Origin of the sequence: Halomonas sp. PA16-9 (assembly GCF_009728585.1) — a bacterium.
In the GTDB taxonomy this organism is placed as follows: Bacteria; Pseudomonadota; Gammaproteobacteria; order Pseudomonadales; family Halomonadaceae; genus Vreelandella; species Vreelandella titanicae.
The window spans coordinates 2,699,121-2,756,791 of sequence record NZ_CP040451.1; the positions used below are offsets into that span (position 1 = coordinate 2,699,121).

The following is a 57,671-nucleotide window of genomic DNA, read 5'->3' on the forward strand; positions in this document are numbered from 1 at the left end:
GCTTCCACCAGTCAGGGCGTATGCCTAGTGCATAGAGACGGCTCAAGCTTCGGGGCAGTGTTGTGTCGTCGATAGGTCGATCCGATGGTGGAATGATCTCAAGCAACAATTGCAGGCCATTAGCGCAGGCCGCTTCGTACAAGCGATGGACACGAGCTTCCTGTTCGAGACGTAGCTCGATAGGATCGTCCGGGTGGTAAAAGAAGAGGCACTTGATGATGTGTTCGGAGGGCCAATGACGAAATTGACTTCCCAGATCCTCACCATGCTGGTAACGGAGGGGGCGGGAGCTTGGCAACTCGACCGGGCGACCGATCCACCAACCACGTCCGGTAGCATCGTTTAAGGCATCCTGACCCAAGACGTCATCCACCAGAACGGCAGGCGTCGCAAGGCCTGCCTGACGAGCCCCTTGTTCCGCTGCTTTTACCAGCAAGCGCTTCATTGTTGGCAAACGCGACACGTCCGCACCGACTGCCATCGCCATGTCGGTTAATTGTCGGCGGTGGTCGAACGCTAACCCGCACACTTCCGGCCACTCTCTGGGAATGCGGGTGGTGACCCGGTGAAGATGATTGAGCCGAACATCCTTATCCGGACGCGGTACCTCCTCACGGCGAGCCAGGTAATCCATGAGCTCTTCTTCCGTCGGCATTGCCGGAGCGCAACCATGCCGTGACACCACCAACGCCCCGCAAGCATTGGCATAAGTGGCGCTAGTTTCCCAGCTTTCACCCCGCAACCACCCCCGGAGTAAGCCGCTGATGAAAGCATCGCCAGCCCCGAGCACGTTAAGGACATCGACTTGAACACCTTTGACGAGGATTCCCTCTTCGATTTGATCGGGAATCGACCCTTCAAAGATGACGCAGCCAAGCGGACCAAGTTTGCAGACCAAGGTAGCGTCACTCACGTCACGCACGGCACGAAGTGAGGACAATGTGTCATTACTCCCCCCCGCGATGTGAAACTCTTCTTCGGTGCCGACGATTAAGTCGAAATGAGAAAGCCATCCTTGCAAGCCTTCAGTGACCTGAGCATCTGCAACGAATCTAGTCTCGCCGTCCCCCGGATCAGTCAGCCCCCATAGGACGGGCCGGTAGTCGATATCCAGTACGCGCTTGGTGCCATGGTGTACGGCTGCATTCAAGGCTTTCTTGCAGGCTTTTCGCGTCAAGTCGGTCGAAAGGTGAGTGCCTGTGATGGCAAGCGCTTGTGCAGTACCAATGTAATCGGTGTCTATCAACTCAGCATCAATCGCCATGTCCGCGCAGTCACGGCGGTAAAAGAGAAGAGGAAAAGTATCGCGGTCCTTTAAGGCCAATAGAGCTAAACCGGTGTGCCGATGGGGATCCGTCTGTAAAGAAATCGTATCGACACCGGCACGCTGCAGTTCTTCACGCACGAAATTTCCCAGTTGCTCATTACCTACCCGAGAAAGCATGGCGGACTTCAAGCCGAGTCGGGCCGTACCGAACGCTACATTGCCCGAGCTGCCACCCAAGTACTTGGCAAAGCTCGTTACGTCCTCCAAAGAGCTACCGAGCTGCTCCGAGTAAAGATCGACAGCGACGCGCCCCAGGCAGATCAGGTCCAGTGGGTGCTTTCGTTTAAGGTCATGCTGCATGGTCAAGGTGCCCTCCTTTCTTCTAGGGGAGCGGCACCACCAGCCCCCTAGTAACACAAGGTATTGATGGAATATATGTTCCATCACCAGACCATGTCAAACTAATTATTCCACAATTCAGTGTAAATGGAATTAATATTCCATTTATGCTAGCGTACCTCTTACCTAACGACCTCTTGGTTTTCCCAATGACTCAGCAGCAACCGCCTCAAGATTTCGACGAGCTCAGGAAGCGCGTCACTGCTAGATACGAATCTCTAAGCCCAAGACTTCAGCAAGCTGCTCGATATTTGCTTGATCATCCTAAAGATGTCGCGTTCTCCACCGTGGCCAAGATATCCGAGAGTGCAGGCGTTACACCATCGACGTTAATTCGCTTAGCCAACACCTTCGATTTCTCCGGTTTTTCTGAAATGCAAGGCCTCTTTAGAGCTAGGCTTGTCGATGAGCTGCCGAACTATACAGAGCGTATCCGCGCAGTACGCAGCGCTACAGGAGAGACGCCAGGCAGTACCCAGTTGCTCTGGGAATTTGCTGACGCTAATCGTGCAGCTCTTGAGCAACTACCAGGGCGTATTGACTCAGGCACCCTGGAGCAGGCGTTAAATATTTTCGAGGAGGCACGAGCCATTCATGTGATGGGGGCACGAAGAAGCTTCGTAGTGGCCAGCTACATGACCTATGCACTTCACCATATAGACAAACGTGCATTTCTGATAAACGGCCTTGGGGGCATGTATGGAGAACAGGTCAAATCTATTGGTGACAATGATGCGCTAATGGTCATCAGCTTCAGCCCCTATGCCGAAGAGACCCGGAAGCTGGCTGCCGCGGCGCGTGAGCGCAACATTCCCTTAGTCGTCATTACCGACTCGAACGTGAGCCCTCTGGCTCAGTTAGCGGATGTGTACTTCGTCGTGCAGGAAGCGGAAGTGAAAGGTTTTCGCGGGTTAGCAGCATCACTATGTCTGGCCCAGACACTTGCTATCGCCCTAGGGGTCCGCCATGAGCTTACTTCTGCGATGCCTATCAACCGGTAATAAATTTAAATCAACCTAACGATAGCAATACTTGTGCCGGGACTCACCTGGGTTTAAGCACCGCTGTCATTGTGCGCAGTGCCGGCGATTCAAACAGTTCTGCGTCTAGCGGATAAGGGCCGCTACGTAAGTTCTGAGGATTGTAGGGGTTGAAGTTCTAGAAGGTTGACAAGGCCATTATGAAGACCTGCGGCGGAATCATGGCGATCGAAAAAGCAAGTAACCAGGGGTTGTCAGAGCACTAAGGACGATCCCCATTATAAGCAGCTCGCAACAAAGACTCTAACGGACCAAACTCAACTTCCTGAGGATTCCAGTATGGGTTCTGAAGAGCTAACTTCAAAGCGGCCTCAAGATCTGCCTTCTTCATACCTAATTCCTGAAGTGATACTTTGGCACCGTTGGCTTTCGCCAAATCATGTATTCCACGCGCAGGATCATCCACCCCTAAAGCCCTAGCAATTCGTTGCATGCTATCTGGCGCAGCTTGTCGGTTATAAGCGATGACATGCGGCAATATGACAGTGTGGGTTTCTGCATGCGGCAAGTTGAAACTCCCTCCCAAGGTATGACAAAGCTTGTGATGCAGCGCCATTCCCACACTTCCCAGAACGATACCACAAAGCCAAGCTCCATAGAGGCACTGTGTTCTTGCTTCTATATCGCTGGGATCGCTATAAATTGCAGGAAGACCAATGGCCAGTGCCTTGATTCCCTCTTCTGCCATAAGGTTTACGACAGGATTGGTATCTTTGGCATATAGCCCTTCAACCGCATGCGCTATCGCATTAATACCACTGGTGATAGAAACATCACGAGGTAAGTTGAGCGTTAAATCGGGGTCATATATCACTACCTGGGGTTGTACATGAGAAGCCTTACCTGTTTTCTTTACTCCATGCTCAGTGATGCCATAAATAGGGGTCATCTCTGAACCGGAATAAGTGGTAGGTATGGCGATAATAGGCAGCTCTGTTTCTAAAGCCACCGCTTTTGCCAAACCGATACTCGATCCTCCACCAATCGCCACAAGGCCATCAACAGACAGATGACGTACCTGTTCCAAAGCTTGTTTTACAGCGTCAATAGGGACATGCATCCTGGCGTGTTGGCATGTACCCACGCATCGCATTCCTAACTTCGAAGCTACCTGCTGAGCCAGCAATGATTGACCGGGTGTTGAAATAACAAGGACTCTCTCTAACCCTAGAAGCTCAGCCTCTATACTCAGCGATGCAAACGACTCTGCGCCAAATACCACCCTTACCTTCGTCGCAGAATAGATGAATGGTGCGATCATATTTGTGCCTCAGCGCCTTTAAAATGTTTGCTAACCTGTATGTACACTCCTCATTACCCAACGACTAATTACGTATTGGCGCCCCAGGAGAATGAAGACAAATATCTTTCTATTGAGGGAGGTACAGGGAATGCATAAGTGCAGGATGAGAAGCAAGCACCCTCTCCACCCTTGAGGCAGCAACTCTAAGTTCCTCAAGCCGCTCCTCAATTAGACTTTCAGAGGTTACACGTCCGCTGTAAGCAGAACAGTTAATTGCCGCCACAGTTTGGTGAGCCGAATTTTTAACAGGTACTGCGAGCGAGGTGATACCGTAATCTAGCTCATCAACAGAGGTTGCATACCCTAATTCGCGAACAAGAGCTACCTGTTTGGAGATGTCTTCCGGAGAATTAAGGGTTTTATCGGTCAGCTTTTGTAAATTGACCTTATTGTAATAGTCATCTAATTCATCAGACCCCATGCTAGACAGCATCACTTTCCCAAGTGAAGTGGCATACGCAGGGAAAGTAGTGCCCGCTGTTGCCATCATTCGTTTTGCACGCTGCTCTGAATAACTGGCAATATACAGAACCTCTTGCCTATCAAGGGTTGCCACAGATGCCGATTCTCCAAACAGTCCGACAAGACGCCTAAGCTCAGGCAATAACAGCTCCTCACTATTCGCTGAACGCAAGTAAACCGACCCCAACGTAAGCACTCGGGCGCTTAGAACAAATTTACGATCGATACGACGGACATATCCCAAGCGCTCTAATGTATTAAGACTTCTCCTTGCCGCAGCAGGGTTCAGGTCTGCACGACGTGAGACTTCACTTAGTGTCAGTAATGCATGCACCTTATCGAAACATTCGAGTACTTTAAGCCCTCGGGCCAATCCCTCGACATACTCTCCTTTCTTCTCTTCCACTTAAGTGTCTCCTGACATGATATTGCGCTATACCATACCCTGCTGACGACCGACCAAGCCAACCCCTACTTTGCATTGCTTTGATACGCCATACGCAAGCGACGTGCCATGGGCTTGAGAAGCGGCATAAATATTAGCAGCAGGGTTAATGAGAGCAGTGCAACGCTAACGGGTCGATCCAGGAAAACAGTAATCTCTCCTCTGGATATCACTAGTGACCTACGAAGATTCTCTTCCATAAGCGGTCCGAGTATAAAACCAAGCAATACGGGGGCAGGATGGAAGCGAAAGCGCAGAAGCACATAGCCCAGTACGCCGAAGAAAAGCGTAACAAGCACATCGAATTCGCTGTTATTAACGCTATATGAACCCATGCAGATAAAGAAAATGACGGTCGGGTAGAGTATCCGGCTGGGTACGCTCATGATTTTCACAAATACACCTATGAGCGGAATATTTAGAATTAATAGAATTAAATTACCTACCCAGAAGCTGACAATAAGACCCCAAAACATCGCCGGCTCATTAGTGATGAATTGTGGGCCAGGCGTTACTCCGTGCATCATCATTGCACCCAGTAATACCGCCATGACTACATCACCAGGAATACCCAAGCTCAGGGTAGGAATAAAGGCAGCTTGAACCGATGCATTATTCGCTGCCTCAGGAGCCGCCACCCCCTCTACGGCCCCTTTCCCAAATTTGTCTGGCTCCTTACTGACCTTCTTTTCCATGGCATACGCCATGAAGGACGCTATGCTCGGCCCGGCACCGGGTAAAGCACCAATTATAGACCCTAACGTTGATCCTCTAAGGATTGGGCCCCAAAGCTGGCGAAACTCTGCGCGTGATGGGAGCATCGATTTCATCGAGATACGATCAGGAGTCGTTACGACTTTTGTGGGCTCTGCCACTGTCATTTTGTGGATAATCTCAGCTACCCCAAAAAGCCCCATCGCAATCGCTATTAGACTTATGCCATCGTAAAAATTAATGAATCCGAAGGTAAAACGTGGCACACCTGAATTCGGATCCATGCCCACTAAGCCCAGAATCAAACCCAAAACCACCATTACCAGGGATTTAATCGTTGAACCGTTGGAAAGGGTTGAGGCAGCTACCAACCCCAGTAACATGACAGAAAAATATTCTGTCGAATTAAAATCAAGAGCAATGCTAGCAATAGCAGGCGCAAAGCCCATCACCAGCAATATTGCGAACGAGCCACCGCAGAAGGAGGCAGCGGCGTTAATGAACAATGCTAAGCCGGGACGACCACTTTTAGTCATCGGGTAGCCATCTAAGGCAGTCACGGCCGTCGATGCGGTGCCCGGTAGATTTAAGAGTATAGAGGTGATCGACCCACCATACTGCGCTCCGTAAAAGATGCCTGCTAGCATGATAAGGGCAATCGTAGGATCAAGCCCAAACGTCAGCGGCAGTGCCACTGAGATAGCTACTAAAGGGCCTATGCCTGGTAAAGCGCCTACGAAAGTGCCTAAAAATACACCGATGAAGCAAAACAATAAGGCTTCACCTGTAAAAGCGGTCTGAGCCCCTAATGCAAGGTTCGATAGCATATCCATTAGCTAAAAACCCCCGTTGCAAATGGCTCAAGTGGTAAACGAAGTAGTTTGATAAATAGTAAGTAGCCAACCAAGCTTAGACCTATGGCTGTACCAATGAGCGTACGCACCGAGATGCGTTCTCTTCCGCCAATAGCTGTCAGAATTACAAGTGACGTGGTGGCAGGTACCAGGCCCAAGCTTTCTACCAGCATTGCAAAGGTGATAAGCGCCAAGCTCAAAAAAATCAGGCTGCGGAAGTTAAAAGCGGTTTCCTGCTTACTTTCTGGTGGCTCTAACGCTGCCACTGTACCGAGGGCAGCTATAATGACTCCAAGTCCTAATGGAAAGAACCCTGGCCCTATTCGACTCATACTGCCCATGGACAGCTGGGTGCCTGCATAAGCGACATAAAGACCAAAAATTACGATAAGCGCACCGAATAGAACATCCGATAAGCGGCGATGTTTAATCATGGAGTTCTCGCACTATTGTTGTTTTTGACCAATGCGGTCTAACCTCAGCCCTGGCAAACATCAGGGCCCCCAGGACTGAAGTAGCGTCTCTTTTTTAGTCAGCTTGTGCGTCTGCGGCGTCGGCGATCTCGCCCCATTTTACGACTTCATCCGAAATGAATTGCTGAAGGTCGGAAAATTCGACGTCCCCAAATTCAATGCCTGTTCGCTCGAAGTGCTCCCGAACTTTATCCGAAGCCAAGCTATTTTCTGCTGCTTCACGAAGGCGTTCGGTAACATCTTCTGGCATATCGGCAGGCCCTGCTAAAAGGAACCACGCTACAAGGTCAAAGTCCTCAAATGTATCTGAAATGGATGGTACATCGGGGGCAACACTTGACCCATCCGCACCGCTTACCCCAATAGCTTTCATCGTCCCAGCTTCTATATTGGGTAGTGCGGCAACTGGGTGATAGAACATAAAATCCACTTCACCTGACATGACTGCCGTAAGACCTTCAGCTCCTGAACGGAAAGGTACATGAATCATGTCCCCTTCCGTCTGAATGTTGAGTAGCTCGCCAGCGAGGTGGCCAGATGTACCATTGCCAGCTGAAGCAAATGTCACACCGCGGTCTTGTGCAGCTGCTTCGATTAGATCTTCTAAGTCATTAAAATCAGAGTCACCGCTCACAACTAATAAGGTTGGCGTATACCCAATAAAGGCAATGGGCGTGACATCCGTTTCCGGATCATAGGGGTTGTCCGGATAAATGGATTTATTGATAGCAAGCGTACCTACAGTCCCCATTGAGAGGGTATAGCCGTCAGGATCAGCCTGGACGACTTGCTGTGTGCCTACACTACCGCCAGCACCTGCACGATTTTCAATGACCACAGGCTGGCCCAGATCTTCCGCCATGCCTTCGCCGACGACACGAGAAATTAAGTCTGTGGTGGTACCCGCTGCAAACGGAGTAACAATGGTCACAGGTCCATCAGGAAATTCCTGCGCGCTTGCCGTAGATACTTGGCTAATAGCGACCGTTAGGGTTGCTGCTACTAAATGAGTGAGAGTCAGCTTTTTCATATTTCCTCCTATGAGGATTGGCGTCATTTATTGTTGGTTTAAGCTATCTACTACGTTTAAGTTTTAAGATGGCAAATCATCCTTTGGGTGGGTGACTTACTATCTAAACCTAAATTTTCATTCAACTTTATAATTATGGATGTGCATGTATTGCATTCATTTCTTGTCGAATCTCATCTCCGTGTTCGTTAAGGGTGGGTGGAGGATTCACCTCCAGGCTTGGTTTGCCATCAAAGCTAAATGGCGAGCGTACGGTACGAAACTTACCCATTTCAGGGTGTTCCGATTCAACAGCAATTTTTAAGTGGATTGCCTGAGGGTCATCCAAAGCTTCATTAGAATCGTATGCTGGAGAATTGGGCACACCTCGTTCATTCAAGGTGTCACACCAGTAATCGCGAGTTTGGTTGGCGAAGATCGGCGTCAAAATATCAATTAACGCGTCCTGGTTTTTAATTCGGTCAAGTCGATCCGCAAAGCGGCTATCTGTCTGTAAGTCAGCCCTGCCAACACTTTCGGTTAATGCCTCCCAAAACTTAGTCGGAGATGATAAATGGAATGCAATCCATTTATCATCAGCACATTGAAAGGTGTAAGACTGAGAAACCTGAGGGCGGCTTAACGGTCCCATTACCTCACCTACGCTAAGGTAATGCGTAAAACTATCGAGGTTAAAGTGCATCATGGCTTCGAGCATGGAGATATCCAACCGTCGTCCCTTACCGGTACTACCTCTTTCCAACAACGCAGCCATGATTCCCATTGCAGCGTATTGACCGGTCACAGAATCAGCAATGGCAGGGCCAATAACCCGTGGACGATCGGGCGGGGTTAATAAACGTAGATAGCCGCTCGCCGCCTGGGCGACAGTGTCAAAAGAGGGCCGGTCCCGAGAAGGACCACTTTGGCCAAAACCTGAAATGGCGCAGTAGACCAACTTTGGATTGATGCTACGTAAGGTCGCTTCTCCGACGCCTAATTTTTCTGCTACGCCAGGACGGAAATTTTGGATAAATACGTCCGCTCCCTCGATCAATTGATGAAGTATTTTTAAATCACTATATTCTTTCGAATCTAAGGCGATAGAGCGTTTGTTGCGGTTATAAGTTTGGAAGTGTGGAGAGTAAAGTCCTCCCTTAAAGGCACGAAACGGATCGCCTTCACCTGGACGCTCGATTTTAATGACATCTGCACCAAGGTCAGCAAGGTGCATACCAGCCGCTGGTCCGGTGATATAGGTACCCATTTCAATAACGCGAATATTGCTCAACATCTTTGTCATAGTGATCGCCTCTTAGACTGACGAAGGCCCATGGGCGCCTTCGGAATTTGCCAGCTCTTCATAAGCGATGGCCTGATCCGCCTGATGAGACATAATGAAGCCAATCGATCGTTGAGATTCTTCAAAGAGATGGGCCACTAAGCCAGCAGCTCGTGCTAGGAGAGGAATTCCTTTCATGGCGTCCACCGGCCATCCAGCATCCAACATCACTGCAGGAATCGCGCCTGAGACATTGATAGGCAATGGGCGATTGATAATATCGGGCGCAAGCTTCGCTAGCATGCGCAATACATTTACGTGTTCGCCGGAGATGCCATGTGTATCTGCCAATGCTAATAGCACGTCAGCACGTGGATCACCTGCGCTGTGCTGGGGGTGCCCCAAACCTGGAACTTTTTGACGCTTTGACTTGATCCGTTCCAAGCTCTCTCGGCATACCTCTTCAATGTCTCTGCCCTCAGCACACTTTTCGACGATATTCACGACAAAACGTCCAGCAATCTCGGAGCTACCTGCTACAACAGTGCCCATCCCCAACAAGCCAGCGGAGATGGCGCCCTGCCAACTATCCGGTCCCGCTGCCAGCGTCATGCGCGCCGCCTGAACGCTAGGTACCAGACCATGTTCTGCGATGGCGACTAAGCATGCATTTGTCATGATTCGCTGTTCACTGGTCGGTGTCTTTCCAAGTACCAACAGCCAAAAATAATCAACGAATTCAATCTTACCTATCAACTCATTACAGAGGTCACGACCACGAACGGTGACACTTGTGTCATCTGACTTAGCTATCGATGTAAACGCTTGTTCTTGTTTTCCAATACGCATTCGAGGCACCTTTCACTATACGAAATATTTTTCACTATATGAAATACAGATTAGAGCTTATCAGCGCTAAGTCAAGTCAAGCGCTTGAGAGAATATGCAGCTCTTAATCAACTGTGGAAGTTTGTTTTTTTAAAACAATCAATTAAGTCCAATTTTTATCTTATTATTATTCTTAGGTAATGAGGTGTACGTCACATCACAACACTGCATGAACAAGGTGACTGTGTCATAGCTGATGGTTTTTCCCGCGCCATAAGTTATCCAAGTATTTGCTTGATCATTACCGGTCCAAGGATGACCAACATTACAACAACGATGGGTCCAGCGCTGCCAGACTCGGTGCCTATGTTGGTCATTTCCTTATGAATCGGCTGAATACGTTAGGGCGTGGCCAAGGGAGATTACATGAGCTCGAAAGCTAATGAGTGTCTAGAATATCCAGGGCGATTCTGAGTAAGGTAGGGTGCGCTTCCTCTCTATTATTGAGGACTTGGCCAAGCGTCATGATGTTCAGTTTATAGAGCGCTATACGCATGTTGAAAGTGACATGCGAGAGTTGATGGAACGCCGCATTGAATCATCCCTTTCCCGAGTTCACGATTTAGCTTGCCCATTTTGACCATTAGCTTCTCGCATCGTTTAGACTCTTTTCCGATTTGGGGGGGTTGTAAGAAGCAGTGGCATGTTGGCCTTCATTGAAAGGTCGATCAGCATGGGCCCTGCTTTGTGGTGAGCATACCTTTATATACTAGAGACGCCGTAAGCCTTCAAAAGTCAAAGCCAAAAAATTACAGATCTATATCACTCCTATGAATCCTGCACACGGGATCAATTTGACGCCTATAGGAGTGTTATTTATGTCCCCGCCTTGCCTACACTGTACAGCCGCTTGCACGCTTAACCTCGAAACCGCCCAACGCATCGGCATGGTGGGCAGCAGCCTTGTGGGTGGAGCCATTGGGGCGTGGCGTGCTTCGTCTCTCTTAACGTCCCCTTTATCGATGGCTACCTCCCGCTTCCCGTTAGCCAAACTGCCCGCTGCCGTGATGGGAGCTGTTACTGGCAGTCAAGCAGGCTCGCGTGCCGCAGAATTATTTTTCACGCAGAAGCTACCGCCCGGTGAAGGAACGCCCTGGCTGTGCATATCGTGCGGTCATAACTTCCGGCAAGTACCCCGTCCCTTCACCGCACCCCAATAATGCGTTCCCACTAAGCGATATACCCCTTACTTTCCAACCATAAAGCGCTGACGTTAATCGTCAGCGCTTTTTTATTGCTAGGAGTTTTCACCATGGCTCATCTCATTGAACAAATGGCTTACGTCGGCGCTACCCCATGGCATGGCCTGGGGCAACAGCTATCCCGTCAACAGCCGCTAGAGGTCTGGCAGCAACAGGCCGGTATGAACTGGCATATTGAAGCAGCCCCGGTGCGCTTTATTGCCGAGGGTGCCAGCCACTTGGGCAGTATCCACTCGTTCCCTGAGCATAAGGTGCTCTACCGCTCGGATACCAAGGCGCCGCTATCGGTGGTGTCCCAGCGCTATAAGGTGGTCCAGCCAGAGGAGATACTGGAGTTCTATCGCGATCTCACCGAATACGCAGGGTATGAACTAGAAACCGCGGGCGTCCTGAAAGGCGGTCGCAAGTTTTGGGCGTTGGCACGAAGTGGCTTAAGCACCTCTCTGAAAGGCCAGGATGAGGTCAATGATTACCTTCTATTGGCAACGTCGTGTGATGGCACGCTGGCCACTATGGCGACACCTACCACGGTGCGAGTGGTGTGCAACAACACGTTGCAGATCGCCGTCGATGGAACGTCGCAGACGGTGAAGGTACCCCATCGGTCGGAGTTTGATCCCCGTGCAGTTAAAACCCAGCTGGGTATTTCTGTTTCCCAGTGGAACGACTTCATGTACCGCATGAAGGCCTTGGCGGAACGTAAAATCGATCACCGCGAGGCGCAGCAGTATTTTCAGTCGGTGCTCTGCGGTATCGATAAGCCGATAGACGATCCCTCCAAGCTGCCTAACTACCGGGCACTCAATAAGGTACAGAAGCTTTACCACGGCGAAGGCCGCGGTTCGCACCTCGATACTGCCAAAGATACCGCCTGGGGCTTACTCAATGCCGTTACCGAGTACGTGGATCATGACAAGCGTGCGCGTAGCAACGATACCCGGCTCGATTCAGCGTGGTTTGGCCAAGGGGCCCAATTGAAACAGGAGGCATTGCAAACAGCCCTTGCCCTGGTGAGTTGACATGCTGTTTTTCATCATTTTACTGCTAATTTTCTTAGTTTTTGTATTACCCCTCATTGGATAGCGCGATAAGCCCAGCTCCTAACAGGCTGGGCTTTTTGCTTTTTACGTGGAGCACACCATGGCCTCTCTTAGCCCTGATTTAGATATCGCATTAACCCAGTTGACGGAGCGACTGCTCACCCAGGATCAAACTTTTGCCCAGACCTATGTCATGGCAAAGGGCCAGCTGTATCGCACCGAGCTGCGCCTATGCCTCGTCCCTCCCAGCGAGCTTCCCGCCGATTTTTAACTCTCTATTGAAGGAGCCTTGTCATGGCCACCAAAACTAATGTGGTAAATCACGAGACGTCTGCATCCTCTTTACAAGCCGTTCCTGCAGCACCCACAACGCATCTTGCGGAGAGCACGGCCATTATCCAGGTGATTGAGCGCGCGGCACTCAACCCGGACGTCGATATCGACAAAATGGAGCGCTTGCTACAGATGCAGGAACGGGTGATGGATCGCCAAGCCATGATGGCCTATAGCGCGGCCATGGCGGCCATGCAGACCGAACTTCCCAGCATTAAAGAACGCGGACAAACCAATAACGGCTGTTACGCCACCTTGGAAGATATCGTCGATACCGTGCGCCCCATTATGCAGAAACACGGCTTTGCGGTGAGCTTTCGTATTCAGACGCAGGAGCGCGGCATTGAAGTGACCGGTGTGCTAATGCATAAGGATGGTCACCGTGAAGAGACCAGCATGTTGCTGCCTGCCGACATAAGCGGCAACAAGAACGCGGTGCAGGCGTTTGGCTCATCCACCAGCTACGGCAAGCGCTACGTACTCAGCGCCCTACTCAACATCACGACGCGAGGCCAGGATGACAATGGCAAGCCCAGTACCAAAGCGAGCATCAAGCTAGTGACGCCCTTTCAGGCGGGGCAGATCCAGCGACTGATTAGCCAATGCCCTGCCACAACCCAGGAATGGTTCAGTGGTAAATACGGTTCAGCCGTGCAAGTACCTCAGAGTGACTTCGACAAGCTACGCGCCTCATTCTCTAAGCGAGCGGTTAAGTAATCCACGTTCTCCCCTTATGACAGGAGGCTTCCATGCAAGTGCTTACTATGGAACAAGGCACCCCAGAGTGGCTGGCGGCGCGGCTAGGCCGCGTCACCATGTCGGAGCTGAAAGCATTGCTGGTGAAGGGTAAAGGCCCTGGTGGGTTGGGTACCGGGGCGATTACCTACATGCACCAGTTGATCGGTGAGCGAATCACCGGGGAACTGGCTGAGCCGTTTCAAGGCAATGCCCATACCCGTCGTGGACATACCCTGGAAGGCGTTGCCCGTGCGCTCTACTGCGATACCACTGGTGAACCAAAGCCACAAGAAGTGGGCATCATCCTTAACCACAACGTGGGTTACTCGCCTGACAGCTTGGTAGCCGCTAACGGTCTGCTGGAAATCAAAACCAAACTGCCAAAGTTCCAAATCGAGGTACTGTTAAATGGTGAAATACCTGATGAGCACATACCCCAATGCCAGGGAGGGCTATGGGTCAGTGAACGAGAATGGATCGATTTTGTGAGCTACTGGCCCGGCATGCCGTTGTTTATCAAGCGCGCGTATCGCGACGACATCATGATCCGCACCATTGCCGAGCGGGTGGAGGCCTTCCATGAAGAAATGGAGCGGCGTATCAGCCTAGTGATGGTCGCGTGACCGACTACTTGAATCACCACACTCATCTAATTTTAACGACATAAATGCCGGGCCACCACCCCGGCATTTTTTATTTTTTGGAGGTCATCATGCCCCATAGCAAACTCAAACCCGGTGAAGTGGCAGGCTCCTATCACGTCACCTCCCCGGTTACAGAAACTGACATCATCACCATGGCCCAGCACTTCGCATGGCGTAAGCTCGCCAAAGACCACAATATATCCCAACCCTCGCAAGCCTTTTAACACCTGAAGCTACTTCTGCAGGACTATGAGCACAATGTTATTAGCATTTTATTCATAGATAGCCAAAACCGTGTTATCCGCTTTGAGGAGCTATTTCGTAGTTCCATTGACACCGCCAGAAGTGCTGAAAGCTCCCCTCACCTACAAAGCTGATTTCGCCATTCCACACTATTGGTAACCCAACGCCCGGAGACTCATACAGATGAATTACATAGGGCCTTGAAGAAGTCCATAGAGCTGATGGAAATTTGGATGATTTATCTCGTGGTTGCCTGGAATGCTAGCGATAAGTCGGCTGCTGATGTGGAATATCTGTGAGTAAGTGCCTAGTCTTTACAGAACCTCTAGATGGGCGACTCCGATATGAAGGCAAGCTTTATTTTTGATTTAAGCAAACACCATCAAAAAACAGCCGCATTTTGCTAAGTAAAATTTGATGCCATCGATGCACACCTACGTTTCCTATAAAAACATAAAACAGTGCCTTCGATAATCTTCAGAAAGCTGGTTGAAGTTCTCATGGCGCAATGTGGGGTGTCGTATGGCGGGGAACAACATTACAGAAAAATGTAAGCATTGCGGTCACTCACTCGCAGATGAACCGAAAATTCCGATACTTATAGTCGAGTGCGATACCAGAAAACTAGAGGCCCTATTTAAAGGTGGCTTAGATGACTTCGAGTGCACTGTATGCAACAGGCCCACTGGCATACGACGAAGTGTTGTATTTCTTACACAATTTCCACTTGCGTGCTTTCTCGTCGAAGGTAATCACGAACCTCTCTATTGTGAAGAAGTGATCGAAAATACTCGCGCTTACTGCCAAAGCCTGAGCCCTGATCTGGAACCCCATATCCTTCCGACCATCCATTCGTTACAAAAAGTAGTGTTGTATCAACTCCGCTACAATATAGATCACCTGAACCACAGTGTGATTGAGGCTGACAAAGACGCGCAGATGGGGGCGTTAGTGCAGCTCGATGCCCGCCACTTTGCCGCTGCAAAAGTCGCACTGAACCTTCCTCAGGATCTTATCCAAATTGGTTGTATTGTGAAAGGCGTTCGGCTCAAAGAGAAAGAGTTGATCGACCACCTCGCGAAATTCCAGGCAGAATCTTGGTGTGCACTTTTGAACTCTTGGATCAAACCTGGCAACAAAGCACTTAATCTAGATAACCAATTGTCTAGGCGATTTTGCAAATCTATCCTCATACCGGGTGCTGCGAACTATGCTCTGGAGCTGCTTGCGGAGATGCAGAGCAAATTGTCATTTTCACGTCCTGTGGAATATTGCTTGCAAGCGATGCGTGCGAACATTTGTGCACTCGAGGAAATACCCAACTCACAAAGCAGTCGCTGGACGATGTTGTTCTTCGAAGCTGAAATGAGGCTTCGTTTAGGGGATGACGCATCTAAAGAGATCATGAACCCCCTAATTATCTCCGAAGAGCGGGCACGTTCCACAATTCATTTACAGGATGCGGTTGAAGAAGTCGTAAGGATTGTGGCCGGAAGGGAGCAACCGCAAGAGATTTTCGACGCAATCGAGGAAATCGCTGTCAAAATAGGATGCCCGCAACTCTTGGGCATGCGTTAGCGACGATTTTTATGACTGGTACGAAATCGCCGACCGCCGCTGACATCGCTGAGTTGCTTCGCACCAGCCTTGATGAAATGGTAGCTAAGCCCGAGGAACTTAGCACCATACTCAGGCAAACAACAAAAGGCCTAATCGACGCCCGCAGCATCGATGAGTTGGTGTGGCTGGCCGAGGAAGCCATCGCTTTAGTGCCAAATTCTCCGCAGGTTCGAGCGAAAGTGTATGCCTGGTTGGGCAGTGTCTTGAAAACGGTTCGTGCCGACCCCCACCGATTTCTTGAACTTATCAGCGACAACGTACAGGGCTGGGAAAGCTCGCTCGCACCACTGCAGCAGGCCGCACTGTGGACAGAGCGCTCCAATACGTTGCGTATGGTTGGGCGCTTCGACGAGGCATTAGCGACGATTGAAAACGTGCTGGAGATAATGCACGACCAAAATGATAGTGCAAACTACTGTGTAGCACGCCTCAATCATGCAATCTTGCTGAGAGAAACTGGAGCCCCCGATCTATCCATAATCGAGCTTGAAGCGCTGTTGTTAGTACCGTCCGTAAAAGGAAGACTACTCATCAGCGTTCTGGATTCGTTAGCCCTCGCCTACCATCGAATGGGTCGCCCGGCCGACATGGTTCACTGCTACGAAAAAAGTTTAACGCTTGCAGTGGGTCCTTTTTCAGACAGTGCCATCGCCTCGCGCGCCAACCTTGCTTTATCGTTAGCTTGCGACGATCGTTACGACAATGCCATTGCCCTTTTGACAGATATTGACCCGTTAATCGGAACAGATCCGACTATTCTGCTTACCGCTGCCTCGGCCTGGTTAACGATTCTTTCTAACGTCAAGGGCGTGCCGAAAAGTGCTTTCAATAGGATGGCTCTCAGGACCGCTCTTACACAAACTGCGAAGCGTGCGAAAGATGAAGGGAATATCCAGGACTGGCTTAGTGCTCTCCGAATATTGGGAGGTTTTACAGAGCTATCTGATAACAGAGAGATGGCCCAGCGTATTTGGGAAAGGGTCGCCCAAATCTGCAGCGAGTATGATCAATCGTTGTCACCAAGCGAACTTCTGCGCCTTGCAGGCTATGCCTACCTAAAAAATGACATTAATTTAGCGCATGACTTGCTGTTGCAGTTACCAGGGGTAATCGCCACGCATGGAGGTCAAGCCACCGATATTGCGGCTGTAGCAATAGGCCTAGAGCCGAACATTCGACGAGGATTGGACGAAATAGCCGCGGTTGCTTGGGACAAAGCGGAAACCTTTGATGATCTCCGCTTTATAGCGGAGATGCGACGCAACTTGGTCAGCCGCTCCCAACGACAGCTGCGGGAGAGCTTATCTCCTCTCGAGCTAAAGATGTTGAAAGAAGGTATAAGCAACGAAGTACTCGCCGCTCTGGCACCAATTAGCGGGCGCGTCGGCATTCTAGAGTGGATCACCGGCCCCGAATGGATTTCATGCTTTGTTACGGTGATTGACTCGACTGGCGAAGTGCATGCCCAAATGCTTGAATATCCTGAGACTGACCTAGATTGGCTATTGGAGAAAATGGATACTTCGCTTCGCGCTTGGCATCGAGAGCGCCCAGGCGACCCCTTCGACATCCCGCAATGGCGCGAATTAGAGGATTGGCTAATACGCGAACTTGCTCCCCACCTTCAGGAAGACGACCACCTCGTAATCTTTGAGCACGAACGATTTTCCGGTCTACCTTGGCATGTGGCCGCAGCTCAGTATTGGTCTTGCTCGTATGCTGGCGGCTGGGCTTCAATCCTCACCTTGCCAGGCAAAGTAAGAACAGAACCTGCGACAACAAGGCTCGGAGTGGCGTTAGTGCCCGTTTTTCGGGAATCCGAAGAGGTTCTAATGTCTTATCATAAATCTCTTGCTCACTCCAAGAACCTTTCAGGACAGCTTGGCCTTAAGCTGGTCACACGCGAGGGTAAAGAATGCGATCGAGAAGGACTGATCGAATTACTTGCCGAAGTTGATGTATGCAAATTACTTTGCCATGGTCACGTCAGTTTGTTCGGGCACGAAATTGATCTGATGCTCGCCCACAAAGGTACGCTTCCCTCTGTCGACCCGCTTGCAGCTAAAAGCACGGTAGCGTACCAACATCGATTCGGGTGGCGCGATGGCCGCAAACTAAGAATTTCCTCACCAATACTTTTTACTGCCGCATGTTCCACTGGCCTAGCTCATGTCGTCGGCGTAGGCGAGCGAGTGAGTCTACTGGCTGGCCTGAACAATGCAGGAACTCGGGCTTTGGTTGCACCGCGCTGGGATGCAGTGGCGAGTTCGGTCCTGCCCGTCCTAGACGAAGCATTACAGCTCTATCTTGGAGGAATGACACTGGCTGCAGCGGTACGGGTGGCATGCCAAGAAGCACAGGCAAATGAGCCACGTTGGATAGCATGGACAATTTGTATCGAAGGGGACTGGCGATGAACGAGACGTTTGAAGACTATATTGCTGACAAAGGGCTTAATGACAACGACTTAGCACAGGCGGCTCTTTACTACCTTTCAGAGAGATACGGCGACCCAACCGCTACTGAAATGCGCGAAAAGCTTTATAAAGCGACCGGAAATCCCAATGCAGTCGATGCTGGCCTCGATCGCCTGACCCAGGAGCCTCTCGCGCTTGATGCTGCCTCTCATTCAGTATTGGCTTGGGCTTGGGATCAACCTGAAGAAGCAATTCGGGTAGAGCGTGCAGTTGATGCCGCGAAACAAAAACTCCCTGTTATTGAGGTTGGCCTTCTGTCGTTGGTAGCTATGTATGGAATGTATCTGGTAGAGACGGGTAACCTAAAGCGCAAGACTACTAAGGTTACATTACCCGATGGAACCAAAGTCGAAAAGGTGGAGGAGTACTACCCTCCGTCTTTGTCTAACTTGACTGCTTTATTTAAAGTGGAAAATGATCCTGAACCATAAACACCAGGCCCTTGTTACGGATTAAAGGAAAAAGATAAGCGGCAGAAACTTGGATTCTTTAGTGCAATGACTTCTGAGTAAAATACTCAGCGACTGGTACACTGAATAAGCGGGAGGATACGAGGCTTATCCTAAGCGGATGGGGGTATGTAAGCAACGCATAACATATAAACTGCCTGTGTTGGGCAGCTTATATGCCCTAGCATCGATCTTTTACATATTTCTTACCGAATTGCACGCACTCTCTATCCAGAAAAAACTGCCGTCCGAAAATGAAAGTGAAGGGTATCGGGTCACAATAATGTCTGCTTCATCGCTTGCTCAAACTCCTCCCTATTAGCGACTACTACTGGAATTTCTTCCGGCCTATCAATTAGATCAGCTATATCCAGACGCAAGCGCTTCTTGAAGTAATATAAAAAAGATTTTCTTACCGGGATATCTATTACGTGATCATCCATTGCATAGTCAGAAGCGATAATCGCTTGCTGTGATTTCGAAAGTTTGGGATTCGGCGTAAGTTTTACTATAAAGAAAGTTTGCCACATCTGATCATCCTTTCCACCTGCTTTAGCTTTTCCGCTCTGACGACAATCAAGGCAACGAGACAACAAGAAGTCTTTAAACTTGTGATCAATATGGCAATAGGCACGGACATGCCAGCGGAAACCATCACTCGCTAGCGCATGTGGTGAAATACTACGCCAAACAGGATCGGGCCGATTTGGGTTCATGGACTGATAATGAATCTCAATAGCTTCATTGTTGCGAACAGCTGAGAGTATCTTTCGTAACACCTCGGGATCGATCCTGCGATGAGGTATAGGCAGGCAGTCAAGATTTGGAAAATTCGACAGCCATGTCTCTTCTACCGTCTTGTCTTTCTCTGCGATCTGGCGCAGCTGTGACAAGTACTGGTTCGGGTCGGGCGTCAGAAAACGGGGCTGGAAGGTGTCAGCAGCAAAATAGCGCTTTTCACTCTTGTCGTATGCCATGTTACCGGGAGCTAATTCCTGGTACTGGCTCAGATCCTTAGAGGCCTGGGGTACTGACACGCCGAAGAAACCAATGATATCTCCGCGGTTAATCCCACCCTCCCAGTACAGACGAAACTCTATAAACCTTAGCCGTCTTTCGACCCCCCTGCGCAAACCTAATGGACCTTCGTTCACCAATGGCTCCTTGATGGGTATAGAAACTATATTGACATTGAAAGTAGATGCGTATAGTTTTTATACTAACCGTGGCTTGCAGTCAACTGAAATAGCAAATCGATGTATCTAGGGGTGCTTGTTATGTCATTAAGTATGAAAAAGACGTAGCAGGAAAAAGGAGAGGCGTTACTGCACAGAAAGCGTGCGCATACGGCTCCTAAAGGCCTTAGCACCTAACCAGTAACTGTACTTGCCATGAGAAGTATTAATTCAGCACAGCATCAACGAACCTGGAGTAATACCACATGACAGCAAGTATTAAGTTTTTTCCCCTTGGTAATGCCGACACCCTGCGTCTCGACCTTGTGGATGGCCGCAAGATTCTCTTTGATTACGCTGCGATGAGAAATTGCAACGATTCCCAAGACAAGCGTTGTGACCTTCCCGTAGAGCTTCGCCGTGACCTAGACAAGGCTAGCCGCGACTATTTTGATGCAGTGTGTATTACCCATACAGACACGGATCATTGTAAGGGATTCGGTGATTTCTTCTGGCTTGAACATGCTAAGGCTTATCAGAGCGACAGCCGAGTCAAGATTCATGAGCTTTGGGTGCCTGCGGCAGCGATCCTGGAAGAGAATCTTAAAGACGATGCCCGTATTGTTCGAGCAGAAGCGCGGCACCGCCTGCGTGTGGGCAAGGGTGTGAGGGTCTTCTCAAGACCTGGAAGACTGAAGGAATGGCTTGAGGGCGAAGGCATCAAACTTGAGGACCGAAAAGATCTGATCGTTGACGCCGGACAGCTCGTTCCCGGTTATGAGAAGGACGGCCCCGAGCAGGTTGAGTTTTTCGTTCACAGTCCTTTCGGTTGGCGTCAGGATGAGAACACCGTGGTGTCCCGGAACGAGGACTCTATCGTAATGCATGCTACGTTTCAGGAAGCTGGCACCGAATCGCGCTTGTTTCTCGGATCGGATGCGAACCACGAAATACTTTCGCAGATTGTGCAAACGACCCGTCGGCACGGCAATGCGGACCGGCTGCGCTGGGACATTATGAAGTTGCCGCATCATTGTTCTTACTTGTCGCTCGGGCCGGAGCGCGGAACTGATGAGACTGTCCCCGATTCTGATGTCCGTTGGCTATTCGAAGATCAGCGTGAAGAAGGTAGTTATATCGTGTCACCTTCCTTCCCTATCCCAATTAAAGGAACGGAGGATGACAAGAGTGATCAACCGCCTCATCGACAAGCTGCGAACTATCACCGGCGTATCTCCAAGAACTGTGATGGTGAGTTTGAAGTGACGATGGAAAAGCCCTCGAAAGCACGCCCCAAACCTTTTGTATATAAAGTTACCGCTCATGGCATCGCACTTGAGCTTTCTGCACCGATGGTTGGTAATACCGCGGCTGCGGAAACGCCGAGGGCTGGCTAATGGATATTGATGATTGGCTCAATGCATATGGTAACCCTGTGGCTGCTAAGGAACTTACATACACAGTAGCCACGAGACTAGTTTCTTTTGTTGAGAGATACGCAAGTCACCTCGCGGAAATTATTGAAGGGCGCCAAGGCGAGGGTAATGAGCTAGTCGTTCTCGATTTCCAGACAGGTAAACCGCAGAAGAGTGTCCATCCGATAAAGCGTATAGAACGCATAGGAATCTCCTTTACCAGTGATACTGGTATGCCTGTCGTTTTCATGATGCGCGCGGACTTCCCAGACACCGAGCATCAACTTCTCACGCCTGAAGACGTTCCGAGAGCTATCTGTATCGATGATCGTCCCTGGGCAGAAGCGCGTCTTACTTGGACACCTGCGGAACTGATAGAGCGCATCCTCTCCTGGTTTCGGCGCGCAGGTCACGGGGAATTGCATGATGCTCATCAGCCCCTTGATCCTGTTTTTATCGGTAGTTCGCTTAGCTTTATTATCTCGCGCGACATCCTACATCGTGCAAGTGAGTATGATCTTGTCGGTCTTCACAGCGCTGACCAAAAACAGATTCTGCGCGTGCGTCCAGCTCAACCCGGAGAGCGGCCTACAGCCAATATTGAGCCAATATGCTTTTTCGCATACAGCATCCCGCCAGAAAACATGCAGCGCCTAAAGTTTGCGCCCGATACACTCGGAAGCCTCGCTAACATGCTTATGACTCGGGGTATAGACCTGTTCGAAGATTTGCGAACCTGTTTTTCCGAATGGCTTCTTCAGGCGGAAGACGTACCGTGGAGAGTTCTGTCGCGATTTGCTGTGATAGTGGAAATGCCGATTATCGCCTCTGACGGCTCTCCCCAGGAGGGTACTGACCTGCGTGCGTTTATAACTGATCAGCAGGTAGGCGAAATTGCCGTGGCGCTTGGCGTCGCTTGTAGGGCTCAGCGAAGCGACGAAGGGAGCCGTATTGGCTACCTTAAAGCGGTGCTCCAGGTGCCAGAAGATACGGAAACACTGCACGCCATTACGGCGCAGTCGGCCGAGATTCACTACGAGTTTGACCGCCAGCTCGCAACAAAGTTAAGCGGGAGAAGTAACATTGATGAGCGTAAGGCGGTCATGGTGGGTGCAGGAGCTATCGGATCGCATGTCGCTGAATGTCTTACTCGGGAGGGGCGATTTTCTTGGACAGTAATCGACGATGATCGGCTACTACCACATAACATCGCAAGGCACACAGGAAGAGACAGCGACGTCATCAAAAGCAAGGCCAGCCTGGTTGCAGCGCAGATTGAAAACACGATTCATGAAGCCAAGCAGGTTGCGTGTGACATTGCTGCCAATGTAATGGCAGCAGGCGATAGCCGCGAAGAAATTGATCGTGCGCTCGATAGCGCTGACATCATCATAGATGCCACAGCATCAGTCCTAGCTGCACGTTATCTTTCGGACTATTCAGCGATAGCGCGGCGTGCAAGTGTCTTCTTCAATCCGTCAGGGAAATCGGCGGTACTGCTATCCGAGCCAGCATGTCGCTCAGTAACGCTGCGCGATCTGGAAGCGCAGTATCTTGGCCTTGTTGCGCGAGATGACCAACTTGAAGGTCACCTCTCTGTAGGAAACGGTAAGTATGCCTATACGGGTGCCTGTCGTGCGATCACAAACCTTATCCCAGAGTCTCGTGTGATGGCCTTGAGCGGGCTTGTATCCGGTGCCCTTGGTAGGGCAGTCGATCAGGATGAAGGTGCGATTGGGATATGGTCGATGTCTGAGAACGGTGCAGTCGCGGTTACTGAGATCAAGCCTGAGCCGGTCAAACGTTTTAAAGCTGAAGAGTGGGTTATCAACATCGATCAAGGCCTTATAGAACGTATACATGGCCTACGGGCTGAGCATCTTCCTTTAGAAACCGGCGGTGTGCTTTTGGGTGTTGTTGATATACCAGCAAAGAGTATTCATCTGATTAACGCAGCCCCGCCCCCTACCGACAGCAAAAGCAGTGCTACTGGGTTTATACGTGGCACGCACGGTGTTCAGGAGTACCTTGATGATGTATCAGAGCGAACGCGTGTGCAGGTTCGTTACATTGGCGAATGGCATTCCCACCCACCAGGCTCTGGCTCAGCTCCGAGCCGAACAGATATAGAGCAAATGGATTGGCTGGCCGCGTTATTTGAAATGGATACTCTGCCTGCCCTGATGCTCATCGCGGGAGAGCACGATATTAGTATCATCTTGGCCAATACAAATGCAGCGCCGGTTTGTTAAACCGCAAAACGCTACAGAATAAAGGGAGATAACGAGGCTATGAGCACACCTAAAATCGGACTTGCTCTATCGGGTGGTGGATCCCGTGCGATTGCCTTCCATCTTGGCTGTCTCCGTGCACTGCACGAGCTAGGTGTCATGGATAAGGTGAAAGTTATGTCTACTGTCTCGGGCGGGAGTGTAATCGGCGCGTTATATGCAGAAAATCAGGGTTCTTTTTCCGACTTTGAAACCAGTGTGCACGATATTTTGTCACGTGGTTTAGTCCGTCCTTCTATTAATAAGATTTTGACGACGACAGAAGGGCTTAGGGCCACGTTTTGCTGGGCCTTACTCTCTATCGTAAATACTTTTACATTTCTTGTTGCACGGCTCGCATGGGTAATTTCATTTCTTATGCCGCCAACACGGCGCAACGAATGGCGTGTTACTTTGGCAGGAGCACCCATAAGACGCTTTGCCAGTCGAACAACCATTTTGCGCCGAGTATTTGACGAGGACGTTTTTAAAGGGAAACGCTTTTCTGATCTTTGTTCAAACGCGCCGCTACTGATAGTCAATGCAGCTGATCTTCGGACGGGCTCAGCCTTTTACTATTCAGCTAACAGCTCGGGAAGTTGGCGGTTAGGGAAACTGGCCAGCAACGATGTGTCTTTAGCTCAAGCTGTTACCGCTTCAGCCGCCTATCCTATTTTTTTGCCAGCTTTGGACGAAAAATTGGCGTTTGATAAAAAGATGGTTCGCGTCGAGTTGAAAGAGTGTCGCTGACTGATGGTGGCGTCTACGATAATCTCGGTCTAGCGCCTTTATGGCCTGATCGTCACCCCGACGTCAGCTTAAATGTGACCGATATCGATTCTATTATCTGTTGTCGTGCTGGCTATGGATTACGCTTTGATCCACCAAGCCTTTCCTTTTTCTCCAGATTTTCAAGTGCTTTCACATGTGTCCACAATCGTGCACAGAATGCCGCAACGAAGCGCCTGTATGATCTTCATGATTCCGGACGACTGAAAAACATCTTGGTACCTTATCTTGGCCAAAGTGACAGTCGCCTTAAATTTCCACCCGAAGACTTGGTGACGCGAGAAGAGACGCATGATTACCCCACTGATTTTTCAGCTATGCCTGATGAGTGGGTAGAAAAGTTGAGTCGCCGTGGCGAACAGGTGACAAAAGCTCTTATTCGAGAACATTGGCCAGAACTTCTAAACAAGCAAAGTTCTTCATCATAGGCTTACATTCTGATGGTTGTTTAGAAGCACTGCTCCTGTTAACTATCGCGATATTTTAGCTGCCCGGTGGTGCTACCAAGTTTTGATAGGGTATCGGCCAGTTGGAATGCCACTGAGATGTATGCGTCAGACATAACGCTATAATGAATTCGTAAACACCTCCTTTTTTCCAGCGTAAACGAATTGCCTTACCCTGCTTTTGTGATGACTTTCGGCTGTGTTGCCTTAAGTGCACCAAAAATGCCATTGATGACGTTTTCCTTTCCCGAGAACAGCTCTTCGGGTCCGCCTGTATGAAGGTGGCTAAATGGAGGCTCATACAGCGCTTTAGCCTCTATTACTCCTCGTGTAGTCAGCTGATCAATGATCATTTCGATGAACCGAACCTGCGATGAAGAGAGGCTGCGGTCAGAAAGGAACTCTGAAAATGCGGTATGCGCCGCCTCACGGTCCATACCGACCAAGCTGCGGATGAAATAAGCCAATGAGGGAGCCTGGCGTTGCTCCAATAGGTTGGACAGTAACGCCTCGCCATTCTCCTCCCCGATCTGTTTTAGGGCGGCTTCAAGGCTTTCTAGGTCGGTCACGGTTAGTGGTTGGTTAGTGCGGAGCCTGTGAATCACGATATTGTTGAGGTGGCTATTCAGATAAGCCTCGACTTTCTTGGCGTACTGCACGCCAGTCATCTTGGGCATCTCAAAGACAGCCTCTTCTCGAACGCCCAGTACTTCATCCTTGAAGTCGGTGTAAACGATCTCGCGGCTCTTCTTATCAATAAAAGGCACCAATCCTCTAAGACGCAGGCGCATTTCCTCTAGCAGTGGGATATTAATCCCCTCCCAAAAGCCTTGCTCTTGCATGGCCTGCAGGTAACCAAGCTGCTCCTTGATCATTGGTATGCTGGTCTTCTCCACCAGGATTTCGGCAATTTCCATTACTCGCCTTCGCAGCCTTTCGAAGCCGTTGGCATCGGTTTCGATTAGAGATAGCTGCATGCGCAGTGCCGTTAGGTCGAACATGCGAGACTCAATGTCGTCAGTCTCCTGCGCGCTAGGGAGTCCAGCCACTTCATTCAGCAAGACCTCGCATTCGTCTGAGCCCAGCTGATCCCAAGTCTGACGGTCTTGAAACCGCTCCACGGCCTCCAGATGCATCCGCACAATGAAGTTGTCTGGGTTCATGGTGACCACCTCACTATGCAGGCCTTTAGCGAGGCTAGGAGTCAGAGTGCTATCAGGGTCTAGATCGGGAGTTGACTGCAGGTAACTGAGTAACTGTACACGAGACCGGAATAGTCGTGTTCCCAGCGGGACGCCGCCACTGGCTTCAATGCCGTCGGGGTTCTCACGGAAGAAGTCGAAGTTAAAGCAGAAATCAAACACCCGAAAGTCCTGCTTATCATCTTCATCCCCAACTGGCCCATAAAGACCTGGACAGAGCCGGGTGCCACGTCCAATCATCTGCCAGAACTTGATCTTCGAGAATACAGGTTTGAAGAAAACCAAGTTAGCAACCTCAGGCACATCGATCCCGGTATCCAGCATATCGACGGAAATGGCGATATGAGGCGCCTTGTCAGCCTGTGAAAAGTCATCAATCAGGCTTTGGGGATACTTGGCCTGATTGTCGATGACTCTAGCGAAGTGGCCAGCATAGTGCGGATAGTGATGGTTGAACCGACCCTCAATAAACTCAGCATGCCTGTGATTACGAGCGAAGATGAGGGTTTTAGCCAGACGGTCGCCTCCTTCCACGCGATGGCCCTGCTCCATTAGGTGCTGCAGCATCTTGTCTACAGTGTCTGTATTGAATAGCCAATTATTGATGGCGGAGGCATTCACCTCTGTTGGCATGCCCACCTCTTCAGCCTCATCGCCCCAGTCGAGGCTTTCCCATTCGGCTTTCTCCTCATCGCTAAGATCCTCATAGTCTATCCCTTCCCTTGGAAACCTAAGATCAACTTGTTGAACCTTGGGTGGAACAAGGAAGCCATCTTGTACTGCTCGATCCAGCTCGTAGGCATCGGTGGGAACACCGGGTTCGAGGCCGAACAGGTCATAGGTATTCTTATCTACTTGCTCACGTGGCGTTGCAGTCAGGCCGACAAGGAGTGAATCGAAATAGCGAAAGATCTCGCCGTACTTCTGGTATACCGAGCGGTGGGCTTCGTCGATGATCACCAGATCGAAATGACCCACCCCAAAACGGGCTTCATTACCTTGGGTATCATCGATTAGCCCCATCATGGTCGGATAGGTACAGACGTACACCCGCCCCTCGGTATTCTTCTCTGTCACCAGGTTAACGGGGCTTGAGTCAGGTAGGTGTGTCTTGAAAGCATTGGCCGCTTGGTTGACCAAAGAGACACGGTCGGCTAGGAATAGAGCTCGCTTCACCCAGCCAGCTCGTTGCAATACATCAACTAAAGCGACGGCAGTACGGGTCTTGCCGGTGCCTGTGGCCATTACCAGCAGGGATTTACGCTGGGCCTTGGCAAACTGCTCGAAGATGCTCGCAATGGCTCGTTTCTGGTAATAACGCCCCGCGATCTCGTCTTTCACCTCGGCTATGTTTAGCTTGTCGCGCTGGGTGCGACGACGAATCAGGCTGGCGAGCTCATCCTTCTTGTAGAAACCCGCTGCGCGGCGGGGGAGTAGAAAGTATCGTCCCACAACCATGTCTTGTAGCCATTGGTGTAGAAGATGAGTGGCCGCTGGCCATGCATTTTCTCTAGGCAGTCGGCATAGAGTTTGGCTTGCTGGCGGCCAGCCTTCGGGTCTGACGTTGTTCGCTTCGCCTCCACAACTGCTAATGGCTTACCATCGTCCCCCCAGAGTACGTAGTCGACGTACCCCACGCCCTTGTTATTAGGCATACCACTGACTTTGTATTCCCGATCTTCAAGGTTCTCCAGTGGCCAGCCAGCACGACGTAGTTCGACATCGATCAGGTAGTCCCGCGTTTCGGCCTCTGAATAGTCGTGTGTATCCGGCTGCTGTTCCGCCTTCTGCCGCGCTTTGGCCACCTGCTCACGCAGTTGCTGTACTTCGGCATCCAGTGCGTCACGCGCCTTCTGCTGCTTTAGTGCTGCCTTGTTCTGTTCGGCCAGCTGCTTCTCCAACGCTTCCAATTCCAGGCGAGGCACAACGTCCTCGTGGCTGACAGGCTGAGGAATTCGCTCATCTTTCCAGGCCGCACCGTCGCGAGAAGCTTCGGGTGCATAGGTGCGAGTCAGCCAATAGCAGAGATGATGTAGCTCTTTAACTACTTGACGGGCATCGTTCTCTTTTACAGGACGCGTTTCATGCACCGCTTGGTTGCCCATCTTCTGGATAACCCGTGCTTTCTGAAACACCGCCTCCGGCAGCAGATTCTTGAAGCTTGGCTCATGGAGGAGTGCACCCAGGTTGCGGTCATAGGGCATGCGCAGCTCAGCATCGTGCCGATATAGCCAGTGAACAGCCGCTTCCAGCGCAAAGCGGGCATGAAAGCAGGCCGCCCGCGGATCACCTAAGATATAGCCTTCCGCCCGGGTAGCGGACTCGGCAACGGTGCTAAACTCACGTGGCAGAAAGGCAAAGTTGGTCATAAGTTACAGCTCTCCGTTGAAGGCGCGGTGTTGGAGTGAGGCAAATAGAGCATCCAGCTCGGCAAGATGTGCGCGCATGCGAGATTTCTGCTGCTCGACAGATTCCACGATGGAAGCGAAGCTGCGTTGGAGCTTGACCGGAGGCTTAGGAATTGGAATTGCTTGAAATTCCTTTGCATTAATGTTGGCCATTCCGACAATACTTTTACATTTACTTTGGAGATATAGTTTCATTTGTGGCGTGTTCATGAAGGCGCCAATATACTCGGGGTCGGCAGAATCATTCACCACTCCTCTCACAAGGTAACCAGCGAAGGCCATCGGCTCTTTCCTTCGATAAACCGCAGTTTTACCGACCATCTCTTTACTGTTAGTCCGATTGAACAGAATCTGCCCGTTATGGACAAGATGCTTTAGCAGTTCCTTTTCATCCAAATCGATAAACTTAATACTTCTAAAGTCCCATTCACCCGTATAAGTAATGTTGTTCATCCGCAGCACGGGGTACTGGCCTTCATCTTGGCTTGCTTTCTTGCTTGTACCGTAATTGGCGGAGGCTAAAAGATCACCAATAACGCCCATATCCCACTCCATCGGATTGGTAATAGGATCGCCAAACATATCGATGAAGGTTGATTGAAGGAAGGAGTCGAGCTGGGCGAGGGCATCGCGGCGTTTGGCTCGCAAGTCATCTGCAGCATCGAGAATGGCCGCGATTCGTTTTTGTTCTGCCAAGGGAGGAAGAGGAAACTGGAGACGCGACAGGGTTTGCCTTGTTATCTGCGGTTGGGCCACACCTGTTATAACTTTACCGAAATCTGCGCTCTCCAGTACGCGACTGAGAAATCTCAAATCCACACGACTCGAATCCAGCTCATCAAGAGCCATTGCATTTCCAGTCACATATGACTTGGGCTCGCATACGTTGATCGTTCCGCAAGTGGCTCCGCGGCAAGTTATAAGGATAGTTGGATACTCATGATTATAAGTGGAAAAATAACCGATTTTTCCATTTGCCCCATAGACCGGAAACCCCGATTCAAGCATTTGACTTTTGGGAACCGTGGGCCATTGTTTAGGACGGCAAATTTCTGGAAGACTAATCATAGGCCAATTCATCCTAACATCGCCTCCAGCGCCTCATGTCCCTCGGTAATCTTCGCCTCCAACTCCGTCAGCCGTTGAAGAATGTCTTGTGGTGATTCATGCTCGACTGCTTGGTACTCCACCTCCTTATAGCGATTAATGGAGAGATCGTAGTCATTACCCACAATTTCCGATTTGGGAATAAGGAAACTCTTGTCTGTGCGCTTGCGGCCCATCTCCAACGCCTGGTTTTGCCAGCGAGCTAGAATGTCGGGCAGGTCGCTTTTATCAGGCTGTTCAGTTCGCTTATCGTCAAGAGAGAAGCCATCAGCTTGCATATCGTAAAACCAGACCCTGTCGGTGCCTCCAGAGTTTGTCTTGGTAAAGAAAAGAATGGCTGTAGAAACACCGGCGTAGGGCTTAAAAACACCTGAAGGCATAGAGATGACGGCGTCCAACTTCTGGTCCTCGACCAATATCTTGCGCAGTGCCTTGTGCGCGTTGCTGGAACCGAACAGTACGCCGTCCGGCACAATAACAGCTGCACGGCCACCGGTCTGAAGCATGCGCAGGAACAGCGTCAGAAATAGCAGCTCCGTCTTCTTGGTCTTGACGATCTGCAGTAAATCCTTAGCAGTGGACTCGTAATCAAGACTGCCTGCGAAAGGAGGGTTGGCCAGGATAAGGGAATATTGCTCCGCATCGTTTTCATCCGCCTGGGCCAGAGAGTCCTTATAGCGGATATCAGGGTTCTCCACGCCATGCAGCAGCATGTTCATGCTGCCAATGCGGAGCATGGTGGAGTCAAAGTCGTAGCCGTGGAATGTCCCTTCATTGAAGCGTCGGCGAGACGCTTCGTCTCGATAGATTTCGCCACTATGATGCTCACGCAGGTGCTCGGAGGCAGCGATCAGAAAGCCCGCGGTACCACAAGCGGGGTCACAAATCACGTCTTTAGGTGTCGGAGCGGTCATCTCCACCATTAGTTTGATGATGTGCCGAGGAGTACGGAACTGACCATTTTGCCCAGCGCTAGCGATCTTACCGAGCATAAACTCGTAGAGGTCGCCTTTGTGTCAGCGTCACTCATATCGATGCCGTCGAGCTGATCCACCACATTGGCCAACACCCTCGGGTTCGGCATGAGGAACAGAGCATCCTTCATGTGGTTAGTATAGGTTGACCCACCTTCACCATCGGCATCACCCTTCTGCCCTAGGGACTTTATGAACGGGAATACCTCATCGCGTATAGTGTTAAACATCAGCTCCGGAGCGAGCTCCTTGAAGCGCGACCAGCGCAGGTGGTCTTGGCTAGCATCGAAAACGGGCTCTTCAAGGGGGGCGGCGGTACGAGCAGCCTTACGCTCCTTGAGTGTGTGTATCTCATCCAGACGTTTGATAAACAGCAGATAGGTGAGCTGTTCAATAACAGTAAGAGGGTTCGATACGCCACCCGACCACATCGTGTTCCAGATGCTGTTGACCTGGGTCTTAAGTTCGCCAGTAATCATGACTTTCCTTTTCTAAATATAGTGTGATCTAGACAGCTGGTTTCTTCAGATGGGCCAATGCTGCTGTGACAGTTCTTCAATCTTTTTCTGATGAGCCCAAATGGCTGCGTACTCTTCCATGATCTGGTGATGCACGTCGATCACCCTTTCTTGATCCTGCAAGCTAGGCAGAGGCACCGATAGATATTTGATGTCATTCGCCTTGAGTATGGGGATTCCCGTCCCACTGGCGATCTCCTCAAGATATTGCTGCACCATGGGTGAAGAGAGGTAACGATAGAGGTATTCTGGCCTTACTATGTGCTCTTTGGCTCGGAGGATGAAAAAGACTTGGCCTGCTATCCAATTGTTGCCGCAGTTATTTCCTACCAGAGCAACTCGCCCGATACTCCCCTTACTGATAAGCAGCACATCTCCTGGTCGTAATTGTTGTTGCTCAGCGCGCTTGCGGGTACGCCCAGCCACATTGAGTTCCTTTCCAGGCTCCTGGATGCTTATTTGCCCGCTAACATCGATGTCGCGACCACCAATTTCGATGAAGAGCTTGCCATCCTCGCCCCCTTCACCCTTGAGCGTTTGTGCGCGCACAATTTCAGCAACTTCACTAAGTGGGTGGATGCTCTCTTGGCTGTTAATTTTCTGGGTGGCAATACCCATCACATAGCGATTAACCGAGAGGTCGAAGTCGTTACTCTCTATTTCGCTTTGGCTAACCTGTCGGCAGGTTGCTTCATTTATGGGGTTTATCACAACCTGATTTAGTTTTTCCCAGAAGTCGCTACGCAATTGGAGCTTTTTGCTGCTTTTCGTAGGGGCATCTTTCATCAGACGAGAGGCATCTACGAAGGTAATGAAATCTCCCTGCTGACGCTTTTTATCTAACACGACCAGCACCGGTGGAATAGTGGTACCTAAAAGCGTTTGGTCTGGCATTTGAATTACCATGTCGATGACGTTGTCACTTACAAGTTCTTCTCTAAGGGCGTACTCCGCCATGTCGTAAAGCGTACCGGGAGGCAACAGAACAACTGCTCGGCTAGTAGCAAGCTCATATGCTTCTTGAAAACCAACAGCATCCGATCGGCGAGATCGCTGCTTACCAGAGCTCTCTGAGTAAAGAACTTTGACACCCATTGGAGGAGCAGACAGCACCACTTCTGCATGTAGTAATTGTTCACTACGATCCTTGCTCACCATGGATGCGCCACATATCAATACCAAGGCTTCAGACAGCAAGGTGTGCGACTGGCTTACGTAGGTGCGTTCTGCTGCTCTATCTGATAAAGCCATCAGCAGATCACCTCGATGATAGGCTGCGATCACCCGCTTTTCGGCTGTACGGCCTAGCGCTACCATCAGCTCAGCCAGCTTCAGGGGAAGAGTGTGTTCACCTGCTTGTTGCCCCAGAGTTTGTTCAGCCAGGTTTGCAAGCTCCTTGATCAAGGATTCAGCGTCGGGCCATTCTAGATGCGCCGTCTTTTCCTGCAGCTCCTGAACGGCTCGGCCTGTGCAATTCATTTCCAGGAAGCCTGTATCCATGTTCGATGAGCCTACCGCAGTATCTAGAGCTTCCCTCATCGCTTTCATGGCCAAGGTAATACCAGGGCGATCTTTAGGGGCCGGGAGCCCGAGCTCCGGTCGGTGTTGAAAACACCAGGACCAGGCAGCCAGTAAGGAAGCTTGGTATACGATGTTGTGGCTGCTCAAGCCTTGGCTTTTCAGCGTGTCAACCAGTGATGCAAGCATGTGCTTTGGCTTAGTGCTTAACATTGGTAGCCGGCCTTTTACGGTTATAGCTGTTGATGCGATAGGCAGTAATTTGCGTATCTCCACTTTCGACGACTACAAAGCCACCTTTCTCATGAGCCTTGAGAAGCTCCTTGCGAAAGCCGTCCAGTCCCGCCAGTAATTCATCAATATTTTTGCGATCCAGGACGATATGGCCACCATTGTCTATGCCGTATTGGCTGGTCAGATCCACTAGGCGGCTAGTAATACCGCGCTGCCCCATACGCTGATGCATGTGTCGTGTACGTGCCATTAAAGAGTCCTCCACCGTGATGGAAGAGAGTGTAGGTTGGCGAATATTACTTTTCAAGTAATATCGTTACTTAAATGGTAATTAGCTGAAATATTATTCCTTTTATTACAATTTAGGCGCGGTATTGCTTGGCTTTGGGGCTACTTTAGCAGCAAAACAAGATCCTGAAGGCATGGTTGAAGCGTAAGCAGTGCTATCAGGTTCAATTTCCACTACAGCCCTTCTTGACCTCGGCATTTCCATCCGATGTCGATCCGTCACGCAGTAGTCGGCCGTTCAGGGTGGCTCTCGCTTATGTGTATCTGTCGCGGGCAACGCCTGGGGGCCCTGCCTAAGATATCTACTTCAGCGAGGAGGTCATCACCGTCTTCCCAACCTTCCAACTCCTCATCAATATCATTGAGGAAGAAGGCACTATTGTAGTGAGATGTCTGCAATGATGACTCATCGAAATTCCTAACTGTCGAGGCCGTGTGGCTAGGAACCACGCTTTTTAATGGGGGGCGTCTCTGATTAGCCGGTGCCTTGGTCAACACTTCACGATCGTAATTTGACGAAGAGGTGGTATCTCAAGCAGACCGGCTAACGCAAAGGCTTAACCAATGTAAACAAAACATAATGATGACAGGCTGCTAGTTGCTACCTTGAACTGCGGCTTAGCTGCGACTAGTGCCAAATGCTCTGACCCCAAGCCCATAATGCTTAGTCTCAGCTTTGCAAAGATAAGAGGCGCGATAGAACGCCTCCTGAAAGCTGTTTAGATCATCCCTGTCGATCCAATAATACGGATGGGCTGGTACGTGAACCCATGGCTCTTGAGGATTCCAAGCAATACCTAGCGCGCTGTACCAAGCGCGGGACACGCGGCTAATAAGGTTTTCATTGGGAGAGCATGCCCTACCGGGCATGTGATAAGCATCGCGGTTAAGTAGCAAAAAGAAGTGATAGTGAGGTTTACCATTATTGCCTACCTCGCAGCACCACACATAGCGCACTTTGGTATCTGGCACCCAGCCGCTCTGACGCTTATGCTGCCGGTCGTGTTTGATAATAGCCTTCAGAGAAGCAATGAACCTTGAGATTAGGCCTTTATAATCCTCTAGCGTCATCCTATCGCTTATATCGGTTGGTATTACTGGATCAACACGCAAAGCCAATACTCGAGGATATTCACATATCGCCTTCTGCATTGTTTCGTTTAGCGCTTGAAGGTATTCACTCACCATCGGCAAATATTCTTCTTGAACGGGCATACCGTTAAACAAGGAGTCATAGTGCAAGTGTGTCATTTTCAATCTCCGGCACGTGGATAATTGCCCATTACCGACAAGGCATGGGCTTTAGTGGCAGGCACGATGAATCCTCCAGCGATATCTGGATTCAAACGAATATTGATGGAGTATCGGCTTGTTTGGTTAGGTACGGGGCTTGAGGCCCCTTCCCTTACCCTTTGATTAGTCAATTACTCTCTAAATAAGATCTATTGGTTTACTTACAGAAATTACCTAGACTTATATAATTTAAACAAGGGTCGAAAAGGCTGATTTAATGATCATCAACCTAAATGGACTGTGGTGTGAGCAGGTGATAGGTACTGGACTATCAACTCTTTAATTAAATTAGAGTTTCCTAAATAAACAAGCATTAAGCAACCTCTTCATCCCTACGCCTAATGCTTTCATTAATCCAAGCCTCGATCTCACTATCAACCCAGGCCACGGCACGGGTGCCTAGTTTAGTAGGTTGAGGGAACTGCCCAAGGCTTATGTACTTGTAGATCGTTGATTTGGCCAAGCCAGTACGATCCATGACGTCTTTGATGCGGATCAGTTTCATGCTCATGACGAACTCCTGTTATTCGTTCATGACATGAGGAAGCTGAGTATTTTTAATTGGAAAGTGGCCATAAAACCTACGTATTTAACTAGAAGACGTTAGAGAGCGGAGCCACCAAGGGCCTCATCAGGCTCATTTTTTTCTGGAAAATATTCGTGGTAATGAGTTTGCCAATAAGCTTTTAGATCTTCACGTACACTTAATGGGAATGTGCATACTTCTTGTATGAGTTTTTGACCTGAGGAGCCATAACCACGAAGCTGAAACATGGCCAAGCTTTTATTAGCAGGCTTTTTATGAAAAATGGGAATCAACATAAAGTCCATTGATTCATAATCCATCTCCCCGTGAATGTGGGCATGGCTCCGCAGCGCATATTGAAGGTGTTTAGCCAAATGATGGGATAATGCATAACAAAATTTAACAAGGTGAGAGTAAGAATCAGGATTCCTCGCAGTAGTTGGTTCGGTCTCGCTTAGTGCTTTGTCTTCTTCATCCTGGAGGCAGTCAACATTTCCGCCAGCCACGGTATCCATCTCACCATTAAAATCGTCATTTTTGAAGTCATTAGGCAAAGAACCTAAGCGGCGTGCAATACTCGCGATGATTTCTGGGTGTGGGTCTCTCAGGCCTACCCCGCCTTCAATCATTTCAGTCCAGGCTGATGAGAGCAGCCACATTGCATCTACATGTACACTAGTCAACAGCCAAGCAGCGTCATCGGCATCGTAAGCCGTAAGCAAAGCTTCTATGCCATCTTCTAGGGGATAAGAGCTAGGCAGTAACTCCATAGCAGAGTGGTATACGTTCTGAGCTTTTTTAACGTTAGCTTTATAAACTTTGGCAACCCTATCTAAAGGCTCTTTTGATAGGGTTGCCTCTTCCATCTCGGTTGATGCATGTCTGTTAGCAGCTTCAATAGCTTTATACTCCTCTATCAATGCCGCGATTTTTAGACTACTTACTCCTGCGGCCAAAGCTGCATCAACTATGCCATCTACTAACTCCGTTCTCTTATGCTCAGAGTTTGAGGTCGGTAATAGAATATTTACTGACTCTCTGCCACCGTTACCCAGCAACGGATGGGCTAGGTCAAGCAAGTATATGGAGGTCTTTCGAACACTGGCATGGGGGGCGTAGCGACCTGGCTCGTGATGCGTAATGAGCCCCAAGTCACTTAGCTTCTTCAACTGACTCGTAATGCGATAGCGCGACATCCCTGTTAGGCGGCGCATCGCTGATACGCTTAAACAGGTAACGACGCCTGGTGAGTCTGCATGCGCTAATAGCACCATCAGCAGCCAGCGATTAGGTAGCGACAAACTAGTGGCTCGGAGACGGCTACCCTCAATCAAACCGACTTTATGATCAGTGGTAGATAAACGTGTCGTTTTGCCAGAGTGTTGATTTCTTCAACATGTTGCTCACAAGCATGTGCAGGGATAGTTGCAATTGCCTTTACCAGCTTAGCTGATAAGCGATATCGCGAGCCTGGTCTCCCAGGCCCCTGACGTGGCAGTCGTTCTATATCAACAAATCGCTCTTGATTATCTCCCTGCTTACCAGTGAGTACCCCCCAAGCACGACGACCCTGCGCATAGGTTAAGCCCAGACGGGCAAAAAGTGTCTGAAGTGAGCTTTCGACACTATTTTCAGGGCCGATAAGCAAAGCCCACTGCATCACCAACCATCGTGCTTCAGGAGGCAATTCAGGGTTTTGGTAAGTCAGCAATGTTGTATTCATTGCTAATATTTAGGCGTTTCACAAGATAATTAAAATCCTATTTGTTTACTTATAAAAAATAAATTCATGACATTGTTTGATCACATTGTGCTCATACAGTGCCAGCACGTTGTGATATTACAACGTGACAGCTGGTTTTTACATGTGAGTGCAGCTATGATGCTCACTCAATTTATAAGCAACATCATTATTGGTTAGCGCTAATGACACAGCCGTTTGATTGGATAAATAAGAGTAATAATGACCAGTTGGCTTGGATCGCTTCTTACATGGGCCGTAAGGCGATTGCCGGTTCTTCTCTGTTCACATTAGTGAAGAATCACAATCAATTTGGCTATCAAGAAATGGCTAAAAGCTTAAATTTGCTTCCAGATAATGCAGAGTATCGAGAGGCCAGCAGACAGATGAAAAGTGCTTGGCAAACTCGCCAACACCGGAAAAAACATGGCAATCCAGTATCCCTTCAGATGCCAAAAGAGTCTTTGAAGAAACTTAATGCTTTGGCCAAAAACCATGGGCAATCCCAGGGCAATACCCTTAGTCAAATCATCAACGACGCGATTAATGATCAAAAGCGCGACACAGCGCAAGCTAGAGGAGATCGAGAAAAACTGAGAGCCCAACTGAATAAACAGCATGAAAAAGCTCAGCAAATAGAGCATGACTACATGACAGTGGTAAACAGCTTAATGAATACCCTGGCAGAGGAATTAAGCTATCGCTGTCGTCTAGAAGCGTTTGTGGGAGGGTGGGATGACTCACCTCTGGAAAGCAATGATAAGCAGACATATCACGACTTGGTAGAAAAACGTGTCTCCCATGCAGAGTTGAATACTAGCAAGCTTAAATCGTTAAACTGTTATGCTTTCCCTACTCTTCGCATGCGGATGCGAGAACAGGCAATAATAAATGGTATTGAAGAATCAGATACCGGCTTACTGTAAAGCCTTATCGCCTACAGTTAGTGCCTTCGAGCGCTCATGGTGCGTCTGCTAGGTCATAGTCTACGCCAAGAGAAATGCGCTCATTGTTTAAAACTAGCCTGGAATTTCTTTCCCCCTTAACTGCAATGAATGATTACGCTAGCTAAAAGCGCTTTCCTCCCCTTTGTCATTACCTATTGCAAAGCTGAGAGTTGTGGCAAAAGCTCTACATGCACCTCTTACACTGACGTAGCACCAAATATGAAAATATTTCTAACAAGAAATTTATCGAAATGTTAAACATTTAATTGGGGGACTAATTGGGGGGCCGACTAAATATTAGACACAAAAAAGCCGCTGAAATCAGCGGCTTAATCGTAGTATATGGCGGAGGGACAGGGATTCGAACCCTGGATAGGCTATTAACCTATGCCGGTTTTCAAGACCGGTGCATTCAACCGCTCTGCCATCCCTCCGGCTTATGGGTGCGTATACTAACAGCTTTTCCTTGGAAGTCAACGCCTTTTAGTACAAACGTAACCCGACGCGGGTAATCTTTCCGCCTTCCATATCGCTGACCACCCAATGAATACCATGCCAATCGACGTCGTCCCCGATAACCGGGTGGCCGCCCACGCGCAGGGCGATAAATTCCGCCAGTGTCATGTCCTGCTCACCGGGGCTGAGCGTTAGGCCATAGGCTTGGGCGATATCCTGCATTTGCGCGCTGCCATCCAGGGTAAAGGTACCGAAGAAGGCGCGCTCCTGCTTGAGCTTGGCATCGCCATTGAATAGTCGGTTAAGCGCGTACAAGTCCTCTGAGCGGCCGATCACACAAATCACATCGCCCAGCTTCAAGCGCGTGCTGCCCTTGGGGTGCAGCATGGCGTGGTCGCGGAACAGCGCGGAAATCAAAGCACCTGAAGGAAAACGCAGCAGCCGGATGGGCACATCCTCTAAATCCTGGTTTTCGACCCCGTACACAAACAGCTCAAAGTCGTTTTCCGGCAGGATGCCCAGCGGGCCGCGCCGGTTAGGCACGGTGCCTACCGGCACTTCCACCTTCAACCACTTGGCCATCAGCGTCAGTGAGCCGCCCTGAATCAGTAGCGACATCAATACCACGGCGAAGGCCACATTAAAGTAGAGCGAGGCGTTTTCTACCCCACCGATAACCGGGAAAATAGCCAGCACGATAGGCACCGCCCCTCTCAAGCCCACCCAGGCAATGAAGAAGGTTTCCCGCCAACGGAATTTAAAGAACGGTTTGATGGTGATCAGCACCGCCAACGGGCGGGCAATAAAGATGAGCGCCAGTGCCACCAAACCCGCGGGCAGTGCCACGTCCCATAACTCACTGGGTGTAACCAGCAGGCCAAGTACCAGGAACAGGCCGATTTGGCTTAGCCACGCCAAGCCGTCGTGCACCGGCAGAATAAAGTTAAGGTGGCGCCCAGGCTGGTTACCAATCATCAAACCAGCAAGGTAGATGGCCAAAAATCCGCTACCGCCCAGCACACTGGTTAAACCGAATACGCTGAACCCCAGCGCCAGCGCCAGCATGGCATAAAGGCCTGGGGCTAAATCGAGCCAGCGAAGCAGCTTGGCACTCAGCCAACCGCCCCCTAGGCCGACAACCAAACCAATACCAAACTGGGAAAGGAAAAACAGCAGGGTTTCAACGGGGCCACCAATATCACCAACAAGCAGCTCAACCAGCATCAGGGTCAGGAAAATTGCCATCGGGTCGTTGGTACCCGACTCGATCTCCAGCGTCGCCCCTACCGTTCGTTGAGATTAACGCCGCGACCGCTAAGCATGGAGAAAACCGCAGCGGCATCGGTTGAACCTACGATGGCGCCAACCAGCAGGCCCTGTACTATCGTTAGGTCAAAAATCCACATCGCGATAACGCCAACAATGGCGCTGGTGATAAAGACGCCAAAGGTCGCGAGGGAAAGCGCGGGTTTAAAACCCACTCGGAAGGTTTTGAGGCGAGTACGTAAGCCACCGTCTAACAAAATCATGGCCAGCGCGAGGTGGCCGATGGCAAAGGCCATGGAGTAATCGTCAAACACTACGCCCAGTACGCCCTCTTCACCTGCTAGCATGCCTAGCCCAAGGAAGATCAGCAGCAGCGGCACACCCATCATCGACGATAAGCGGCTGGCCAAAATGCTGAGGGCCATAAGAGAACCGCCTACCAAAAAGAACGTATAAATTGTGTCCATGACTCTCCGTCTCTACATCAATACAGCGCTATTATTGCATGTAACCGTTGAATTTACTGTCTCTTCTCAGCGCCCCCTTATGCTCAAGGGGCTGGTCAGAAGCTTTCCCAGGCGGCTACACTTCGCCGTTACAACCCCTGGAGTTACTGACTATGTTGCGTTGCCTCTTACGCTGTTGGCACCCTATCCTGTTGAGTCTTATCGTCACCTTATTGTTTTCTAATTCAGTTATTTACGCAAATGAAGAGCGCGAAGAAAGCCCTTCAGAAACGGCGCCGCTGACGCTAGATACAGATGTTGAGGTGCCGGAAGCATTTTGGCGAAACATTGACAGCGAAAGCGTCGAGGAAGTGCCCACCACGGCGCAAACCCCGGCACCGCCGCTCGAACCACCGCCGGTTAAACACATCACGCTAATGCTGGATTGGTACTTGAGCCCGCAGCACGCAGCCTTGGTGATTGCTAAAGAGCGAGGGCTGTACGCTGCCCAAGGACTTGAAGTGGAGATTCAGTCACCGGCCGACCCCTCCATCGCTATCAAGCTGCTAACCGCAGGTGAAGTCGATTTGGCGCTGACCCGCCAGCCGCTGCTTCATATGCAGGCTCATAACGGCGCGCCAATCGTCCGCATCGCGACACTGATCGAAACCTCGCTGACGGCGGTCATTGTGGCGGGCGAGGAGCAGGCGGAAACCGAAAATACCTTGGCAGGGTTACACTATGGTTATACCACCGGAGAAGGTCGCGACCTGAGCATCCCGCGTTTACTCCCCCGCTCGGTACAACAAACCGATGATTTCACCCCGCCCATCAACCTGCACTTCGACCCCATTCGAGCAATGCGGGAGGGTCAGATTGACGCGGTCGCCGATGGCTTTTACCACTACCTTCCTCAGCAGTTGGCGACTGAAGGCATTAACACCCACGTCATTCGCTTCGATGAGTTAGATATCCCCCGTAATGACGGCCTGGTGGTATTGGCCAATAGCGATACGCTTGCGCGCCGCGCTGATACCTGGTCTCGCTTCGTGCTTGCCGTTGAGCAAGCCAGCCACTGGATTATCGACAACCCTGACGCCGCCTGGGAGCTGCTGATTAGCGCGCACCCTGTGCTCGATAATGACATTAACGCCAACGCCTGGGAGGACATCCTGCGCCGCATGGCGCTGAGCCCGCGGCGTTAGATAGCCGCCGTTACGCTGACTTTGAAACCTTTCTACACAAAATGGGCCTTACTGACGAGACGCTGCCGTATCGCGTTTAGCAGTAGATCCACACACTTTATAACCAAGTATTAATAGCTCTCCATCCACTACCATGGCGGCCCATGAGCGAAACAGCTTTAATTTTTGCAAAAGGTAAGGGGCGTTGTTTTGCCAATCAGGTGGGCAAGTGCCGTGGCGCGTGCAATGGTCAGGAGTCGATAGCAGCGCATACCCAGGGGGCGCAGGAAGCGCTCACCCAGCTTCAGGTCAATGTTTGGCCGTGGCCGGGCAGCATTGCTATTGAGGGGCAGTCAGCGGGCGCTACAGCAGCGCCCGCAAGCTTTGATGTGGATATAGCTACCGAATTTTGAACCGTTTCTTGCGTTACCCAGAGCAGCACGGATTAACTGTCACGCCACTCTGATAAAACAGCGCGTTTCTTAAGCATTTACTAAACACGCATCTACTGCGCGTCTAGAAACGCCGTCACTGCCTGCTGGAAGGCTTCCGGCTGGTCGGCGTGTAGCCAGTGACCGGCATTTTTGAGCGTTACCACACGGGCACAAGGCAGCACCTCACGCAGCGCGGGGATCATATCGTCAGCCACATAGTGGGAATCGCCGCCACGCAGCACCAGCACCGGGCCTTCAAAAGGCTGCTCGCCATCGGGCACGCCGATAATGTCGCTATAACCGCGCTTGATCTGATCTAAGCCTACCCGAATCGCCATCACGTTATCGTCATTGCGCACCAGATTAGTGGCCAAGAACAGCCGTGTGGGTCGCGACTCTACATGCTCGCCCAACAGATCATCGGCTTCACGACGATTTTTGGGCTGGCCTTCCCGCACATTATCGAGCGCGGCAAACACATCATCGTGGCCATGCTCATAAGCCACCGGGGCAATATCCGCCACAATCAACGACGCCACCCGCTCAGGCGCCAAGCGCGCCAAACTGATCGCCACTTTGCCACCCATGGAGTGGCCCAGCACATGAGCGCGCTTGATCGAGAGCTTGTCCAATAGCGCTATCACGTCATCCGCCATGGTGGCGTAACGCATTCCCTCTGCATGGGGTGAGCGGCCATGGTTACGCAGATCCAGCGCAATCACCCGGCGGCTGCCCTGCCACACTTTTAAGTGCGAACGCCAATTATCGGCACTCCCCAGCAAACCATGAATCACCACCAGCGGAGGTGTATCTGCGGCGGCTTCGTCGGCGGGCATATCGATAAAGTGGAGATCAACGGTGGCAACGTCAGTCATGCTAGCTCCTCAGCCTTGCGGACTCTGTGTGTTTACGCGATTACGCCGTACGGGGCTCGGCATCCACCTGGCCTGTCCAAACCACCAAGCGGCGCGTTAGCCAGGCAAGCAGCAAGCCATACAGCGGAAGGAAAAACAGCAGGCTGATAGCGAGCTTAATGGCATAGTCGACGGCGGCGATTTCTATCCAATTGGCGGCCATAAAGGGGTCTGGGCTGTTATAGAACGCCGCCGAGAAGAATGCAAAGGTGTCAGCCAGGTTACCCAACACCGTTGAGCAAACGGGTGCTACCCACCATGCCCACTGGCGCAAACGGTCAAACACTTGTACATCCAGCAACTGGCCAATCACATAGGCCAGGAAGCTGGCGAGGGCGATACGGGCGACAAACAGGTTCCACTCCGAAAGTGCCTCAATCCCGGCAAAGCTGCCGCGGGGAAATACCACGGATACCACATAGGAGACCAGCAGTGCGGGAAGCATAACGCGCAGAATAATCGATCGCGCCGGCCCTTTGCCAAACAGACGTACCGTTAGGTCGGTGGCTAGAAAAATAAACGGGAAGCTAAACGCGCCCCAGGTGGTATGAAAGCCAAACAGCGTAAACGGCAGCTGAACGAGATAGTTACTGGCGGCAATAATGCCGATATGGAAAGCCACCATCACCATTAGGCAACGGCGGTGTTGAGTCTCACTCAATGCAAACATGCGGGTAGACCTTTTTTTAATAGATAAGAGGGGTTAGGGAACCCTCGGGGTAGTAAGCGCATCGCCAAATCAACGTTGATAAAACTGGCGCTGTTCTGGGGAGCGCATTATACGGCTTATACATGATATTAAAAGCCAAGGGATGGAAGCCGCCACCCCTTGGCAATCTGCATGCCCTCGCACTTGGCTAATAAAAAGTAGCCGCATCAATCCAGCGGTGTGGCTCTATCAGCGGCACCTACCGAGCGTTCACGCATGACGGCGTGAACATCGGTCAGGCTGGTGGGGTCATCAATGGTGGAGGGAATACCAAACTCTTTGCCATCGGCAATCGTGCGCAGTAGCTTGCGCAGAATTTTACCCGAACGGGTTTTGGGTAAGCGGTCGACCACTAACACCTGCTTGAAGCAGGCAATTGGGCCAATATGCTCGCGAACCCACGCAATGAGCTCGGCCTCCAGTGTCGCTTCATCGCCATTAAAACCATCTTTAGGAATCACCAGGCCAATCGGCAATTGCCCTTTAAGATCGTCATGAATCCCAATCACCGCGCACTCGGCCACCGCGGGATGGGCGCCAACCACCTCTTCCATTTCACCGGTCGAGAGTCTGTGCCCTGCCACGTTAATAACGTCATCGGTACGGCCCATAATGAACAGATAACCCTGCTCATCAAAATAACCGCCATCGCCGGTCAAATAATAACCGGGGAACGCCGCCATATAAGCGCTATGAAAACGCTTCTCGTCGCGCCAAACGCCGGTCAAACAACCTGGCGGCATGGGCTGTTTGATCACTACACTGCCCTGCTCCATGGGTTTGGCCTGTTCACCATCACGGTTGAGCACCTGCACATTGAAGCCAGGAACGGGGAACGTTGCGGATCCCGCTTTGGTGGGCACGGCCTCTATGCCGGGCAAGTTGGCGGCGATGGGCCAGCCGGTTTCAGTTTGCCACCAGTGATCAATCACCGGCACGTCCAAAAGGTCATCCAGCCAGTGAAACGTGGGTGGATCGAGGCGTTCTCCGGCCACATAGAGGTGCTTTAGGCTGCTGATATCGTAGTTCAGTAACAGTTTAGCATCAGGATCCTCTTTCTTAATCGCACGGAAGGCCGTGGGCGCAGTGAAGAAACTCTTCACCCGGTACTCCTCGATCAAGCGCCAGAAGCTGCCCGCATCGGGGGTTTTTACCGGCTTCCCTTCGTATACCACCGTGGTGCAACCAAGTAGCAAGGGGGCGTAAACAATGTAGGAATGCCCAACGACCCAGCCCACATCCGAGGCGGTAAAGAACACTTCACCGGGCTCCATGGCGTAGATCGCCTGCATCGAATAGGCCAGCGCTACCGCGTAGCCACCCGTATCGCGCATAACACCTTTGGGTTTTCCGGTGGTGCCTGAGGTATAGAGGATATACAGCGGGTCGGTTCCCTTCACCGGCACGCATTCAGCAAACGGCGCCTTCGCAACCAACTCTTCCCAGTCGTAATCGCCCTCCTCCAGTTCAGCCCGGTGCGCTTCACGCTGATAAACGACGCAGGCATCCGGCTTATGGGCGCTTAATTCAACGGCTTGGTCTACCATTGGCTTATAGGGCAACACCTTGCCCAGCTCGATACCGCAGGAAGCGGCAACCACCACTTTAGGCTCGGCGTCTTCAATCCGCGCCGCCAGCTCATGGGGGGCGAAGCCACCAAATACCACCGAGTGAATAGCGCCAAGCCGCGCGCAGGCGTACATGGCCACCAGCGCTTCGGGGATCATTGGCATATAAATCACCACACGATCCCCCTTAGTGACGCCTAGTTGCGTTAGCGCCCCCGCAAAATACGCCACTTTATCGCGCATTTCGCGGTAGCTAAGGGTGAGTTTGGCTTGTGCGGCAGGCGAATCCCAGAAAATCGCCGCCTGATCACCGCGCCCATTTTCGACATGATAATCCAGTGCAGCGTAGCTAAGATTCATTTCACCGTCGCTGAACCAACGAGCATGCTCTTTCCCAGGGCTCTGCTTATCGTAGCTGAGAATGGTTTTAGGCGGCGTATACCAGGGAATACGTTTGGCCTGCTCGGCCCAGAACGATTCAGGGTGTTCGATGGAGCGTTGGAAGGTGTGTTGGTAGCGGTTCATGGTATCCCTATCTTTTTTGTAGTAACGATCAAGGAGAATTGTTGACACTTTATAAAGGAAACCGATATTTCGCCCTCATACTATGGGCTAAATAGCGACCAAAGCGGTAGACAGGTACCAACATTGTCGACAAGATGTCGAATGACTACCATTGATTAACCGTTAAACAGAAGTTTGGACAAAACTCGCTAAATTACTGATCATTAAACAACATGGTCCTCGCGACGCGACGATGCCTCGACAACGTACAGCAATGCCTTTAAAACGACGCCTTTAAAACAATGCTTATAAAACGCTGATGTAACAGTGTAGGCAAGGAGATCATTATGTCTGCTTCTACAAGCGCCGCTACACGCCTGCTTGAACATAACTGTCGCGCTATTGAGGCGGGAACCAACCTGCTAAAAGCGTTGGCCAATGAAAAACGGCTGCAAATCCTCTGCCTTCTTGCCGAGAAAGAGCTGTCAGTGACGCAAATTAATCAACAGCTTGCGTTAAGTCAGTCGGCACTTTCGCAACATCTGGCTATTTTGCGGCGTGATGAGCTCGTCGATACCCGACGGGAGTCACAAACCATCTATTATTCGTTAAGCAGCGAAAGCGCCAAGGCCGTGATTGACACCTTGGCACACCATTACGCTGCATAACGCTTCAGGGTTTAATCTCAGCGCCGCTGCCACCCAGCGGCGTCGATTAGACCAAGCGCTTTCAGCGCTGCTTTTTCAACACCTTCTGAAATGGCCAACCCCAGTTTACGACTGACGGTTTTAGGGGCTTCTAGCTTCACTGTGAATACTTGCGCCTCGGTCATACGTTCTACCAGATAGGCTTCGCTAGTCCCTACGCTGTCGACAAGCTGTAAAGATAGCGCCTCGCTACCATACCAAATCTCGCCTGTGGCGAGGGTGTCAATATCCATGCTGGGACGCCGTTCTGCCACATAGCCTTTAAACAAGCGGTGCGTATTCTCTAAATCCTCCAAGAACTTCGCTTTACCCTCTTCGGTATTTTCACCCAGCACGGTTAAGGTACGTTTGTATTTACCGGCGGTAAGCAGTTCGACGTCAACATCATGGCGCTTAAGCAGGCGATGAATATTGGGAACTTGTGCCACCACGCCGATGGAACCAATCACTGCGAAAGGCGCGGCCTTGATGTGCTGTGCAGTACAGGCCATCAGGTAACCACCGCTTGCCGCCACCTTGTCGATACAGACGGTTGTGTTTAACCCCGCCGTACGCAGCCGGTCTAACTGCGCCGCTGCCAACCCATAGGCATGCACCAGGCCACCCGCGGACTCAAGACGCACCACTACCTCGTCTTCCTTAGCGGCGACACCGATGATGGCCGATACCTCTTGAGCAAAATGCTCGGTTTGCGAGGCTTTCAGATCGCCATGGAAGTCGAGCACCCAAACCCTTGGCGCTGAGGCGCCGTCTTGCTCCGTTTTGTGCTCCTTGTGACGCTTTTTATCTTCACTGCGAAATAGTTTCAGCAGCTTTTTGCGCGCACCAGGGAGCGTGGCAGCCAGCCGCAAACGCCGGACACGGCGGCGTCGTTGATCGTTAAGTGGCTCGATCGTGAGTTTCAGCTCGCTCTCTTTGTCCTGCTTGGTTCGTGCAATCAGCAGCAGGCCAAAGCCTATCAGCGCCATCACGATGGTGGTTTGCACAACAAAGGTGCCTATCTCTGCTACCCATTCACTCATTGACGTTCTCCATTAGAGGATTAATTCCTTTATAGCTCGTGCGTTGTATATGCGTATGCTGATAGTGACTAGCGCGCTTGATTGGAACGCCCGTATGAAATAACCTCGCTTGCCTTTACGATTGTTTCTTTTGGCTCTGGTCGCTAGCCTTAGCCTGATCTACTTAACCGAGAGATATGTTATGTCAAACAACACCCTTGAGAAGTTAAAAGCGCGTTTTAATCCGGAAGCGGCAAAGGGCATGGATGAAGTTTTCCAGTTTCACTTTACCGATGCGGGCAGCTACTACTTAAATATCCAAGATGGCACGCTGGACGTACAAGAAGGTGAGCACGACGATCCTTCTGTCAGCTTAAGCCTAACCACTGACACGCTAAAAGGCATTATGAGCGGTGAGATCAATGGTATGACGGCCTTTATGACCGGTAAGCTAAAAGCGACTGGTAATGTCATGCTGGCCACTAAGCTGACTAGCTTATTCCCTAGCGAGTAATCGTCATATCGGCACGCGGCGCCGCTTACTCTTCGCGCCAGCGTGCCAAATGGGTTTCGATTAGTTCGCGGGATATCGAGTAAGGCGGCGGCAGAGAGGGCAACTGACGGGGTGAAAACCACGCCGCATCGCTAATTTCCACCCCATCGATGCGAATGCGCCGGGTGGTGGCTTCGGCGAAGTAACCAAACATCAACGAGTGCGGGAATGGCCACGCTTGACTTTGGTGATAACGCAGTTGATCGATATGCACGCCCACTTCCTCAAACACTTCACGATGCACCGCCTCTTCCGCTGACTCCCCAGGCTCGATAAAACCCGCCAAGGTGGAGTAGCGCCCGGGTGGAAAGCGCGGACTGCGGGCAAGCAGCATCGCCTCCCCGCTGGTCACCAGCGTGATAATACACGGTGAGATACGCGGATAGTTGCGGTGCCCACAGGCGTGGCAGTGCATAGCAAATTCCGCAGTTAGCTTGGTGGCCGGTGCACCACAGCGGCCGCAGAAACGGTGATTCTCTAACCAAGCACCTACCTGCAGCGCCGTGGAAAGCAGGCTAAACCAAACGGTTGAAAGCTCGCTCATCCATTGACGACCATCAATCCAATCGTTTCCAGCTTGGGATTCCACAAGCAGCGCCACCGGTTCATCATCCCAGTAACACAGCGGCTGCATCTGCTCTGTCCAGGGTTGATAGGGCTGCAGCGGGGTCAACTCTTCACTACCGTTTAACGGTGCGGGCGCCAATAGGCTACGCGACAGCCGAATAACCCGACCAGCTTGTTCGTGATGGGGGATTTCTCGCCTAAGCATCGCTGGCCGCACCCTCCTCAAACCAGTTCAATTGATGCGCCTCGCACTTGGCCTGATGGGCCGCTCGCTCTTCGTCTGTTGGCCGCACCACGCGCAACTGGCCCGGCGTTAAAGAAAGCCGCTGAATCGACATCCCCTCATTGGAGGTATCCGCCTGCTCCTGTTCCGCTGCGGAGGCCGCGTCCAAGGTCAGCGCGGTCTGTCCACCGGTCATCGCCAGGTAGACTTCGGCGAGGATTTCAGAATCTAACAGTGCGCCGTGCAGTACCCGGTGCCCATTGTCGATATCGTAGCGTTTGCACAATGCATCAAGACTGTTGCGCTGACCGGGGTGCATCTTCCGCGCCATGGTCAGCGTATCTAATACGCCACAATGATCGCTTACCGGCCCCAACACAGGGGATTTACGCTGCCGATTCAACATGCCCAGCTCGTGGTCAATAAAGCCCACATCGAAGGGGGCGTTATGAATCACCAGCTCTGCGCCTTCAATAAATGCCCAAAACTCATCGGCAATTGCCGCGAAGACCGGCTCGTTAGCGACTTTGGCGTCATCAATCCCGTGAACGGCGACTACTTCAGCATCGATATGCCGCTCAGGATTGATGTATTGGTGATAAGTGCGACCAGTGAAGCGTCGATTGACCATCTCAATAGCACCAATTTCGACTAGGCGATGGCCATCTTTGGGGTCAATACCCGTGGTTTCAGTATCCAAGATCACCTGACGCATCATGCTCTCCTCTTTTGGTGCTCATCAATCGCTTCATTGGCCAGCGCATCGGCGCGCTCGTTGCCAGGGTGGCCGCTATGCCCTTTTACCCAGTGCCACTCGACTTGGTGGCGCTGGGTCTCTTCGTGCAGGGTCTTCCACAGTTCGGCATTTTTGACCGGCTGCTTGGCAGCGGTTTTCCAGCCGCGCTTGATCCAGTTATGAATCCACTGGGTAATCCCCTGGCGTACATATTGGGAGTCAGTCCAAAGCGCCACTTCACAAGGGGTATTGAGGGTGCGTAGCGCCATAATCGCAGCCATTAACTCCATGCGATTATTAGTGGTATCTGCTTCATAGCCTTTCAAGGTTTTCTCATGCTCGCCACTCGCCAGTACAACACCCCATCCGCCGGGCCCTGGGTTACCCCTACAAGCCCCATCGGTATACACCGTTACCCGAGGTAGATCTCCCGCCGCCTCTTTAGTCAATCTCCTGATCCCCCGGTCTATGTAGAACAGATTTATGTAAAACAGGCTTCTGTGGATCAACTTTATTTGAATCAGCTGTGTGCCTATCCGTTTGCCGTGTTTTGGCTTGCGATGTTCTAGCGGAGGCGTTTGATAGTGGGCGGATGAGCCTGAGCGGGTAACACCCAACGACGCCGGGGACACTGGCGCCTTCAAACCAAATTTCAAACGCTGCACTGGCGCTTGGCGCTGCTGTCGGCGTGCTTGAATCATATAACTTTCGCCCAGCGGCAGGTTATGCCGCCGCCCTAACGACTCCCAATACTCACCGCACTTGGCGTTCATCCGCCCCCTGAAACAGCAATAGTCTACCCGCTCCACCTCAAAGTCGACAAACGCCAACCAGTCCCGCAGGCGGCTAGCCGAGCGCCAGGTACCGCTCAAGGGAAACGTCTGTTGGCGCTTTCGCAACTGCCGGGTAAGACCACTCACACCGACAGGGTTAAAACCAAACAGCACCATAATGCCGTTGTCAGCAGTGACACGCGCAGCCTCCTGAAGCGTAAAGTGGGCATCGGTTAAGTGCTCAAGCCAGTGGTGGATGACCATCACATCTAAACAGCGATCCGGCAGCGCAAGCTGATCCGGTGGGCATACCAAGGTGCTATCGTTTTCGGCTAACTGACGCGTAGGCAACCAGCGTATGGGGTGCGCAATGGCCGACATGGTCATCAGTGCCGGCCCCATGCTCATTTCCAAGCTGTGGCCGCCCACACGCGCGATTCCACAACGGGCCCTAAGCAGGCACGCTGTGTTTCCCACAGCGAACGCCCCGCCTCTGTTTGCCAATAAGGCTGGCTACTTTGTAAGCGCTTAGCCAGTGTCGTGGCCATCGTCGAATTTGACATGAACAGCGCTTCCCTCCACAGTAACGGCTTTTTAACGCCTTTTACGCACCGATTTAGCGCTAATAAGCGCAATGTTTGATGTGTTTTTTCGTAACTTAAAGGATCTCGCCGATGATGAGCGTGACACCGATCCCCGCCTTAGCGACAACTATATTTGGCTATTAAGACAAGATACCAGTCAAAGCGTTTGTGTGGTGGATCCCGGTGAAGCTGCCCCGGTGATCGAGTTTCTTGAGCGTGAGTCGCTCACCCTCAGCTGCATTCTGATTACTCACCATCATCATGATCATACCGGTGGTTTAGCAGAATTAATTAAACGCTACTCTCCGCACGTTATCGGCCCCGACAATCCCAAGATTGAAGGCATCGATGAAACCGTGGGTGATGGCGACGAAGTCCGCATTATGGGTCGCTTGTTTGACGTCATGGCGACCCCCGGCCATACGCTGGATCATATCAGCTACTTCACAGCGGGTATCCCTGCACTACTGTTCTGCGGTGATACCCTTTTTTGCGCGGGTTGCGGTCGTTTATTCGAGGGTACCCCGGAGCAAATGTACACCGCGCTGAAAAAATTTGCGGAACTCCCTGAAGATACACTGGTCTTTGCAGCCCATGAGTACACTCAGGCAAACCTAACGTTTGCCCGTGCTGCGGATCCTGAAAACGAAGACGTCAAACACGCCTTGCAGGAGTGTGAAAAGGCGCGGGCATTGGATCGCCCCACCTTACCCAGCACGATAGGACGCGAGCTGAAAATTAATCCCTACCTCCGTGTGGGCACTGATAGCGTGCGCCAAGCGGCAGGCACCCAGGGTGTTAATAATGATGATCTCGCTACGTTCACCACTCTACGCGAGTGGAAGAACCGTTTTTAAGAACGCTATCGAAACCAAACGAATGCAACTATGACCTATCGAACGATTCGCCAGCGCTTGATGCTGAGCGCTGGCAGTACCGTAATAATGGGCCTAATGTTAGCCGCTGCGGCAAGCTCACAAGCCTCTGCGACAGCCTATGAAGGATCTACGGCATCAACCAGTAAATCAGTAGACGCTACAAAACCACGCCCCACGCCGTTCCGAATCCATTTTTGGGAGGCGCTGGAGCTGGAACCTCAGGACGCTTGGACAACGCTGCGTAAAAGCTTTCAGTGGCAAGAGAAGTCACTGCCAGACGAGGCCCAAGCACGGGTAGACGAATGGATTGAGCACTACCGTTCCAGCCCCGAAAACATTGCTACTATCACCGAACGCGCCTCTCCCTGGCTTGCCTGGATTACCCAGCAAGTTAGCGAGCGTGGCCTGCCTGGTGAAGTCGCGTTAATCCCCTTCGTCGAGAGCTCCTTTGACCCAGGCGCGCGAAGTCATCGCGGCGCTGCTGGGCTATGGCAGTTTATGCCCGGCACTGGTGATGCATTGGGTTTGGTACGCAACGGAAACTACGATGGCCGGTTAGACGTTTTAACCTCCACCGAAGCGGCGCTGGACTACTTGGAAATGCAGGCCGATCAGTGGTATGAAGGCGATCTGATGCTTTCATTAGCGGCTTATAACGCCGGCGCAGGCACCGTTAACCGCGCTCGACGCCAGGCCCAAAGCCAAGGCCTAAACGGTGATTACTGGGATCTCTCGCTGCCCTATGAAACCATGCAGTATGTGCCCAAACTGAAAGCCATCGCGACCATCATTAACGACCCTGAGCAGTACGGTGTCAGCTTGCCGGAAATACATGTTGATCCGGCCTTCGCTAAAGTTAAGTTGGCCCAAGCAGTGACGCTCTCAGAAGCCTCTCAACTTCTGGGTGTCAGCCAAACCGCGTTAGCCGAATTAAACCCTGGCTTGCTCAATGGCAGCATTGACCCCCGTAGTGCTCAGACACTGCTGGTACCTGAAGAAGTGGATACCCAGATGCTAGCGCAGCTTTCTCAAGGCGGCAGTCAAACACAAGACAGCAACCAAGCGCTTGCGCAAAACAGCCGTGGCAATACCCACCGCGTTGAAAGAGGCGACAGTCTCTCTGCGATTGCGGCCCGGTATAATATTGACCAGCAAGACCTTATACGCTGGAATGCGATTGACCGCCCCAGCACTCTGCAACCAGGCCAACTGCTGACACTTTCAGGGCGTTAAACCGGGTTAACTAGTTGGCTTTGTTCACATGGGATGTCTCAAATGCCGCGTGGTTTGTTTTTTGCGAAAACGCTTCTACTCATCAGTGGCCTGCTGTCCAACGTTTCAATACTGGCTTCAGACGCCGAAACAATAGCGTCAGAGTCGACGTCTATCACCGCCACCAACACTAATGTGGTGGGTGATTTGAACACCGACGCAAACAACGTGGTTCCTATTGAAACAGTTCATGGGTTATCGCTTTACGATAGCCCCGAGCTGCCAGCTGACTTCCCCTACTTCCCTCACGTAAACCCACAGGCCCCCAAAGGCGGCACCATTACCCATACCGCCGTGGGGAGCAGCTTTGACTCGACCAATCCGTTTATTATTCGCGGCACGCCAGTTACCGGCATTTCACAAATTTATGACACCCTTATGGCCAGCAACCCCAATGAGCCCTTTAGCCTCTACGGCTTGCTGGCCGAAGGCGTGCGCCTTGACCCTGACAGGGAGTGGATTGAGTTCGACCTGCGCCCTGAAGCGCGTTTTTCAAGACGGGGAACCTGTCACGGCCTACGATGTAGTGTTCTCGCTTAACCTGCTCCGCGAAGAGGGAAATCCGTTTTACGCCAGTTACTACGCGGGAGTGGAAGAAGCCATTGCCCTCAATGAGCATCAGGTACGGTTCACCTTCAACGACACTCAATCCCGAGAGCTGCCGTTAATCGTCGCCCAGTTACCCATACTCCCCCGCCACTACTGGGAACCCCGCGAATTCACCTCCCCCACCCTTGCGGCACACCCAGGCTCCGGGCCCTATCGCATTAGCGAAGTAGACCCAGGTAGGCGAATTGTTTATCAGCGCGATGAAGATTATTGGGGTAAAGATTTGCCGGTCAACGTTGGCCGATACAATATTGATCGCATCATTTACGACTACTACCGTGATCGGGATATTGCCTGGGAAGCGTTTAAAGCGGGTCTCACCGACTTTCGTACCGATGCCCGCGCCGCCACCTGGGCAATTGGCTACGACTTCCCAGCTTATGAAGAGGGCTTGGTAAAGCGGCTAACGGTACCGGACGTTAACCCTTCGATGATGCAGGCGTTTGTTTTCAACCTGCGTAAAGAGAAGTTCCAAGACCCCAGGGTGCGGGAAGCGTTGAGCCTGACCTTCGACTTCCCGTGGCTCAACACCAATATTTTTTACGGTACCTATCAGCGCACCGAGAGCTTTTTCCAAAATTCAGAGATGGAAGCCACCGGCTTACCCTCTGAGGAGGAACTGGCGCTGTTGGAGCCCTTTCGGGAGGAGTTGATTGCCTCTCATGGTTCTGACCGTTTGTTCACTCAGCCCCTGCCTATCGATCAGCCCATCGAGCTGCGTGAGCGGCTTCGTAAAGCGCTCGATCTCCTCCGCGAGGCAGGTTATAGCGTTGAAGACGGCATACTGGTTAACCAACAAACCGGGCGGCCTTTAAGCCTGGAAGTGCTGCTCTACGACTCAGGGCTTGAACGGGTGGTGCAGCCAATGCTCCGCAACATGGCCCGTTTAGGGGTACAGACGTCGCTGCGTATCGTTGATATTAATCAGTATTTAAACCGACAGCGTAATTATGACTATGACATAGTGATCAGTCATTTCCCTCAGTCGAACAACCCGGGCAATGAACAGCGCGACTTCTGGACCAGCGCCGCCGCCGAAGCACCGCAAAGCCGTAACCGGATGGCGCTGGCACATCCGGCGGTCGATGCACTGGTGGAGGAGATCATTAGTGCTGAGGGCCGTGAAGAGTTGGATACCGCCACGCGCGCGTTGGATCGGGTGCTGCGCTGGGGGTTCTATGTGATTCCCCACTACCACTCTGGGGAGACCCGCATCGCCATTTGGGATAAGTTTGGTTACCCCGAACCCTTCCCCAAATACGCCATGGATCTGGATGCGTGGTGGGTAGACACTGACCGTGAAGCAGAACTGCAGCGCCGCCAGCGCGGCCGTTAACTTTGGCCCGATTACAACTTCTTAAATGCAACGGCTTGTCCTCAACGGTTTCATCGTCATAAACCTCGGAGTGCTCTGTGGCCCGTTATACCCTACGCCGACTGCTGCTAATGATTCCGACCCTTTTCGGGATCATGCTACTCAATTTTATTATTGTTCAGGCGGCGCCGGGTGGGCCAATTGATCAGATGCTGGCGCGTTTTGAAGGCGCCGACGCCATGGCCAGCACTCGCTTGGATATGGGGGGCGCCGATGTCCAGGTCAGCGATGACTCCCGGGGAGCCCGAGGTATTGACCCACGCTTTATCGAGCAGCTGGAGCAGCAGTTTGGTTTTGACAAACCCGCCCACGAACGCTTTATCGGCATGATGGCGGATTACCTCCCTCGATTTTGGCACCAGTTTCTTCCGCGACCGCCCGGTCACAGAGCTGATGATCGAGCGGCTGCCGGTTTCCATATCAGGGCTCTGGACGACACTGCTGGTCTATTTAATCTCTATCCCGTTAGGCATTAAAAAAGCGCTACGCCACGGCTCCCGGTTTGACGTCTGGTCGTCGGGGTTAGTGATTGTCGGCTATGCCATTCCGGGCTTCCTGTTTGCCATCCTGCTCATTGTCCTGTTTGCCGGGGGCACCTACTGGGACTTATTCCCTTTACGCGGTTTGACCTCACCCGACTTCGACCAGCTTTCAGCCTGGGGCAAGGTCAAAGACTACTTCTGGCATATCACACTGCCGGTTATCGCCGCCTCGATTGGCAGCTTTGCCACGCTGACGATGCTAACCAAAAACAGCTTTCTCGATGAGATTCACAAGCAGTATGTAATTACCGCCCGCGCCAAGGGGGCCGACGAGCGGCGCGTGCTTTACGGCCATGTGTTTCGCAATGCCATGCTGATTATTATCGCGGGCCTACCCGCCGCCATGATCGGTATTTTCTTCACCGGCGCGCTGCTTATCGAAGTGATCTTCTCCCTGGATGGGCTGGGCCTGCTCGGTTTCGAAGCGGTCATGCAGCGGGATTACCCGGTGATTTTCGGCACCCTCCATACCGTGATCGGCTTAATCCTCAAGCTGATTTCCGATTTGACGTGTGGGTAGACCCGCGTATCGATTTTTCGACTCGGGAGTCGTGATAATGGCCTCTTTATCATCACGTTTATCGCCTATCACTCGCCGTCGACTGTCCGCTTTTAAAGCCAATGCCGTGCCGGGTGTCACTTTGGTTATTTGCCACGCTGTTTATTCTTAGCCTGTTTGCCGAGCTAATTGCCAACGACAAACCGATCATCATGCAGTACGACGGCCAGTGGTACTTTCCCATGCTGGTGGACTACCCAGAAACCGAGTTTGACGGCTTTCTACCGACCCGAACGGACTATCTGGATCCCTTTGTTCAGCAACAAATTGATGATCATGGCTGGGCGCTATGGCCCATTATTCCGTTTTCATATCAGACCCTGGACATGAATATGACCCGCCCTTCTCCGGCCCCGCCGGATAGCCGCCACTGGCTGGGCACCGATGACCAAGGGCGGGATGTGACGCACGGGTGATTTATGGCTTTCGACTCTCGGTAGCCTTTGCACTGGCACTCACCGCAGGATCACTAGTCGTCGGTGTGGTAGTGGGCGGTGTGCAGGGCTACTTTGGCGGCAAAATTGATTTGATCGGTCAGCGATTCACTGAAATTTGGTCCGGCTTACCGGTGCTCTTCCTGCTGATTATTTTAGCCAGCTTTGTTCAGCCGGGATTTTGGTGGCTGCTGGGGATTATGCTGCTCTTTTCGTGGCTGGGCCTGGTCGATATCGTGCGTGCCGAGTTTCCTGCGTGCACGCAATTTGGAGTATGTGCGCGCGGCCAAAGCCATGGGCTTGCCGTCACGTTTAATCATGTGGCGTCACGTGCTACCCAATGCCATGGTCGCCACGCTGACGTTTATTCCGTTTCTGTTTACCGGCGCCATTGGCACCTTGACCGCTCTGGATTTTCTCGGCTTCGGCCTGCCGCCGGGTGCTCCCTCGCTGGGTGAGCTTGCTGCCCAAGGCAAAAATAATCTACACGCCCCTTGGCTGGGCATCACGGCGTTTATGACCTTGGCTATCATGCTGTCACTGCTGGTATTTATCGGCGAGGGCTTGCGCGACGCCTTTGATCCCCGCCACGTACAACAGCGCCAAGCAGGCCCAGCTCAGGAGACTCAGCATGCCTAATCCCCTGCTGCGCATTGAACACCTTGATGTCACTTTTGATAGCACCCCGGTGGTTCACTCACTCTCACTCACCCTCCATGCAGGTGAAACCCTGGCCATTGTCGGTGAGTCCGGCTCGGGTAAATCGGTATCGGCGCTGGGCATGGTGAATTTGCTGCCCAGTAATGCCAGCGTTCAAGGCGAACGCTGGCTAGGTGATACCAATCTGGCCACTTTAACGGAAACTGAGTGGAACACGGTGCGTGGCAATCGCGTCGGTTTATCTTCCAGGAGCCGATGACCTCGCTCAACCCCCTGCATCGGGTGGGCAAGCAGATTGGTGAGGCCTTGCGGCTGCATCAAGGACTGCGGGGCCAGGCGGCCCGGGAACGCTGCAAAGAACTGTTGGAACAAGTGAAACTACCGCGCCCGGACGAATTGTTGGATGCCTGGCCCCACCAGCTCTCGGGTGGGCAGCGCCAGCGGGTGATGATTGCCATGGCGATTGCCAACAATCCCTCACTGCTGATTGCCGATGAGCCCACCACCGCGCTGGACGTCACGGTACAGCAGGAGATTCTCGCCCTGCTGCGTGAACTACGCGATCATCATGGCATGGGCATGCTGTTTATCAGCCACGACTTAAACCTGGTGCGCCGCCATGCCGATCGCATTTGCGTGATGTACCAGGGACGTATTCAAGAAATCGGCCCGGTGGAGCAGGTCTTTCAGCACCCTCAAAGCGATTACACTAAAGCGCTACTGGCCGCTGAGCCGGAAGGTAGGCCCCAAGCTATAGAGCATACAGCGCCGCTACTGACCGCTCGTCAATTAAGCGTGAGCTTTAAGCGCCCTAAGACCGGCTTATTTAAGCGCCAGCCCCCTGCTTTTGTGGCGGTGCATCCAATAGATTTCCAAATCGCGCCAGGGGAAACCCTGGGCATTGTCGGTGAATCCGGCTCAGGTAAAACCACGCTGGCGTCAGCGGTCATGCGGCTGGTCACTAGCCAAGGCGATGTTACCCTT

At 51.5% G+C, this 57,671-nt stretch carries 47 protein-coding genes, 1 tRNA gene and 9 pseudogenes (2 of these 57 cut by a window edge); 26 read left to right on the top strand and 31 right to left on the bottom strand.

All coding sequences use genetic code 11. The features are described 5' to 3' along the window. Nucleotides 1-1,627: the 5' portion of a bifunctional 5-dehydro-2-deoxygluconokinase/5-dehydro-2-deoxyphosphogluconate aldolase gene (locus FDY98_RS12510; RefSeq protein ID WP_027959516.1), read on the bottom strand. 329 nt of this gene lie to the left of the window's left edge; 1,627 of the gene's 1,956 nt are visible here — the first part of the coding sequence; the start codon lies at nucleotides 1,625-1,627; its stop codon lies beyond the left edge, outside the window. Between the two features lie 290 nt (nucleotides 1,628-1,917). Here FDY98_RS12510 and FDY98_RS12515 point away from each other — a divergent pair, with 290 nt between their 5' ends. Next, nucleotides 1,918-2,667 (top strand): MurR/RpiR family transcriptional regulator, encoded by a 750-nt coding sequence (locus FDY98_RS12515; RefSeq protein ID WP_442907922.1) that lies wholly within the window; start codon nucleotides 1,918-1,920, stop codon nucleotides 2,665-2,667. A gap of 241 nt (nucleotides 2,668-2,908) precedes the next feature. Here the strand turns inward: FDY98_RS12515 and FDY98_RS12520 are convergent, their stop codons facing one another. From FDY98_RS12520 to FDY98_RS12550, 7 genes are all read right to left on the bottom strand, one after another. Next, on the bottom strand, nucleotides 2,909-3,967 hold the full coding sequence (locus tag FDY98_RS12520; protein ID WP_051430424.1) for a maleylacetate reductase: 1,059 nt from the start codon (nucleotides 3,965-3,967) through the stop codon (nucleotides 2,909-2,911). A gap of 109 nt (nucleotides 3,968-4,076) precedes the next feature. Further along, the gene (locus FDY98_RS12525) at nucleotides 4,077-4,877 is read right to left on the bottom strand and encodes an IclR family transcriptional regulator domain-containing protein (protein WP_027959519.1); all 801 of its coding nucleotides are present in this window, start codon (nucleotides 4,875-4,877) and stop codon (nucleotides 4,077-4,079) included. Between the two features lie 65 nt (nucleotides 4,878-4,942). Continuing rightward, nucleotides 4,943-6,463: a tripartite tricarboxylate transporter permease gene (locus FDY98_RS12530; RefSeq protein ID WP_035537325.1), complete on the bottom strand. Its 1,521-nt coding sequence runs from the start codon at nucleotides 6,461-6,463 to the stop codon at nucleotides 4,943-4,945. Next, on the bottom strand, nucleotides 6,463-6,918 hold the full coding sequence (locus FDY98_RS12535) for a tripartite tricarboxylate transporter TctB family protein (protein ID WP_027959521.1): 456 nt from the start codon (nucleotides 6,916-6,918) through the stop codon (nucleotides 6,463-6,465). Before FDY98_RS12535 ends, FDY98_RS12530 begins: the two co-directional genes overlap by 1 nt. Nucleotides 6,919-7,012: 94 nt before the next feature. After that, nucleotides 7,013-7,987, bottom strand: a complete 975-nt coding sequence (locus FDY98_RS12540) for a Bug family tripartite tricarboxylate transporter substrate binding protein (protein WP_027959522.1) — start codon at nucleotides 7,985-7,987, stop codon at nucleotides 7,013-7,015. Nucleotides 7,988-8,120: 133 nt separating this feature from the next. Beyond that, the gene (locus FDY98_RS12545; protein ID WP_027959523.1) at nucleotides 8,121-9,269 is read right to left on the bottom strand and encodes a CaiB/BaiF CoA transferase family protein; all 1,149 of its coding nucleotides are present in this window, start codon (nucleotides 9,267-9,269) and stop codon (nucleotides 8,121-8,123) included. A 12-nt stretch (nucleotides 9,270-9,281) separates the two neighbouring features. After that, the gene (locus tag FDY98_RS12550) at nucleotides 9,282-10,097 is read right to left on the bottom strand and encodes a citryl-CoA lyase (RefSeq protein WP_027959524.1); all 816 of its coding nucleotides are present in this window, start codon (nucleotides 10,095-10,097) and stop codon (nucleotides 9,282-9,284) included. 195 nt (nucleotides 10,098-10,292) lie between these two features. On the opposite strand from FDY98_RS12550, the pseudogene FDY98_RS12555 reads away from it, so the two are divergent. From FDY98_RS12555 to FDY98_RS12600, 10 genes and pseudogenes are all read left to right on the top strand, one after another. Further along, nucleotides 10,293-10,516 (top strand): annotated as a pseudogene (locus FDY98_RS12555) (thiamine pyrophosphate-binding protein); the annotation flags it as partial. Nucleotides 10,517-10,954: 438 nt separating this feature from the next. Next, nucleotides 10,955-11,296 carry a hypothetical protein gene (locus FDY98_RS12560; protein WP_027959525.1) on the top strand — a complete coding sequence of 114 codons (342 nt, stop codon included), beginning with the start codon at nucleotides 10,955-10,957 and terminating at the stop codon, nucleotides 11,294-11,296. Nucleotides 11,297-11,388: 92 nt separating this feature from the next. Further along, nucleotides 11,389-12,357 carry a DUF932 domain-containing protein gene (locus tag FDY98_RS12565; RefSeq protein WP_027959526.1) on the top strand — a complete coding sequence of 323 codons (969 nt, stop codon included), beginning with the start codon at nucleotides 11,389-11,391 and terminating at the stop codon, nucleotides 12,355-12,357. Nucleotides 12,358-12,478: 121 nt separating this feature from the next. Next, nucleotides 12,479-12,649, top strand: coding sequence for a hypothetical protein (locus FDY98_RS12570; RefSeq protein WP_155705873.1), 171 nt, complete (start codon nucleotides 12,479-12,481; stop codon nucleotides 12,647-12,649). Between the two features lie 23 nt (nucleotides 12,650-12,672). After that, nucleotides 12,673-13,428, top strand: coding sequence for an ERF family protein (locus tag FDY98_RS12575; protein ID WP_027959527.1), 756 nt, complete (start codon nucleotides 12,673-12,675; stop codon nucleotides 13,426-13,428). 32 nt (nucleotides 13,429-13,460) lie between these two features. After that, complete coding sequence (locus FDY98_RS12580) at nucleotides 13,461-14,072, top strand: lambda exonuclease family protein (protein WP_027959528.1); 612 nt, start codon at nucleotides 13,461-13,463, stop codon at nucleotides 14,070-14,072. A gap of 89 nt (nucleotides 14,073-14,161) precedes the next feature. Then, nucleotides 14,162-14,317: a hypothetical protein gene (locus FDY98_RS12585; RefSeq protein WP_155705875.1), complete on the top strand. Its 156-nt coding sequence runs from the start codon at nucleotides 14,162-14,164 to the stop codon at nucleotides 14,315-14,317. A gap of 796 nt (nucleotides 14,318-15,113) precedes the next feature. Continuing rightward, nucleotides 15,114-15,914: a hypothetical protein gene (locus tag FDY98_RS12590; protein ID WP_155705876.1), complete on the top strand. Its 801-nt coding sequence runs from the start codon at nucleotides 15,114-15,116 to the stop codon at nucleotides 15,912-15,914. Nucleotides 15,915-15,925: 11 nt separating this feature from the next. Beyond that, a complete protein-coding gene (locus FDY98_RS12595; protein WP_155705878.1) occupies nucleotides 15,926-18,373 on the top strand; it encodes a tetratricopeptide repeat protein in 2,448 nt (815 codons plus the stop codon). Continuing rightward, nucleotides 18,370-18,864, top strand: coding sequence for a hypothetical protein (locus tag FDY98_RS12600; RefSeq protein WP_027959530.1), 495 nt, complete (start codon nucleotides 18,370-18,372; stop codon nucleotides 18,862-18,864). Before FDY98_RS12595 ends, FDY98_RS12600 begins: the two co-directional genes overlap by 4 nt. Before the next feature lie 293 nt (nucleotides 18,865-19,157). Here FDY98_RS12600 and FDY98_RS12605 read toward each other — a convergent pair whose 3' ends face one another. Beyond that, nucleotides 19,158-20,036, bottom strand: a complete 879-nt coding sequence (locus tag FDY98_RS12605; protein WP_027959531.1) for a helix-turn-helix transcriptional regulator — start codon at nucleotides 20,034-20,036, stop codon at nucleotides 19,158-19,160. A 287-nt stretch (nucleotides 20,037-20,323) separates the two neighbouring features. Here FDY98_RS12605 and FDY98_RS12610 point away from each other — a divergent pair, with 287 nt between their 5' ends. The 4 genes from FDY98_RS12610 to FDY98_RS12625 are packed head-to-tail and all read left to right on the top strand — an operon-like array spanning nucleotide 20,324 to nucleotide 24,959. After that, complete coding sequence (locus FDY98_RS12610) at nucleotides 20,324-21,454, top strand: hypothetical protein (RefSeq protein ID WP_027959532.1); 1,131 nt, start codon at nucleotides 20,324-20,326, stop codon at nucleotides 21,452-21,454. Further along, nucleotides 21,454-23,724: a ThiF family adenylyltransferase gene (locus FDY98_RS12615; protein ID WP_027959533.1), complete on the top strand. Its 2,271-nt coding sequence runs from the start codon at nucleotides 21,454-21,456 to the stop codon at nucleotides 23,722-23,724. Before FDY98_RS12610 ends, FDY98_RS12615 begins: the two co-directional genes overlap by 1 nt. 39 nt (nucleotides 23,725-23,763) lie before the next feature. Beyond that, the gene (locus FDY98_RS12620; RefSeq protein WP_155705880.1) at nucleotides 23,764-24,492 is read left to right on the top strand and encodes a patatin-like phospholipase family protein; all 729 of its coding nucleotides are present in this window, start codon (nucleotides 23,764-23,766) and stop codon (nucleotides 24,490-24,492) included. Then, a complete protein-coding gene (locus FDY98_RS12625) occupies nucleotides 24,483-24,959 on the top strand; it encodes a hypothetical protein (RefSeq protein ID WP_155705882.1) in 477 nt (158 codons plus the stop codon). Before FDY98_RS12620 ends, FDY98_RS12625 begins: the two co-directional genes overlap by 10 nt. 188 nt (nucleotides 24,960-25,147) lie before the next feature. On the opposite strand, the gene FDY98_RS12630 is transcribed toward FDY98_RS12625, so the two are convergent. The 11 genes from FDY98_RS12630 to FDY98_RS12670 all read right to left on the bottom strand — a co-directional run bounded on the left by FDY98_RS12630 (nucleotide 25,148) and on the right by FDY98_RS12670 (nucleotide 36,756). Beyond that, nucleotides 25,148-27,637 carry a DEAD/DEAH box helicase family protein gene (locus FDY98_RS12630; protein ID WP_196518022.1) on the bottom strand — a complete coding sequence of 830 codons (2,490 nt, stop codon included), beginning with the start codon at nucleotides 27,635-27,637 and terminating at the stop codon, nucleotides 25,148-25,150. Next, a complete protein-coding gene (locus FDY98_RS26240) occupies nucleotides 27,562-28,548 on the bottom strand; it encodes a DUF4145 domain-containing protein (protein ID WP_196518024.1) in 987 nt (328 codons plus the stop codon). Before FDY98_RS26240 ends, FDY98_RS12630 begins: the two co-directional genes overlap by 76 nt. 3 nt (nucleotides 28,549-28,551) lie before the next feature. Further along, on the bottom strand, nucleotides 28,552-29,667 hold the full coding sequence (locus FDY98_RS12635) for a restriction endonuclease subunit S (RefSeq protein ID WP_155705884.1): 1,116 nt from the start codon (nucleotides 29,665-29,667) through the stop codon (nucleotides 28,552-28,554). Beyond that, nucleotides 29,664-30,686, bottom strand: a complete 1,023-nt coding sequence (locus FDY98_RS12640; RefSeq protein WP_340146543.1) for an HsdM family class I SAM-dependent methyltransferase — start codon at nucleotides 30,684-30,686, stop codon at nucleotides 29,664-29,666. The genes FDY98_RS12635 and FDY98_RS12640 overlap by 4 nt, the downstream gene beginning before the upstream one ends. Next, nucleotides 30,617-31,147 (bottom strand): type I restriction-modification system subunit M N-terminal domain-containing protein, encoded by a 531-nt coding sequence (locus FDY98_RS28050; RefSeq protein WP_340146544.1) that lies wholly within the window; start codon nucleotides 31,145-31,147, stop codon nucleotides 30,617-30,619. The genes FDY98_RS12640 and FDY98_RS28050 overlap by 70 nt, the downstream gene beginning before the upstream one ends. A 45-nt stretch (nucleotides 31,148-31,192) precedes the next feature. After that, entirely contained in the window at nucleotides 31,193-32,686 is a 1,494-nt protein-coding gene (locus FDY98_RS12645; RefSeq protein ID WP_196518026.1) for an N-6 DNA methylase, read from the bottom strand. A gap of 217 nt (nucleotides 32,687-32,903) precedes the next feature. Then, entirely contained in the window at nucleotides 32,904-33,188 is a 285-nt protein-coding gene (locus FDY98_RS12650; protein WP_155705886.1) for a hypothetical protein, read from the bottom strand. Nucleotides 33,189-33,844: 656 nt separating this feature from the next. Next, nucleotides 33,845-34,477, bottom strand: a complete 633-nt coding sequence (locus FDY98_RS12655) for an inovirus Gp2 family protein (RefSeq protein WP_035537318.1) — start codon at nucleotides 34,475-34,477, stop codon at nucleotides 33,845-33,847. 355 nt (nucleotides 34,478-34,832) lie between these two features. Further along, nucleotides 34,833-35,030, bottom strand: coding sequence for a helix-turn-helix transcriptional regulator (locus FDY98_RS12660; RefSeq protein ID WP_027965439.1), 198 nt, complete (start codon nucleotides 35,028-35,030; stop codon nucleotides 34,833-34,835). A gap of 92 nt (nucleotides 35,031-35,122) precedes the next feature. Then, nucleotides 35,123-36,346: a MarR family transcriptional regulator gene (locus tag FDY98_RS12665; protein ID WP_155705888.1), complete on the bottom strand. Its 1,224-nt coding sequence runs from the start codon at nucleotides 36,344-36,346 to the stop codon at nucleotides 35,123-35,125. 29 nt (nucleotides 36,347-36,375) lie between these two features. After that, a complete protein-coding gene (locus FDY98_RS12670; protein ID WP_155705889.1) occupies nucleotides 36,376-36,756 on the bottom strand; it encodes a hypothetical protein in 381 nt (126 codons plus the stop codon). Nucleotides 36,757-36,971: 215 nt separating this feature from the next. Here FDY98_RS12670 and FDY98_RS12675 point away from each other — a divergent pair, with 215 nt between their 5' ends. After that, a complete protein-coding gene (locus FDY98_RS12675; RefSeq protein WP_027959542.1) occupies nucleotides 36,972-37,712 on the top strand; it encodes a hypothetical protein in 741 nt (246 codons plus the stop codon). 364 nt (nucleotides 37,713-38,076) lie between these two features. Here FDY98_RS12675 and FDY98_RS12680 read toward each other — a convergent pair. After that, nucleotides 38,077-38,167 (bottom strand) — tRNA-Ser (locus FDY98_RS12680). Nucleotides 38,168-38,216: 49 nt separating this feature from the next. Continuing rightward, nucleotides 38,217-39,922 (bottom strand): annotated as a pseudogene (locus FDY98_RS12685) (potassium/proton antiporter). Between the two features lie 152 nt (nucleotides 39,923-40,074). On the opposite strand from FDY98_RS12685, the gene FDY98_RS12690 reads away from it, so the two are divergent. Both FDY98_RS12690 and FDY98_RS12695 read left to right on the top strand, forming a co-directional pair. Then, on the top strand, nucleotides 40,075-41,106 hold the full coding sequence (locus tag FDY98_RS12690; RefSeq protein WP_340146545.1) for an ABC transporter substrate-binding protein: 1,032 nt from the start codon (nucleotides 40,075-40,077) through the stop codon (nucleotides 41,104-41,106). A gap of 170 nt (nucleotides 41,107-41,276) precedes the next feature. Continuing rightward, a pseudogene (locus tag FDY98_RS12695) lies at nucleotides 41,277-41,551 on the top strand (DNA polymerase III subunit epsilon); the annotation flags it as partial. A gap of 39 nt (nucleotides 41,552-41,590) precedes the next feature. On the opposite strand, the gene FDY98_RS12700 reads toward FDY98_RS12695, so the two are convergent. From FDY98_RS12700 to FDY98_RS12710, 3 genes are all read right to left on the bottom strand, one after another. After that, the gene (locus FDY98_RS12700; protein WP_027959546.1) at nucleotides 41,591-42,394 is read right to left on the bottom strand and encodes an alpha/beta fold hydrolase; all 804 of its coding nucleotides are present in this window, start codon (nucleotides 42,392-42,394) and stop codon (nucleotides 41,591-41,593) included. Between the two features lie 40 nt (nucleotides 42,395-42,434). Next, nucleotides 42,435-43,103: a 7-cyano-7-deazaguanine/7-aminomethyl-7-deazaguanine transporter gene (locus FDY98_RS12705; RefSeq protein ID WP_009287831.1), complete on the bottom strand. Its 669-nt coding sequence runs from the start codon at nucleotides 43,101-43,103 to the stop codon at nucleotides 42,435-42,437. A 206-nt stretch (nucleotides 43,104-43,309) separates the two neighbouring features. Beyond that, nucleotides 43,310-45,235, bottom strand: coding sequence for a propionyl-CoA synthetase (locus FDY98_RS12710; protein ID WP_027959547.1), 1,926 nt, complete (start codon nucleotides 45,233-45,235; stop codon nucleotides 43,310-43,312). A gap of 326 nt (nucleotides 45,236-45,561) precedes the next feature. On the opposite strand from FDY98_RS12710, the gene FDY98_RS12715 reads away from it, so the two are divergent. Then, a complete protein-coding gene (locus FDY98_RS12715; RefSeq protein WP_022523354.1) occupies nucleotides 45,562-45,882 on the top strand; it encodes an ArsR/SmtB family transcription factor in 321 nt (106 codons plus the stop codon). A gap of 17 nt (nucleotides 45,883-45,899) precedes the next feature. Here the strand turns inward: FDY98_RS12715 and sohB are convergent, their stop codons facing one another. Continuing rightward, complete coding sequence (gene sohB, locus FDY98_RS12720) at nucleotides 45,900-46,943, bottom strand: protease SohB (RefSeq protein WP_022523353.1); 1,044 nt, start codon at nucleotides 46,941-46,943, stop codon at nucleotides 45,900-45,902. A 181-nt stretch (nucleotides 46,944-47,124) separates the two neighbouring features. On the opposite strand from sohB, the gene FDY98_RS12725 reads away from it, so the two are divergent. After that, a complete protein-coding gene (locus FDY98_RS12725) occupies nucleotides 47,125-47,436 on the top strand; it encodes an SCP2 sterol-binding domain-containing protein (protein WP_022523352.1) in 312 nt (103 codons plus the stop codon). A 25-nt stretch (nucleotides 47,437-47,461) separates the two neighbouring features. Here the strand turns inward: FDY98_RS12725 and nudC are convergent, their stop codons facing one another. The 5 genes and pseudogenes from nudC to FDY98_RS28060 all read right to left on the bottom strand — a co-directional run bounded on the left by nudC (nucleotide 47,462) and on the right by FDY98_RS28060 (nucleotide 50,337). Beyond that, nucleotides 47,462-48,247, bottom strand: coding sequence for an NAD(+) diphosphatase (nudC, locus tag FDY98_RS12730; RefSeq protein WP_022523351.1), 786 nt, complete (start codon nucleotides 48,245-48,247; stop codon nucleotides 47,462-47,464). After that, entirely contained in the window at nucleotides 48,240-48,980 is a 741-nt protein-coding gene (dnaQ, locus tag FDY98_RS12735) for a DNA polymerase III subunit epsilon (protein ID WP_035537449.1), read from the bottom strand. Before dnaQ ends, nudC begins: the two co-directional genes overlap by 8 nt. After that, nucleotides 48,980-49,450, bottom strand: coding sequence for a ribonuclease HI (gene rnhA / locus FDY98_RS12740; RefSeq protein WP_022523349.1), 471 nt, complete (start codon nucleotides 49,448-49,450; stop codon nucleotides 48,980-48,982). Before rnhA ends, dnaQ begins: the two co-directional genes overlap by 1 nt. A 555-nt stretch (nucleotides 49,451-50,005) precedes the next feature. Beyond that, a pseudogene (locus FDY98_RS28055) lies at nucleotides 50,006-50,182 on the bottom strand (methyltransferase type 11); the annotation flags it as partial. Next, the gene (locus FDY98_RS28060; protein WP_340146904.1) at nucleotides 50,179-50,337 is read right to left on the bottom strand and encodes a hypothetical protein; all 159 of its coding nucleotides are present in this window, start codon (nucleotides 50,335-50,337) and stop codon (nucleotides 50,179-50,181) included. The pseudogene FDY98_RS28055 and the gene FDY98_RS28060, both read right to left, overlap by 4 nt. A 111-nt stretch (nucleotides 50,338-50,448) precedes the next feature. On the opposite strand from FDY98_RS28060, the pseudogene gloB reads away from it, so the two are divergent. The 6 genes and pseudogenes from gloB to FDY98_RS12775 form a co-directional block, all read left to right on the top strand. Continuing rightward, nucleotides 50,449-51,215 (top strand): annotated as a pseudogene (gene gloB, locus FDY98_RS12750) (hydroxyacylglutathione hydrolase). Between the two features lie 30 nt (nucleotides 51,216-51,245). Then, entirely contained in the window at nucleotides 51,246-52,469 is a 1,224-nt protein-coding gene (locus FDY98_RS12755; protein WP_027959550.1) for a transglycosylase SLT domain-containing protein, read from the top strand. A 42-nt stretch (nucleotides 52,470-52,511) separates the two neighbouring features. Beyond that, a pseudogene (locus FDY98_RS12760) lies at nucleotides 52,512-54,453 on the top strand (extracellular solute-binding protein). Between the two features lie 77 nt (nucleotides 54,454-54,530). Further along, nucleotides 54,531-55,589: pseudogene (locus FDY98_RS12765) on the top strand (microcin C ABC transporter permease YejB). A gap of 2 nt (nucleotides 55,590-55,591) precedes the next feature. Beyond that, nucleotides 55,592-56,666, top strand: a pseudogene (locus tag FDY98_RS12770) (ABC transporter permease). Continuing rightward, nucleotides 56,659-57,671, top strand: a pseudogene (locus tag FDY98_RS12775) (ABC transporter ATP-binding protein) (it continues 571 nt past the right edge of the window). The pseudogenes FDY98_RS12770 and FDY98_RS12775 overlap by 8 nt, the downstream one beginning before the upstream one ends.

What these genes read in the sequence shown, in the direction of transcription:
- FDY98_RS12520 (WP_051430424.1), bottom strand. Translation starts at nt 3,967, where the DNA reads ATGATCGCACCATTCATCTATTCTGCGACGAAGGTAAGGGTGGTATTT.
- FDY98_RS12530 (WP_035537325.1), bottom strand. Translation starts at nt 6,463, where the DNA reads ATGGATATGCTATCGAACCTTGCATTAGGGGCTCAGACCGCTTTTACA.
- FDY98_RS12535 (WP_027959521.1), bottom strand. Translation starts at nt 6,918, where the DNA reads ATGATTAAACATCGCCGCTTATCGGATGTTCTATTCGGTGCGCTTATC.
- FDY98_RS12540 (WP_027959522.1), bottom strand. Translation starts at nt 7,987, where the DNA reads ATGAAAAAGCTGACTCTCACTCATTTAGTAGCAGCAACCCTAACGGTC.
- FDY98_RS12545 (WP_027959523.1), bottom strand. Translation starts at nt 9,269, where the DNA reads ATGACAAAGATGTTGAGCAATATTCGCGTTATTGAAATGGGTACCTAT.
- FDY98_RS12550 (WP_027959524.1), bottom strand. Translation starts at nt 10,097, where the DNA reads ATGCGTATTGGAAAACAAGAACAAGCGTTTACATCGATAGCTAAGTCA.
- FDY98_RS12560 (WP_027959525.1), top strand. Translation starts at nt 10,955, where the DNA reads ATGTCCCCGCCTTGCCTACACTGTACAGCCGCTTGCACGCTTAACCTC.
- FDY98_RS12565 (WP_027959526.1), top strand. Translation starts at nt 11,389, where the DNA reads ATGGCTCATCTCATTGAACAAATGGCTTACGTCGGCGCTACCCCATGG.
- FDY98_RS12570 (WP_155705873.1), top strand. Translation starts at nt 12,479, where the DNA reads ATGGCCTCTCTTAGCCCTGATTTAGATATCGCATTAACCCAGTTGACG.
- FDY98_RS12575 (WP_027959527.1), top strand. Translation starts at nt 12,673, where the DNA reads ATGGCCACCAAAACTAATGTGGTAAATCACGAGACGTCTGCATCCTCT.
- FDY98_RS12580 (WP_027959528.1), top strand. Translation starts at nt 13,461, where the DNA reads ATGCAAGTGCTTACTATGGAACAAGGCACCCCAGAGTGGCTGGCGGCG.
- FDY98_RS12585 (WP_155705875.1), top strand. Translation starts at nt 14,162, where the DNA reads ATGCCCCATAGCAAACTCAAACCCGGTGAAGTGGCAGGCTCCTATCAC.
- FDY98_RS12595 (WP_155705878.1), top strand. Translation starts at nt 15,926, where the DNA reads ATGACTGGTACGAAATCGCCGACCGCCGCTGACATCGCTGAGTTGCTT.
- FDY98_RS12600 (WP_027959530.1), top strand. Translation starts at nt 18,370, where the DNA reads ATGAACGAGACGTTTGAAGACTATATTGCTGACAAAGGGCTTAATGAC.
- FDY98_RS12610 (WP_027959532.1), top strand. Translation starts at nt 20,324, where the DNA reads ATGACAGCAAGTATTAAGTTTTTTCCCCTTGGTAATGCCGACACCCTG.
- FDY98_RS12615 (WP_027959533.1), top strand. Translation starts at nt 21,454, where the DNA reads ATGGATATTGATGATTGGCTCAATGCATATGGTAACCCTGTGGCTGCT.
- FDY98_RS12620 (WP_155705880.1), top strand. Translation starts at nt 23,764, where the DNA reads ATGAGCACACCTAAAATCGGACTTGCTCTATCGGGTGGTGGATCCCGT.
- FDY98_RS12630 (WP_196518022.1), bottom strand. Translation starts at nt 27,637, where the DNA reads ATGGTTGTGGGACGATACTTTCTACTCCCCCGCCGCGCAGCGGGTTTC.
- FDY98_RS26240 (WP_196518024.1), bottom strand. Translation starts at nt 28,548, where the DNA reads ATGACCAACTTTGCCTTTCTGCCACGTGAGTTTAGCACCGTTGCCGAG.
- FDY98_RS12635 (WP_155705884.1), bottom strand. Translation starts at nt 29,667, where the DNA reads ATGAATTGGCCTATGATTAGTCTTCCAGAAATTTGCCGTCCTAAACAA.
- FDY98_RS12640 (WP_340146543.1), bottom strand. Translation starts at nt 30,686, where the DNA reads ATGCTCGGTAAGATCGCTAGCGCTGGGCAAAATGGTCAGTTCCGTACT.
- FDY98_RS28050 (WP_340146544.1), bottom strand. Translation starts at nt 31,147, where the DNA reads ATGATTACTGGCGAACTTAAGACCCAGGTCAACAGCATCTGGAACACG.
- FDY98_RS12645 (WP_196518026.1), bottom strand. Translation starts at nt 32,686, where the DNA reads ATGGATACAGGCTTCCTGGAAATGAATTGCACAGGCCGAGCCGTTCAG.
- FDY98_RS12650 (WP_155705886.1), bottom strand. Translation starts at nt 33,188, where the DNA reads ATGGCACGTACACGACACATGCATCAGCGTATGGGGCAGCGCGGTATT.
- FDY98_RS12655 (WP_035537318.1), bottom strand. Translation starts at nt 34,477, where the DNA reads ATGACACACTTGCACTATGACTCCTTGTTTAACGGTATGCCCGTTCAA.
- FDY98_RS12660 (WP_027965439.1), bottom strand. Translation starts at nt 35,030, where the DNA reads ATGAGCATGAAACTGATCCGCATCAAAGACGTCATGGATCGTACTGGC.
- FDY98_RS12675 (WP_027959542.1), top strand. Translation starts at nt 36,972, where the DNA reads ATGACACAGCCGTTTGATTGGATAAATAAGAGTAATAATGACCAGTTG.
- FDY98_RS12690 (WP_340146545.1), top strand. Translation starts at nt 40,075, where the DNA reads ATGTTGCGTTGCCTCTTACGCTGTTGGCACCCTATCCTGTTGAGTCTT.
- FDY98_RS12700 (WP_027959546.1), bottom strand. Translation starts at nt 42,394, where the DNA reads ATGACTGACGTTGCCACCGTTGATCTCCACTTTATCGATATGCCCGCC.
- FDY98_RS12705 (WP_009287831.1), bottom strand. Translation starts at nt 43,103, where the DNA reads ATGTTTGCATTGAGTGAGACTCAACACCGCCGTTGCCTAATGGTGATG.
- FDY98_RS12710 (WP_027959547.1), bottom strand. Translation starts at nt 45,235, where the DNA reads ATGAACCGCTACCAACACACCTTCCAACGCTCCATCGAACACCCTGAA.
- FDY98_RS12715 (WP_022523354.1), top strand. Translation starts at nt 45,562, where the DNA reads ATGTCTGCTTCTACAAGCGCCGCTACACGCCTGCTTGAACATAACTGT.
- sohB (WP_022523353.1), bottom strand. Translation starts at nt 46,943, where the DNA reads ATGAGTGAATGGGTAGCAGAGATAGGCACCTTTGTTGTGCAAACCACC.
- FDY98_RS12725 (WP_022523352.1), top strand. Translation starts at nt 47,125, where the DNA reads ATGTCAAACAACACCCTTGAGAAGTTAAAAGCGCGTTTTAATCCGGAA.
- nudC (WP_022523351.1), bottom strand. Translation starts at nt 48,247, where the DNA reads ATGCTTAGGCGAGAAATCCCCCATCACGAACAAGCTGGTCGGGTTATT.
- dnaQ (WP_035537449.1), bottom strand. Translation starts at nt 48,980, where the DNA reads ATGCGTCAGGTGATCTTGGATACTGAAACCACGGGTATTGACCCCAAA.
- FDY98_RS28060 (WP_340146904.1), bottom strand. Translation starts at nt 50,337, where the DNA reads ATGTCAAATTCGACGATGGCCACGACACTGGCTAAGCGCTTACAAAGT.
- FDY98_RS12755 (WP_027959550.1), top strand. Translation starts at nt 51,246, where the DNA reads ATGACCTATCGAACGATTCGCCAGCGCTTGATGCTGAGCGCTGGCAGT.